This is a genomic window from Kluyvera sp. STS39-E (assembly GCF_040932435.1).
Classification (GTDB): domain Bacteria; phylum Pseudomonadota; class Gammaproteobacteria; order Enterobacterales; family Enterobacteriaceae; genus Kluyvera.
The window spans coordinates 230686-288356 of record NZ_JBFQGA010000007.1 but is presented as its reverse complement, the minus strand read 5'-3'; the positions used below and the strand labels follow the sequence as shown (position 1 = coordinate 288356).

The 57671-nt window shown below is 52.1% G+C and carries 49 protein-coding genes, 2 pseudogenes and 1 other annotated feature (2 of these 52 only partly in view); of the genes and pseudogenes, 35 read left to right on the top strand and 16 right to left on the bottom strand.

The features are described 5' to 3' along the window. Nucleotides 1-1315, bottom strand: partial view of a YjjI family glycine radical enzyme gene (locus AB4K05_RS17425; RefSeq protein ID WP_368481200.1) — the 5' portion only. It extends 236 nt beyond the left edge of the window; 1315 of the gene's 1551 nt are visible here — the first part of the coding sequence; its start codon is at nucleotides 1313-1315; the stop codon falls past the left edge of the window. A gap of 258 nt (nucleotides 1316-1573) precedes the next feature. Here AB4K05_RS17425 and deoC point away from each other — a divergent pair, with 258 nt between their 5' ends. The 4 genes from deoC (at nucleotide 1574) to deoD (ending at nucleotide 5884) form a co-directional block, all read left to right on the top strand. Beyond that, nucleotides 1574-2353: a deoxyribose-phosphate aldolase gene (deoC, locus tag AB4K05_RS17420; RefSeq protein WP_368481199.1), complete on the top strand. Its 780-nt coding sequence runs from the start codon at nucleotides 1574-1576 to the stop codon at nucleotides 2351-2353. A gap of 110 nt (nucleotides 2354-2463) precedes the next feature. Further along, a complete protein-coding gene (gene deoA / locus AB4K05_RS17415; protein WP_368481198.1) occupies nucleotides 2464-3786 on the top strand; it encodes a thymidine phosphorylase in 1323 nt (440 codons plus the stop codon). Between the two features lie 52 nt (nucleotides 3787-3838). Next, complete coding sequence (gene deoB, locus AB4K05_RS17410; protein WP_368481197.1) at nucleotides 3839-5062, top strand: phosphopentomutase; 1224 nt, start codon at nucleotides 3839-3841, stop codon at nucleotides 5060-5062. 102 nt (nucleotides 5063-5164) lie between these two features. Beyond that, nucleotides 5165-5884 carry a purine-nucleoside phosphorylase gene (gene deoD, locus AB4K05_RS17405; RefSeq protein ID WP_368481196.1) on the top strand — a complete coding sequence of 240 codons (720 nt, stop codon included), beginning with the start codon at nucleotides 5165-5167 and terminating at the stop codon, nucleotides 5882-5884. A gap of 107 nt (nucleotides 5885-5991) precedes the next feature. Here the strand turns inward: deoD and lplA are convergent, their stop codons facing one another. Together lplA and AB4K05_RS17395 are read right to left on the bottom strand one after the other, a co-directional pair. Continuing rightward, complete coding sequence (gene lplA / locus AB4K05_RS17400; RefSeq protein WP_368481195.1) at nucleotides 5992-7008, bottom strand: lipoate--protein ligase LplA; 1017 nt, start codon at nucleotides 7006-7008, stop codon at nucleotides 5992-5994. A gap of 18 nt (nucleotides 7009-7026) precedes the next feature. After that, entirely contained in the window at nucleotides 7027-7659 is a 633-nt protein-coding gene (locus tag AB4K05_RS17395) for a YtjB family periplasmic protein (protein ID WP_368481194.1), read from the bottom strand. 104 nt (nucleotides 7660-7763) lie between these two features. Here AB4K05_RS17395 and serB point away from each other — a divergent pair, with 104 nt between their 5' ends. The 7 genes from serB to AB4K05_RS17360 all read left to right on the top strand — a co-directional run bounded on the left by serB (nucleotide 7764) and on the right by AB4K05_RS17360 (nucleotide 15954). Then, on the top strand, nucleotides 7764-8735 hold the full coding sequence (serB, locus tag AB4K05_RS17390; protein WP_368481193.1) for a phosphoserine phosphatase: 972 nt from the start codon (nucleotides 7764-7766) through the stop codon (nucleotides 8733-8735). Nucleotides 8736-8746: 11 nt separating this feature from the next. After that, the gene (radA, locus tag AB4K05_RS17385) at nucleotides 8747-10132 is read left to right on the top strand and encodes a DNA repair protein RadA (protein ID WP_368481192.1); all 1386 of its coding nucleotides are present in this window, start codon (nucleotides 8747-8749) and stop codon (nucleotides 10130-10132) included. A gap of 243 nt (nucleotides 10133-10375) precedes the next feature. Continuing rightward, entirely contained in the window at nucleotides 10376-11608 is a 1233-nt protein-coding gene (gene nadR, locus AB4K05_RS17380; protein WP_368481191.1) for a multifunctional transcriptional regulator/nicotinamide-nucleotide adenylyltransferase/ribosylnicotinamide kinase NadR, read from the top strand. A gap of 386 nt (nucleotides 11609-11994) precedes the next feature. After that, complete coding sequence (locus AB4K05_RS17375) at nucleotides 11995-12771, top strand: ABC transporter permease (RefSeq protein ID WP_368481190.1); 777 nt, start codon at nucleotides 11995-11997, stop codon at nucleotides 12769-12771. Next, nucleotides 12768-13433: an ABC transporter ATP-binding protein gene (locus tag AB4K05_RS17370; protein ID WP_368481189.1), complete on the top strand. Its 666-nt coding sequence runs from the start codon at nucleotides 12768-12770 to the stop codon at nucleotides 13431-13433. The genes AB4K05_RS17375 and AB4K05_RS17370 overlap by 4 nt, the downstream gene beginning before the upstream one ends. A 3-nt stretch (nucleotides 13434-13436) precedes the next feature. Further along, the gene (locus AB4K05_RS17365) at nucleotides 13437-14465 is read left to right on the top strand and encodes a capsular biosynthesis protein (protein ID WP_368481188.1); all 1029 of its coding nucleotides are present in this window, start codon (nucleotides 13437-13439) and stop codon (nucleotides 14463-14465) included. Next, nucleotides 14458-15954 (top strand): stealth conserved region 3 domain-containing protein, encoded by a 1497-nt coding sequence (locus AB4K05_RS17360; RefSeq protein WP_368481187.1) that lies wholly within the window; start codon nucleotides 14458-14460, stop codon nucleotides 15952-15954. Before AB4K05_RS17365 ends, AB4K05_RS17360 begins: the two co-directional genes overlap by 8 nt. A 23-nt stretch (nucleotides 15955-15977) precedes the next feature. On the opposite strand, the gene AB4K05_RS17355 is transcribed toward AB4K05_RS17360, so the two are convergent. The 5 genes from AB4K05_RS17355 to ettA all read right to left on the bottom strand — a co-directional run bounded on the left by AB4K05_RS17355 (nucleotide 15978) and on the right by ettA (nucleotide 24247). Next, on the bottom strand, nucleotides 15978-17180 hold the full coding sequence (locus AB4K05_RS17355; protein ID WP_368481186.1) for a capsule biosynthesis protein: 1203 nt from the start codon (nucleotides 17178-17180) through the stop codon (nucleotides 15978-15980). Between the two features lie 16 nt (nucleotides 17181-17196). Further along, nucleotides 17197-19221, bottom strand: a complete 2025-nt coding sequence (locus AB4K05_RS17350; RefSeq protein ID WP_368481185.1) for a capsular polysaccharide biosynthesis protein — start codon at nucleotides 19219-19221, stop codon at nucleotides 17197-17199. A gap of 21 nt (nucleotides 19222-19242) precedes the next feature. Then, nucleotides 19243-20913: a polysaccharide biosynthesis/export family protein gene (locus AB4K05_RS17345; RefSeq protein ID WP_368481184.1), complete on the bottom strand. Its 1671-nt coding sequence runs from the start codon at nucleotides 20911-20913 to the stop codon at nucleotides 19243-19245. Between the two features lie 30 nt (nucleotides 20914-20943). Next, complete coding sequence (locus AB4K05_RS17340; protein WP_368481183.1) at nucleotides 20944-22101, bottom strand: capsule biosynthesis protein; 1158 nt, start codon at nucleotides 22099-22101, stop codon at nucleotides 20944-20946. A gap of 478 nt (nucleotides 22102-22579) precedes the next feature. After that, nucleotides 22580-24247 (bottom strand): energy-dependent translational throttle protein EttA, encoded by a 1668-nt coding sequence (gene ettA / locus AB4K05_RS17335; protein ID WP_368481182.1) that lies wholly within the window; start codon nucleotides 24245-24247, stop codon nucleotides 22580-22582. A gap of 219 nt (nucleotides 24248-24466) precedes the next feature. Here ettA and sltY point away from each other — a divergent pair, with 219 nt between their 5' ends. After that, nucleotides 24467-26404 (top strand): murein transglycosylase, encoded by a 1938-nt coding sequence (sltY, locus tag AB4K05_RS17330; RefSeq protein ID WP_368481181.1) that lies wholly within the window; start codon nucleotides 24467-24469, stop codon nucleotides 26402-26404. Between the two features lie 63 nt (nucleotides 26405-26467). Then, complete coding sequence (gene trpR / locus AB4K05_RS17325; protein ID WP_368481180.1) at nucleotides 26468-26797, top strand: trp operon repressor; 330 nt, start codon at nucleotides 26468-26470, stop codon at nucleotides 26795-26797. Nucleotides 26798-26911: 114 nt separating this feature from the next. Here trpR and yjjX read toward each other — a convergent pair whose 3' ends face one another. After that, nucleotides 26912-27427, bottom strand: coding sequence for an inosine/xanthosine triphosphatase (yjjX, locus tag AB4K05_RS17320; RefSeq protein WP_368481179.1), 516 nt, complete (start codon nucleotides 27425-27427; stop codon nucleotides 26912-26914). A 53-nt stretch (nucleotides 27428-27480) separates the two neighbouring features. On the opposite strand from yjjX, the gene gpmB reads away from it, so the two are divergent. Next, entirely contained in the window at nucleotides 27481-28128 is a 648-nt protein-coding gene (gpmB, locus tag AB4K05_RS17315) for a 2,3-diphosphoglycerate-dependent phosphoglycerate mutase GpmB (RefSeq protein WP_368481178.1), read from the top strand. On the opposite strand, the gene robA is transcribed toward gpmB, so the two are convergent. Further along, nucleotides 28125-28994 carry an MDR efflux pump AcrAB transcriptional activator RobA gene (gene robA / locus AB4K05_RS17310; protein ID WP_368481177.1) on the bottom strand — a complete coding sequence of 290 codons (870 nt, stop codon included), beginning with the start codon at nucleotides 28992-28994 and terminating at the stop codon, nucleotides 28125-28127. The genes gpmB and robA overlap by 4 nt on opposite strands. 211 nt (nucleotides 28995-29205) lie before the next feature. On the opposite strand from robA, the gene creA reads away from it, so the two are divergent. Beyond that, complete coding sequence (gene creA, locus AB4K05_RS17305; RefSeq protein WP_368481176.1) at nucleotides 29206-29697, top strand: protein CreA; 492 nt, start codon at nucleotides 29206-29208, stop codon at nucleotides 29695-29697. 39 nt (nucleotides 29698-29736) lie between these two features. On the opposite strand, the gene arcA is transcribed toward creA, so the two are convergent. Further along, nucleotides 29737-30453, bottom strand: coding sequence for a two-component system response regulator ArcA (gene arcA, locus AB4K05_RS17300; protein ID WP_368481175.1), 717 nt, complete (start codon nucleotides 30451-30453; stop codon nucleotides 29737-29739). 96 nt (nucleotides 30454-30549) lie between these two features. Between arcA and yjjY the strand changes: the two are divergent. From yjjY to AB4K05_RS17265, 7 genes and pseudogenes are all read left to right on the top strand, one after another. After that, nucleotides 30550-30691 (top strand): annotated as a pseudogene (yjjY, locus tag AB4K05_RS17295) (protein YjjY). A 400-nt stretch (nucleotides 30692-31091) separates the two neighbouring features. Beyond that, complete coding sequence (locus AB4K05_RS17290) at nucleotides 31092-31778, top strand: tRNA/rRNA methyltransferase (RefSeq protein ID WP_368481174.1); 687 nt, start codon at nucleotides 31092-31094, stop codon at nucleotides 31776-31778. A 184-nt stretch (nucleotides 31779-31962) separates the two neighbouring features. After that, nucleotides 31963-32052, top strand: a complete 90-nt coding sequence (gene thrL / locus AB4K05_RS17285) for a thr operon leader peptide (protein WP_074398816.1) — start codon at nucleotides 31963-31965, stop codon at nucleotides 32050-32052. Further along, nucleotides 31991-32108, top strand: a sequence feature (Thr leader region). (Overlaps the previous gene by 62 nt.) Before the next feature lie 24 nt (nucleotides 32109-32132). Beyond that, complete coding sequence (thrA, locus tag AB4K05_RS17280) at nucleotides 32133-34595, top strand: bifunctional aspartate kinase/homoserine dehydrogenase I (protein ID WP_368481173.1); 2463 nt, start codon at nucleotides 32133-32135, stop codon at nucleotides 34593-34595. A gap of 2 nt (nucleotides 34596-34597) precedes the next feature. Beyond that, the gene (gene thrB, locus AB4K05_RS17275) at nucleotides 34598-35527 is read left to right on the top strand and encodes a homoserine kinase (protein ID WP_368481172.1); all 930 of its coding nucleotides are present in this window, start codon (nucleotides 34598-34600) and stop codon (nucleotides 35525-35527) included. A gap of 3 nt (nucleotides 35528-35530) precedes the next feature. After that, nucleotides 35531-36817 (top strand): threonine synthase, encoded by a 1287-nt coding sequence (gene thrC, locus AB4K05_RS17270; RefSeq protein ID WP_368481171.1) that lies wholly within the window; start codon nucleotides 35531-35533, stop codon nucleotides 36815-36817. A 194-nt stretch (nucleotides 36818-37011) separates the two neighbouring features. Next, nucleotides 37012-37323 carry a DUF2502 domain-containing protein gene (locus AB4K05_RS17265; protein WP_368481170.1) on the top strand — a complete coding sequence of 104 codons (312 nt, stop codon included), beginning with the start codon at nucleotides 37012-37014 and terminating at the stop codon, nucleotides 37321-37323. An 87-nt stretch (nucleotides 37324-37410) separates the two neighbouring features. Here AB4K05_RS17265 and yaaA read toward each other — a convergent pair whose 3' ends face one another. Further along, a complete protein-coding gene (gene yaaA, locus AB4K05_RS17260) occupies nucleotides 37411-38184 on the bottom strand; it encodes a peroxide stress protein YaaA (RefSeq protein ID WP_368481169.1) in 774 nt (257 codons plus the stop codon). 66 nt (nucleotides 38185-38250) lie between these two features. Then, nucleotides 38251-39681: an alanine/glycine:cation symporter family protein gene (locus AB4K05_RS17255; RefSeq protein ID WP_368481168.1), complete on the bottom strand. Its 1431-nt coding sequence runs from the start codon at nucleotides 39679-39681 to the stop codon at nucleotides 38251-38253. A gap of 252 nt (nucleotides 39682-39933) precedes the next feature. On the opposite strand from AB4K05_RS17255, the gene tal reads away from it, so the two are divergent. After that, nucleotides 39934-40887 carry a transaldolase gene (gene tal, locus AB4K05_RS17250; RefSeq protein ID WP_368481167.1) on the top strand — a complete coding sequence of 318 codons (954 nt, stop codon included), beginning with the start codon at nucleotides 39934-39936 and terminating at the stop codon, nucleotides 40885-40887. A 58-nt stretch (nucleotides 40888-40945) separates the two neighbouring features. Here the strand turns inward: tal and AB4K05_RS17245 are convergent. Beyond that, a pseudogene (locus AB4K05_RS17245) lies at nucleotides 40946-41501 on the bottom strand (Rpn family recombination-promoting nuclease/putative transposase). A gap of 194 nt (nucleotides 41502-41695) precedes the next feature. Here AB4K05_RS17245 and mog point away from each other — a divergent pair. After that, nucleotides 41696-42283 carry a molybdopterin adenylyltransferase gene (gene mog, locus AB4K05_RS17240; protein ID WP_368481166.1) on the top strand — a complete coding sequence of 196 codons (588 nt, stop codon included), beginning with the start codon at nucleotides 41696-41698 and terminating at the stop codon, nucleotides 42281-42283. A 125-nt stretch (nucleotides 42284-42408) separates the two neighbouring features. Beyond that, entirely contained in the window at nucleotides 42409-43707 is a 1299-nt protein-coding gene (locus AB4K05_RS17235) for an MFS transporter (RefSeq protein ID WP_368481165.1), read from the top strand. 112 nt (nucleotides 43708-43819) lie between these two features. Here the strand turns inward: AB4K05_RS17235 and satP are convergent, their stop codons facing one another. Continuing rightward, nucleotides 43820-44386, bottom strand: coding sequence for an acetate uptake transporter (gene satP, locus AB4K05_RS17230; RefSeq protein WP_234507355.1), 567 nt, complete (start codon nucleotides 44384-44386; stop codon nucleotides 43820-43822). A gap of 353 nt (nucleotides 44387-44739) precedes the next feature. Between satP and dnaK the strand changes: the two genes are divergently transcribed. The 4 genes from dnaK (at nucleotide 44740) to nhaR (ending at nucleotide 50165) form a co-directional block, all read left to right on the top strand. Further along, complete coding sequence (dnaK, locus tag AB4K05_RS17225) at nucleotides 44740-46662, top strand: molecular chaperone DnaK (protein ID WP_368481164.1); 1923 nt, start codon at nucleotides 44740-44742, stop codon at nucleotides 46660-46662. Between the two features lie 87 nt (nucleotides 46663-46749). Then, nucleotides 46750-47886, top strand: coding sequence for a molecular chaperone DnaJ (gene dnaJ / locus AB4K05_RS17220; RefSeq protein ID WP_368481163.1), 1137 nt, complete (start codon nucleotides 46750-46752; stop codon nucleotides 47884-47886). A 173-nt stretch (nucleotides 47887-48059) separates the two neighbouring features. Continuing rightward, nucleotides 48060-49229: a Na+/H+ antiporter NhaA gene (nhaA, locus tag AB4K05_RS17215; RefSeq protein ID WP_368481162.1), complete on the top strand. Its 1170-nt coding sequence runs from the start codon at nucleotides 48060-48062 to the stop codon at nucleotides 49227-49229. Between the two features lie 39 nt (nucleotides 49230-49268). Continuing rightward, nucleotides 49269-50165 carry a transcriptional activator NhaR gene (nhaR, locus tag AB4K05_RS17210; RefSeq protein ID WP_368481161.1) on the top strand — a complete coding sequence of 299 codons (897 nt, stop codon included), beginning with the start codon at nucleotides 49269-49271 and terminating at the stop codon, nucleotides 50163-50165. Between the two features lie 143 nt (nucleotides 50166-50308). Here nhaR and rpsT read toward each other — a convergent pair whose 3' ends face one another. Further along, on the bottom strand, nucleotides 50309-50572 hold the full coding sequence (gene rpsT / locus AB4K05_RS17205) for a 30S ribosomal protein S20 (RefSeq protein ID WP_368481160.1): 264 nt from the start codon (nucleotides 50570-50572) through the stop codon (nucleotides 50309-50311). A 329-nt stretch (nucleotides 50573-50901) separates the two neighbouring features. On the opposite strand from rpsT, the gene ribF reads away from it, so the two are divergent. The 6 genes from ribF to rihC form a co-directional block, all read left to right on the top strand. Next, complete coding sequence (gene ribF / locus AB4K05_RS17200; protein ID WP_368481159.1) at nucleotides 50902-51840, top strand: bifunctional riboflavin kinase/FAD synthetase; 939 nt, start codon at nucleotides 50902-50904, stop codon at nucleotides 51838-51840. Nucleotides 51841-51873: 33 nt separating this feature from the next. Continuing rightward, complete coding sequence (ileS, locus tag AB4K05_RS17195; RefSeq protein WP_368481158.1) at nucleotides 51874-54723, top strand: isoleucine--tRNA ligase; 2850 nt, start codon at nucleotides 51874-51876, stop codon at nucleotides 54721-54723. Then, nucleotides 54723-55211 carry a signal peptidase II gene (gene lspA / locus AB4K05_RS17190; RefSeq protein ID WP_368481157.1) on the top strand — a complete coding sequence of 163 codons (489 nt, stop codon included), beginning with the start codon at nucleotides 54723-54725 and terminating at the stop codon, nucleotides 55209-55211. Before ileS ends, lspA begins: the two co-directional genes overlap by 1 nt. Nucleotides 55212-55351: 140 nt before the next feature. Continuing rightward, a complete protein-coding gene (gene fkpB, locus AB4K05_RS17185; RefSeq protein WP_368481156.1) occupies nucleotides 55352-55801 on the top strand; it encodes an FKBP-type peptidyl-prolyl cis-trans isomerase in 450 nt (149 codons plus the stop codon). Between the two features lies 1 nt (nucleotide 55802). Next, nucleotides 55803-56753 carry a 4-hydroxy-3-methylbut-2-enyl diphosphate reductase gene (ispH, locus tag AB4K05_RS17180; RefSeq protein WP_368481155.1) on the top strand — a complete coding sequence of 317 codons (951 nt, stop codon included), beginning with the start codon at nucleotides 55803-55805 and terminating at the stop codon, nucleotides 56751-56753. 65 nt (nucleotides 56754-56818) lie between these two features. Further along, on the top strand, nucleotides 56819-57671 hold the 5' portion of the coding sequence (rihC, locus tag AB4K05_RS17175) for a ribonucleoside hydrolase RihC (protein WP_368481154.1). It continues 62 nt past the right edge of the window; the window shows 853 of its 915 coding nt (coding positions 1-853); its start codon is at nucleotides 56819-56821; its stop codon lies off the right edge, out of view.

Genomic DNA, 57671 nt, shown 5'->3' with positions numbered 1-57671 from the left:
GTTGCATCACCGCCTGCGGGTTTCGTTTCACCGTTTCATCAAGCGTCAGGATGTCGCTGATCCCTGCCGTGTAGTGCGCATGATGCGGCGCTACTGTTAGCAAATGCGTTATCGGGTCCGGCTCGTCGCCATAAGGCAAGCGCGCGCCCGGCGTGGTGCCGGTATCTGAACTGATCCCCGACTGCGCATGTAGCAACGCACGCTGTTGCCAACCGTACTGCACCGGCGTACGGGCGACGAAATCGGCCAGTGCGGCGCTGATGCGGTAGGCAAGCTGATTGGCTGCTTCATCTTTGCCGTAGCGCGCATCGATGCCCTCACGCTCGCACAGAGCGTTAACGGCTTCGGCCAGCGAGTAAATGCCGAACATGGGCACAAATCGGTCGGGGTCTATCAGCCCTTCACTCACAAGGAAGCTATTCTCAAAGAAGTGCGACTGTTCATAAAGGAAGCGGCAGCGTGCATCGATAATTTCGGTTTGCAGCTGGCAGTAGTGCGGCAGCTGGCGGGTGAAAAAGTCATCAATAGACTGACTGCGTAAGGCGACCTGCTGCAAATTCATGCGCACCAGCGTACTGCCGCCGCCCGCCACGGGCAGCGAGTTGTAGCAGCTGACGATGCCATACTGACCTTTTGTGAAAATTTTATCATTCAACGGCCCATTCGCAATATGCGGTTTGCTGCACTCGCAAATATTTTGTGCCACCTGGAGCAGTAAATCGTCAGGTGTTATTTCCGGATCATAGATGAAGGTCAGGTTTGGTGCGACCTGCTTAAGCTCTGCTTCAGCGCGTAGAATTGCACGGGTGATTGGCGTGTCGTGTGGGCCAATGTTGACGTGGGTAAAGGCGTCTGGCAGCGTGCGGTCAAGATAGCGCCAGAAACGTTTTATTCGAATGTCGACTTCATTTTGTGTTAGAATTCTAACATATGGTGACAAGAGCGCATCAAGATGGCCGAGGTAAACCGGCATTGCGGTGACGGAAGGTACGTGGTGATACAGGATGGTCAGCAGTGAAAGCGCATCATCCAGATCCTGTGCGCCTTCCAGTTCCAGCCACTCTGAACCGTGTGCGAGGAAACGAGCGTAATCCGGCAGGACGTAGCGTGGTTTATAAGGCGCATGTCCTTCAAACATATCGCAGATGACGCCATTGGTGAGCGCCGCCTGAGCCTCTTCAGATATTGTTGGATACGGCAGGGCGTTTTCGGCTTCTAAAGCCAGAAAATGGCGTTTCTGTTCCGGGGTTAATACGGAGCTTGTCACAATTTGCTGGCAGTGTTGCAGCAGCGGTGAATCAATCGATGTTGGCATGTTCGGTTCCTCAGGCGAGCGATGCGAGAAGTGTATGAAAAGCGATGCGACGATCCTTTGATCCGAGCGGTTGAATTGGCGCTTTAAATAGCGCTTTTACTGCCAAAATTTGAACTTCGTCGCGTTGTTGTAATGCAAATTTGTACGAAGTTTTCACTAAGTGTGATGGAAGTCGAAGTGTGAACGCGGGGCGGTGTTACAATAATCACAGACCCGCAAGGTAACGATTTAAACGGCAACGTGCCGTCGGAGATTAAAATGACTGATTTAAAGGCAAGCAGCCTGCGTGCGCTGCAGTTGATGGACTTAACGACCCTGAATGAAGACGACACCGATGCGAAAGTTATCGCGCTGTGTCATCAGGCGAAAACGCCGGTAGGTAACACTGCGGCTGTCTGCATTTATCCGCGTTTCATTCCGATTGCCCGTAAAACGCTCAACGAGCAGGGTACGCCGAACATCCGCATCGCGACCGTGACTAACTTCCCGCACGGCAACGACGATATCGACATTGCGCTGGCGGAAACCCGCGCAGCTATCGCTTACGGCGCTGACGAAGTTGACGTGGTGTTCCCATACCGCGCGCTGATCGCCGGGAACGAGCAGGTTGGTTTCGATTTGGTGAAAGCCTGTAAAGAAGCCTGTGCGGCAGCTAACGTGCTGCTGAAAGTGATCATCGAAACCGGCGAGCTGAAAGAAGAGCGCCTAATTCGTAAAGCATCGGAAATCGCTATCAAAGCCGGTGCTGATTTCATCAAAACCTCAACCGGTAAAGTGCCGGTCAACGCCACCCCAGAAAGCGCGCGCATCATGATGGAAGTGATCCGCGATATGGGCGTGGAAAAAACCGTTGGCTTCAAACCAGCGGGCGGCGTACGTAGCGCGGAAGATGCACAGCTGTTCCTGTCTATCGCTGACGAACTGTTTGGCGCTGACTGGGCGGACTCCCGTCACTACCGCTTTGGTGCCTCCTCTCTGCTGGCTAGCTTGCTGAAAGCGCTGGGCCACGGCGACGGTAAGAGCGCTAGCAGCTACTAAGCTGCCTGAATTGCCGGATGGCGGCTGCCGCCTTATCTGGCCTACAAAATGGTAGGCCTGATAAGCGAAGCGCCATCAGGCAATATTTCCCGATTACAAAGGAGGGTACCTTGTTTCTCGCTCAAGAAATTATTCGTAAAAAACGTGATGGCCTAGCGCTGAGTGATGAAGAAATTCGTTTCTTTATCAACGGTATTCGTGACAACACCATCTCTGAAGGGCAGATTGCGGCCCTAGCGATGACCATTTTCTTCCATGATATGAGCATGCCAGAGCGTGTCTCGCTGACCATGGCGATGCGCGATTCAGGGACCGTCCTTGACTGGAAAAGCCTTAATCTGAACGGTCCGATTGTTGATAAACACTCGACCGGCGGCGTGGGTGACGTGACCTCATTGATGCTCGGGCCGATGGTTGCTGCGTGCGGCGGCTATATTCCGATGATCTCTGGACGCGGTCTGGGTCACACCGGTGGCACGCTCGACAAACTGGAAGCGATACCGGGCTTTGACATCTTCCCTGACGACAACCGTTTCCGCGAAATTATTAAAGACGTGGGTGTAGCGATTATTGGGCAAACCAGCTCGCTAGCACCGGCGGACAAACGTTTTTATGCCACCCGTGATATCACCGCGACGGTGGATTCCATCCCGCTGATTACCGCATCTATTCTGGCCAAAAAGCTGGCAGAAGGTCTCGATGCGCTGGTGATGGATGTGAAAGTAGGTAGCGGCGCCTTTATGCCGACATATGAACTCTCTGCGGCGTTGGCGGAAGCCATCGTTGGCGTCTCCAACGGTGCGGGCGTGAAAACCACCGCGCTGCTGACCGACATGAACCAAGTGCTGGCCTCCAGCGCGGGTAACGCCGTTGAAGTCCGTGAAGCCGTACAGTTCCTGACCGGCGAATACCGTAACCCGCGCCTGTTCGATGTGACCATGGCGCTGAGTGTGGAAATGCTGATTTCCGGTAACCTGGCGAAAGATGATGCCGAAGCGCGTGCCAAGCTGCAGGCGGTACTGGATAACGGTAAAGCGGCGGATATCTTTGGCCGTATGGTCGCGGCGCAAAAAGGCCCGACCGATTTTGTTGAGAACTACGCGAAATATCTGCCAACGGCGATGCTGAGCAAAGCCGTCTATGCTGAGACCGAAGGTTTCGTCAGCGCGATGGACACCCGCGCGCTGGGAATGGCAGTGGTTTCGATGGGCGGCGGTCGCCGTCAGGCATCTGACACCATTGATTATAGCGTCGGCTTTACCGACATGGCGCGTCTGGGCGATAGCATTGACGGGCAACGTCCGCTGGCAGTGATCCACGCCAAAGACGAAGCCAGCTGGCAGGACGCAGCAAAAGCCGTCAAAGCGGCAATTAAACTGGACGACAAAGCGCCTGAAATTACGCCGACCGTCTATCGTCGCATCACCGAATAGTTATATACTGATCTGATCGCTTTTTTGCAGCGCAAGATGTATGGAGAACAAGATGAAACGTGCATTTATTATGGTGCTGGACTCCTTCGGGATTGGTGCAACGGAAGACGCTGACCGCTTTGGCGATGTCGGCGCGGATACCATGGGCCACATTGCTGAAGCCTGTGCCAAAGGCGAGGCTGACCACGGTCGTAAAGGCCCGCTGAATTTGCCTAACCTGACTCGCCTGGGTCTGGTGAAAGCGCATGAAGGTTCTACCGGTAAAATTGCCGCAGGTATGGACGGTAACGCAGAAGTCATCGGTGCCTATGGTTGGGCGCATGAACTGTCTTCCGGTAAAGATACTCCGTCAGGTCACTGGGAAATCGCTGGTGTGCCGGTTCTATTTGACTGGGGCTACTTCAGCGACCACCAGAACAGTTTCCCACAGGAACTGCTGGATAAACTGGTTAAGCGTGCCAACCTGCCGGGCTACCTCGGCAACTGCCACTCTTCCGGTACGGTTATCCTGGACGAACTGGGCGAAGAACATATGAAAACCGGCAAGCCGATTTTCTATACCTCCGCTGACTCCGTGTTCCAGATTGCCTGTCACGAAGAGACCTACGGCCTGGATAAACTCTACGAGCTGTGCGAAATCGCGCGTGAAGAGTTGACCGAAGGTGGCTATAACATTGGCCGCGTTATTGCGCGTCCGTTTGTTGGCGACAAAGCTGGCAACTTCCAGCGTACCGGCAACCGTCACGATCTGGCCGTTGAACCGCCAGCCGCGACCGTTCTGCAAAAACTGGTTGATGAAAAACACGGTCACGTGGTTTCTGTTGGTAAAATTGCGGATATCTACGCGAACTGCGGTATCACCAAGAAAGTGAAAGCCACCGGCTTGGACGCGCTGTTCGATGCCACCATCAAAGAGATGAAAGAAGCCGGTGATGAGACAATTGTCTTCACCAACTTTGTTGATTTCGACTCTTCCTGGGGCCACCGTCGTGATATCGCGGGCTATGCCGCTGGACTTGAACTGTTTGACCGCCGTCTGCCTGAGCTGATGAAGCTGGTGGGAGAAGATGACATTCTGATCCTCACCGCCGACCACGGCTGTGACCCTAGCTGGACCGGTACTGACCATACCCGTGAACACATTCCGGTGCTGGTTTACGGCCCGAAAGTCAAACCAGGCTCGCTGGGACACCGTGAAACCTTCGCGGATATCGGCCAGACGTTGGCGACCTACTTCGGTACGTCTCCAATGGCGTACGGTAAAAACATGCTGTGATGCACTTGCCCGGTGGCGCTTTGCTTACCGGGCCTACTTTTTTGTAGGCCTGATAAGGCGTAGCCGCCATCAGGCACTGACAATCTAAATAAGGATAAATTGATGGCAACTCCACACATTAACGCAGAAATGGGCGATTTCGCTGACGTAGTTTTGATGCCAGGCGACCCGCTGCGTGCTAAGCACATTGCTGAGACTTTCCTCGAAGATGTCCGTGAAGTAAACAACGTTCGCGGCATGTTAGGCTTCACCGGTACTTACAAAGGCCGTAAGATTTCCGTAATGGGTCACGGTATGGGTATCCCGTCGTGCTCTATCTACACCAAAGAGCTGATCACCGATTTTGGCGTGAAAAAAATCATCCGTGTGGGCTCCTGTGGTGCAGTACGCGCTGACGTGAAACTACGTGATGTGGTTATCGGTATGGGTGCTTGCACCGATTCCAAGGTTAACCGTATTCGCTTTAAAGATCATGACTTTGCGGCAATTGCTGATTTCGACATGGTACGTGACGCTGTTGATGCGGCAAAAGCGCTGGGCGTAGACGCGCGCGTGGGCAACCTGTTCTCCGCTGACCTGTTCTATTCACCAGACGGTGAAATGTTCGATGTGATGGAAAAATACGGCATCCTTGGCGTGGAAATGGAAGCTGCGGGTATCTACGGTGTTGCGGCAGAGTTCGGTGCGAAAGCGCTGACCATCTGTACCGTATCTGACCATATCCGTACTCACGAGCAGACCACTGCTGCTGAACGTCAGACGACGTTCAACGATATGATCAAAATTGCGCTGGAATCTGTCCTGCTGGGCGATAAAGCGTAAGATTGTAACTGTGCCCGGTGGCGCTTCGCTTACCGGGCCTACAATCCAACCCGGGCCTGTCGGTCTCGTGTAGGCTGGATAAGGCGAAGCCGCCATCCGGCAATCAACTACCGCACCGCGCCCGCAATCCATGCTGCGAGTTCCCGCAGCTCACTTTCCTGTTCCGGATAATCCGCTATCAGCCCCTTGCAGGTCTGCTCAAGCACATCTGCCCGGTACTGGCACCCTTGCAAGCGCTCGGCGAGCATCTCCAGCGGCGCTGGGTTCAGGCTATCGGTAAACACTTGCGTACGGGTGATAAGCCCCTTTTCAACGTCGAAGTGCAGCTCAACGCCGCCCCAGGTGAAACGCTCATCAAGCAGGTGCGAAAATGCCGGTGCCTGACCAAAGTTCCATTCCCAGCTACTCTGACGGGTGAAGGTTTCTGCGAAATTGGGCAAATCAGGCGTCTTATCTGGCGAGATAATCTCAGCTTCAACGCGCTCGCCATAGTGCTCGAAGAATGCCTCGGTCACGGCTTCGCAGATCTGTTCATGGGTAATATTTGGCAGCAGCTCCACCAAGTTTGCCACGCGTCCGCGCACGGAGGTGATCCCCTTCGCTTGGAGTTTCTTTTTATCGGGATTGAGATAGTTAGCAAGACGGCTCAGATCGGCGTTGAGCAGCAGGGTGCCGTGGTGAAAACCGCGATCTTTGGTTTCGCGGTAGGCAGAACCCGAAACTTTACGGTCGCCTTCTTCGGTTTTGACGATCAGATCGTTACGTCCTGAAGCCTCTGCAATAATCCCTAAAGAATTCAGCGCTTCCAGCACAATAGACGTTGATATGGTTTTGTCATACTCCGGTTTGCCCGCCATAAAGGTAAAACAGGTATTGCCGAGATCGTGGAATACCGCACCGCCGCCGCTGCTTCGACGAGCCAAACGGACGTTATCTTCTTCCATGCGCCGGGTATTACACTCCTTCCATGGGTTCTGCGCTCGCCCAATGACGACCGTATCGGCATTGCGCCACAGGAACAGCACTCTCTGAGTGGCGGGCATTTGCCGGAAAATACATTCTTCAACGGCGAGGTTAAACCATGGGTCGTGAGAGTCTGAGAGCAGCAGGCGCAGCGTTGACATAGCGATTTCCTTTTCTAATTAATCTTTATCTTCGTCCTGTACCGGCTTATTCGCGGTAAGCAGGAACGGTGACTGCTGCCAGCGGGTGCGTTTGCCACGCAGCAAAGTACGGGCAAGCACGACGCCAATAGCCAGCGATAGCAGCAGCATCAGACGCAAAATGTTGGTGGTGTTATCCACCTGTCCAGATTCGGTGGCGATGGTGTGGGTATCCAGCGTAAGGCGCAGATAACCCAACGGGCCGTTTTTCCCTTGAATGGGTTCGACGATCTGCTGGTTGAAGTAGCTGCCGGCTTTTTTGCCGTCCAGCGCCAGCCGGTCGCGAAGATCGACCTGCTCTCCGGCACGGGCAATCAAATCGCCTTGTTCATCGTAAACGCCAGCATCGAGAATACGGCTTTTACCGGTGAGCTGGTTAAGTAAATTACCGATCTTTTTCTCATCCGGCGTTTCACTTTTCATCATAGGCGCAAGATTCAGGGAGACCTGAAATGCCAGCGTCCTGGCGAGTTCTTCAAGCTGCGGATTTCGCTGTTTCTGGCTTTGTTGACTGAACCATGACGCCCCCTGCATCAAAGCAACCAGAAGAGCGAGACATATCAGAACAATCGCGGTGCGATGCAATCGAAATTTTAGTTTTGCGCGAACCATATTCCACCTTTGAAAATTTACAGCTTAATGTTGCCAGAAGCGCTGGTTACAAGGTAGCCTCATGCGTTATTTTCCTGGGCTTAATAGAGAAGATTGGAGCTGTAATGCCAAACAGTTTGACCTGGTGCGACCTGCCTGAAGATGTCTCCTTGTGGCCTGGGTTGCCGCTTTCGCTGAGCGGCGATGAAGTGATGCCGCTGGATTACCACGCTGGGCGCAGCGGCTGGCTGCTGTATGGCCGCGGCCTCAATAAAGCTCGCCTGACAACTTACCAACGTAAACTCGGCGCCGCTATGGTGATCGTAGCAGCCTGGTGCGTTGAAGACTATCAGGTGATTCGTCTGGCGGGATCGCTAACCCCAAGAGCTACGCGTCTGGCGCACGACGCTGGGCTGGATGTGGCGCCGCTAGGAAAGATACCGCATCTGCGCACACCGGGCCTGCTGGTGATGGATATGGACTCCACGGCTATCCAGATCGAATGTATCGACGAGATTGCCAAGCTGGCTGGGACGGGAGAGTTGGTTTCTGAAGTGACCGAACGTGCGATGCGCGGCGAGCTCGACTTTAGTGCTAGCCTACGTCAACGCGTCGCAACCCTGAAAGACGCCGACGCTAATATTCTGCGTCAGGTGCGTGACACCTTGCCTTTAATGCCGGGTTTGACTCAACTGGTCTTGAAGCTAGAAGCGCTGGGCTGGAAAGTGGCGATAGCCTCCGGTGGTTTCACCTTCTTTGCCGAGTACCTGCGCGATAAGCTGCGTTTGACCGCGGCAGTGGCTAATGAGTTGGGTATTCGCGACGGCAAGCTAACCGGAGAAGTGGTTGGCGATATCGTTGATGCGAAGTACAAGGCTAAAACGCTGCTGAGGCTGGCCGAGGAACACGAGATTGCGCACGCTCAGACGGTAGCAATCGGCGATGGTGCGAACGATCTGCCGATGATCAAAGCCGCCGGACTGGGAATTGCTTATCATGCCAAACCGAAAGTGAACGAACAGACGGAAGTCACTATCCGTCATGCCGATTTGATGGGGGTATTCTGTATCCTCTCCGGCAGTATGAATCAGAAATAAAGAGGTAAACCGTGGCGAAAGCTCCTAAACGCGCATTTGTCTGTAACGAGTGCGGTGCGGATTATCCGCGCTGGCAGGGGCAGTGCAGCGCCTGCCAGGCCTGGAACACCATCACCGAGATGCGCGTCGCGGCTTCCCCAACGGTCGCACGCAATGAACGCCTGAGCGGCTACGCCGGTAACGCGGGCGTGGCGAAGGTGCAAAAACTCTCGGACATTAGCCTAGAAGAGCTTCCGCGCTTTTCTACCGGCTTCAAAGAGTTCGACCGCGTGCTGGGCGGCGGTGTGGTTCCTGGCAGCGCCATTTTGATTGGCGGCAACCCAGGTGCCGGTAAGTCGACGCTGTTGCTGCAAACACTGTGCAGGCTGTCGGAGCAGATGAAAACTCTGTACGTCACCGGGGAAGAGTCATTGCAGCAGGTGGCGATGCGCGCGCACCGTCTTGGTCTGCCGACCGCGAACCTCAACATGCTGTCTGAAACCAGCATCGAGCAGATTTGCCTGATTGCTGAGGAAGAACAGCCGAAGCTGATGGTTATCGACTCCATTCAGGTGATGCACATGGCGGATATCCAGTCTTCACCGGGTAGCGTCGCTCAGGTGCGCGAAACGGCGGCATACCTCACGCGCTTTGCGAAAACCCGCGGAGTGGCGATTGTCATGGTCGGGCACGTCACGAAAGACGGTTCGCTAGCAGGTCCGAAGGTGCTGGAACACTGCATCGACTGTTCGGTGCTGCTCGATGGCGATGCCGACTCTCGTTTCCGTACCTTGCGCAGCCATAAGAACCGCTTTGGCGCGGTGAACGAGCTTGGCGTATTCGCCATGACCGAACAGGGGCTGCGTGAAGTGAGCAACCCTTCCGCTATCTTCCTGAGCCGTGGTGATGAAGTGACTTCAGGTAGCTCGGTGATGGTGGTGTGGGAAGGCACGCGACCGCTGCTGGTAGAGATTCAGGCGCTGGTGGACCAATCAATGATGGCGAACCCAAGGCGCGTAGCCGTGGGGCTTGAGCAAAACCGTCTGGCTATCCTGCTTGCGGTTCTGCATCGTCATGGCGGTTTGCAGATGTCGGATCAGGATGTGTTCGTCAACGTGGTCGGCGGCGTGAAGGTGACTGAAACCAGTGCTGATTTAGCCTTGCTGATGGCGATGGTTTCCAGTCTGCGTGACCGACCGCTCCCACAGGATCTGGTTGTATTTGGTGAAGTGGGTCTTGCCGGGGAGATTCGTCCTGTTCCTAGTGGACAAGAACGTATTTCGGAAGCGGCAAAACACGGTTTCCGTCGTGCTATTGTCCCAGCCGCTAACGTGCCGAAAAAGCTCCCAGAAGGGATGCAGGTCTTTGGCGTGAAGAAACTTGCCGACGCACTGGGTGTTTTTGATGATTTAACCTGATAACTCAGTCAGATCGGCCATATTTACCCGGATAGTACAGTGAGTGCTTCCGGGTTTTTTGTATAATGATTATGCCAGTGATACTTCAAGATGCACGTTTCTACAACGTAGGCTGGATAAGTTGCTTGCACTGCCATCCGACTCCTTTTGCCTGATGGCGCTTCGCTTATCAGGCCTACTCGATCATGCATCCTGATGTTTATTGTGTATAAATGATTTCCCCCAATTTTGCAGGAGGCTCTTGTGTCGTCATTTGACTATCTAAAAACCGCAATTCGTCAGAAAGGCTGTACGTTACAGCAAGTCGCTGACGCGAGCGGCATGACCAAGGGCTATTTAAGCCAGCTTCTCAACGCCAAAATTAAAAGCCCCAGCGCGCAAAAATTGGAGGCATTACACCGCTTTCTGAACCTAGAGTTCCCGCGCCAGCAGAAAAATATTGGCGTGGTATTCGGTAAATTTTACCCGCTGCACACCGGTCATATTTACCTTATCCAGCGTGCCTGTAGCCAAGTCGATGAGCTGCATATCATCATGGGTTATGACGACACACGCGATCGCGCGTTGTTTGAAGACAGCGCTATGTCGCAGCAGCCAACCGTATCCGATCGCCTGCGTTGGTTATTACAGACCTTCAAATACCAGAAAAACATCCGTATTCATGCTTTCAATGAAGAGGGCATGGAGCCGTACCCGCACGGTTGGGACGTGTGGAGCGCGGGGATAAAAAGCTTTATGGAAGAAAAGGGTATTCAGCCGAACTGGATCTACAGTTCAGAAGAGGCGGATGCGCCGCAGTACCTTGAGCATTTGGGCATTGAAACCGTACTGATTGACCCGAAACGTACGTTCATGAGCATCAGCGGTGCGCAGATCCGCGAAAACCCATTCCGCTACTGGGACTACATTCCGACCGAGGTAAAGCCCTTCTTCGTGCGTACGGTGGCTATTTTAGGCGGTGAGTCGAGCGGGAAATCAACGCTGGTGAACAAGCTGGCGAACATCTTTAACACCAGCAGTGCTTGGGAGTATGGACGCGATTACGTCTTCTCTCATCTTGGCGGGGACGAGATGGCGTTACAGTATTCCGACTACGACAAAATTGCCCTTGGCCACGCGCAATATATTGATTTTGCGGTGAAGTATGCCAACAAGGTCGCGTTTATCGATACCGATTTTGTCAGCACGCAGGCCTTTTGCAAGAAATACGAAGGACGTGAGCATCCGTTTGTGCAGGCGCTTATTGACGAGTATCGCTTTGATTTGGTTATCCTGCTGGAAAACAACACCCCATGGGTGGCTGACGGTCTACGTAGTCTAGGTAGTTCGGTTGATCGCAAAGAGTTTCAGACGCTGCTGGTGTCGATGTTGGAGAAGAACAATATCGAGTTCGTCCACGTCGAGGAAGCTGACTATGACTCGCGATTCCTGCGGTGCGTGGAGTTGGTCAGGCAGCTAATGGGTGAAGCCGGGTAGGTCTAAAGCTAAAACGGTAGGTGAATATTATTTATCTACCGTAAATAACTCCCTCTATATTAATAACATCAATATATACATTATATTTGGATTTGATATTAAGAAATTCGCTCAGTGAATTTCAAATGGAATTTAATGGGCGCTTTTAAAAATATAATGACAGTTTGCTTTGTTATGTTCTAAATTACCGGTGTTGGGAAAATCCTAGTTTATTCATCAAGGGAATGATGTTGAATTATTAATTTACATGGGGAATGGATTTCACATGTAACTGCCCTCATTCACTCCTTTCTTGATTTCTACTCCCATTATAATTTTTTCTTCCCGGCTCGTGGTGCCCTGAAGCCAGGGGCGGTAGCGTGCTTGATTACATTATCGGATAAACAATGGCTAGAAGTGGTATTGAAGTTCAGCGAGCCGCCGTCAGCGCGCTCTTTCTTCGTGAAATTAAAACGCGTTTCGGCAAATATCGCCTAGGTTATTTTTGGGCAATACTGGAGCCCGCAGCACATATGCTAGTGATGCTCGCGGTATTCGGATTTATTATGCATCGTACTATGCCTGATATTTCATTCCCGGTATTTCTTATCAACGGCATTATTCCATATTTCCTTTTTAGTAGTATTTCTACGCGTTCGATTGGCGCGATTGAAGCGAACCAGGGGTTATTTAACTACCGCCCCGTAAGACCGGTGGACACCATTATCGCCCGAACGCTGCTCGAGAGCCTGATCTACGTCGGCGTGTACATCATGCTCATGGCGATTGTCGGCCTTGCTGGTGAAGACTTTGCGGTCACCCGTCTAGTGACGTTGATTCTCACCTGGCTGCTGTTAGCGCTGTTCTCCTGCGGTGTTGGGCTTATTTTTATGGTGGTTGGGAATGCTTTCCCAGAGATGGAGAAGTTTCTGCCAATCCTGATTAAGCCGCTCTACTTTATCTCCTGCGTTATGTTTCCACTGCATGCGGTTCCGCGTGATTACTGGCCGTATCTGTTGTGGAACCCGATTGTGCACATCGTTGAGCTAAGTCGTGAATGCGTGGTGGCGAACTACGTTAGCGACGGGGTGAATCTTCCGTATTTGGCGTTTTGTACGTTGGTGGTGCTTTTCCTAGGTCTAGCACTCTATCGCCACAATGAAGAGGCGATGCTGACATCATGATTCGTATCGAAAATTTGTCAAAATCATACTTCACCCCGCAGGGGCGGCATTACGTTTTTAAAGATCTCAATATTGAGCTGCCGAGCGGCAAAAGCGTGGCAATTATTGGCCGCAACGGCGCAGGGAAATCAACACTGCTACGCATGATTGGTGGTATCGACCGGCCTGACAGCGGACGGATTATTACCGACAGCACCATCTCATGGCCAGTCGGCTTGGCGGGAGGCTTTCAGGGCAGCCTGACCGGGCGCGAAAACGTGAAGTTTGTGGCGCGCCTGTATGCCACCCGCGATGAACTAAAAGAGAAGGTCGCTTTCGTTGAGGAGTTTGCCGAACTGGGGAAATACTTCGATATGCCGATTAAAACCTATTCTTCGGGGATGAAGTCACGCCTGGGGTTTGGGTTGAGTATGGCGTTTAAGTTCGATTACTACTTGGTGGATGAAGTGACGGCGGTAGGTGATGCCAGATTTAAGCAGAAGTGTGCGAAGTTGTTTAAAGAGCGGCACAGGGAAGCGAGTTTTTTGATGGTGTCGCATAGTTTGAATTCGTTGAAGGAGTTTTGTGATATTGCGATATTTATCGGAAGATGCGGAAGTGTGAAAGTCTATGATGATGTCATATCTGCAATTAATGTCTACAGGCATGAGGAATGTGTGTAAATAATGCAATCTAACAGATCTACCCAACCTCCTATCCTAACCTGTATTATCCCTATAGATTTAAGACGGCGTCCAAAAGATATTATCGCAAGGGCACTATTTTTGGCAGAGCAGGCAAAGTTGAATAATGTTGTTTTGTCATTCGGACTGAATTTTTCTGGGGGATATCATGAGAGGCATTTTTGTGAACGGTTGGGGAGTTTCTCAAATGTTAAAATAAATAAAGTTAGAAACAATGAGACTATAAACCTTTCACGTTTAAGGAATTATGCCTTTCAAGGGGTGGCAACTGAACATACTCTTTTACTAGATGTCGATATTTATCCTGATTTTGAACTTTTTTTGAGGGGTTTAACAACCATTGATTATAATAATGCAGGGTTCTGTATATATCCTTGTTTATACTTGAGCGAAAAGGGTAGCAATAATTTAATTTCGAAGAGAATAACGCCTTCAAATCTTCTCCAAAGATATTTTTCATTTTCCAGAGTTGAGTTTTTGCATTTGGCAAGCCCGTCATCGATCACTTTAATGAAAAGCGATATATATAAATATATAGGTGGATTTAATGAGCTTTTTTTTGACCATGGATATGAGGATTTTGATTTCCTCTTAAGGCTATGTAAAACTTTTGGAGGGCTCAATAATGAAAAGGATCTGTTAGTAGATTTGCCTTCTAGGTCTCCCCTTTTTGCTGTCGGATTTAGACGTCATTTGGGACGATTTTGCTTTCCCCAGCTTTTAAATAAAGATATTTTATTCCATATATATCATGCTAAGAAGCAAATGAATGATGATTTTTATTATCATAATCGACACTTGAATTACACTATTTTTCGAGAGATGCATAGCAATGGTGAGGCTTTAGATGAACAAGGATTGCTAAAAACACAATTAATTGATTTTATAGAATTCGTTGTGGAAAATAAAAAATCAATAAGTGATTACTCTATATTTTTTGAAAATAAACCAGGTCATGTTGACCGTTTTTATTCGTTTAAGCGGAAATTGAGGTTTTTAATACATGGTTAACAGTATGTTTATTCGAAAGGCAAAAAAAATGATAAAAGATCCTAATATGTTCTTTTATGATTATTTTAAGAAAAAACTCGGCGATAAGATAATAGTAAAGAGTGACAACCCCTCTGAAATGTTTGAGTTTAACTATTCTATCGACATTAGTGACATTATGAGGGGTGGGGTTGCGAAATATATATGTGATAAATTCAACGGCGGATGTTGTGTTAAATCTAATGATGATTTTAATAGCATTGCTTTTTGGTCTGGCCACTTGAATTTATTCATAAGTTTTCTTAATTCACTGTGCAGGGTGTTATCGTATTCAATTAAAATTTATACTCTTAATGGTGGTTATAAATATGAGGTGGGAAATGGCAATGAATGGGATATTAAAAAAATAATTAGGGGATTGGCGAAACGCACTGACTTTGTAATAGAGTTGTCTAATGGAATTGATTACTCCGAGATTTTTAACATATATCTTTATGACATAAATACTGAAAGTATAGTAACGATGCGTTCAAAGCATGTATTAGCAAAAAAATTTCATATAAATGATATAAATGTTATTTACAACAACCCTAAAGCTAATGTAAAAAAAGTAGATGTTGTTTATACATGGGTCAATCAAACAGATATTGATTGGCAGGAGCTGTGGATGAAAACTTTTCCTGAACAAGACTTTGATCCAGACAGGTTTACTGATAATGATGAGCTTAAATATTCATTAAGGTCAATCAATAAATACGCACCATGGGTGAATAGAATATTTATTGTTTCTAACTGTAGGCCTCCAGAATGGTTAGGTTATAGCTCTAAAATAGAGTGGGTCTATCATGAGGATATTTACCCTAGAGAAGATATGTTACCCACCTTTAACTCTCACTCTATTGAGTGTTGTTTACATAGAATTAAAGGATTGAGTGAGTTTTTTATATACTTTAATGATGATGTTGTTTTGGGGCAGCCTTGTTTGGTTTCTGATTTTTTTGATGATATTGGTCGATCGATTTCCTATTGGGAACCTTATGGAATGGTATATGAGTATTCCAGTAGAAGTGAACTCCCAGATTATATGAAAGCCTCAATAAATTCCAGCCTGCTGCTGAAAAGTGTCGAAAGTGGGTATAATGCAAGGAACCTAATGAAGCATGTTCCTCATGCATTAAGAAAATCAGTTTTGGAAGAGGTGGAGACTTTATTTTCGGAGCGTGTAAATGAAACTAGATATTCAAAGGTGAGAGGTGATGGCGATATTAACCTTACGTCATTTCTATATCATCATTACTCAATTCTCAAAGGGCTATCTATAAAAGGAGTGATGTCTGATATTATAGTTAGACCTTCAAATATAAAGAAGGTAGTGAGCGAGTTTCCATTTTCCTATAAGGTGATGTGTTTCAATGATGGGGGAGGGAGTGCCGAAAATAAATCATACAAGACAATGTCATTAAATTACCTCAGTGGCAGATTGCCTGAAAAAGCAACATGGGAAAAATAAAGTAGCATTATTAATTGTCATTTCTAGGATTGAGCAGTTTGGTAAATAAAATTGCCCCCATAAAACACCGCATTTATCTGCGTAGTCTCCAGCAGATAACTGCGGAATCTCCCCAGCAGTTCCATATCTGGCTGAAATCCCGCCGTCCAAAACTGGTGCAGATGGCCCTGATACGTTAACCCTTTCATATCGTACAGGGCATCGCCCATCACCTTTAGCGGTTTGTTGTGAATGAGCGCCGACAGACCCGCCGTACTGTTGATTGTCACCACCGCTTTCGCGTGCTTTAACATCTCCGGCATGGGTAAGTCGTGCACGTACAGAACCCGGTTGCGAATTCCATATTTCTTACTCAGCCTGTTGATTAGCGGCCGGTACAAACGATGGCCGCGATCCATCGGGTGGTGTTTAAACACCAAAAATTTGGTGGCTGGCGCTTTGGTGGCGAAGGAGTACATCACTTCGTTGATATAATCGCGCACGTCTGCATAGCTGCTGTGGCTGCGGATCTGGCTATCGTTATAAACCTGTAGGATCGCTAGGTAATAACGTTTATCCAGCTTTGTCTGCAGCCGGGGCAGCACATCATATTCTTTAAAGGCATACCAGTGTTTTCGCCGCCAGGCGCGGATCCAGCAGCGCATTTCATACCACGGTGAGAACGATTTATGATGGCGGTAAACCGGGTAATCGTGACGATGAAACCAGCCTTCTAGGTAATACCATGTTGCATGCCAGTAGCGTAGGCGGGTAGAGGGATTCAGCAGTTGGATGTTGCGCGGTGGCATTTCGGGCAAGCGGCGGTAAAAATTAGGGTCGCGGGGTAGGGAAGACCAGGCGTTGACGCCGCCTTCCTCAAGCGTAATAAAGTGTGGACGCAAATAACCCTCTTCGAATGCCAAGAAGCGCAGCCCCTTAGCCTGTGCCCACTGGCGAGCCGCCTGATGCAATGGGCGGCAATCGCCAAAGCACACCAGCGTGTCAAAGGGGTAGGTTTTCCACGTTTCTTTTAGCCAGTGGGCGAAATGGTGGGGCGTCTGGTTATAGCGCAGTATGGGTCGCTTCCGGCAATAGAAACGATCTCCGCCGTTAAAAACTACGTTAACCGCTTCTCGTCCTTTGCTTTCCAGCCATTCGGCAAGGTCGGCGAAAAACGGCCCCATTGGCCCTTGTAAAAGCAGATAACGTTTACCTGCCAAGAGCTTGCTCATTGCTGTGCTGTCCATGCCTCAGCCCTCGAAGTTAGTTAAATTTTACCCGGTAAAGATTCACGCCTTTGCGCCACCATCGCGCGATCCGTCCTGCTTTTTTCCGCGTAATGTTTTCTGGCCTTGTCTGCTCCATCAGCCATGCAGCGGCCTCTTCTACGTGGATCACGCGCTTATCCTGTGGGTGGATATAGGTGGGATAAACAATCAGCGTTTGATAAATAAGATCGGCTAAGGTCAGCGTACGGTTTCGGCGCGGGCAGGTGTGTTCGTCTCTGGTTAACCCCCATCCGGCGTAAAACGGTAGGCCGTAGCAGTACACCGTTTTGCCATGCATTAATGCTTCAAAACCTGACAGCGAGGTCATGGTATGCAGCTCATCACAGCTTGTGATGCAGTCGATAATGTCAGCATCCGCTGCCACGCAGTCTGCTAGTTTTGTCATCTCATCGCCGTCAATATGCCCAGGACGATTTCCCGCTAGCACATCTGGATGTGGCTTATAGATGATAAAGGCATCCGGGTTACGCTGGCGCACCGTGCGCAGCAGTGAGAGGTTACTTTGAATGCTGAGGGTTCCGGTCGCGATAGACGCGTCGTTTTCCACCTGGCCTGGCACCAACAGCACACGTTTGTCGTTAGCGGCGGCGGGTAATTGCCAATGTTTGCCCAAGTTATATTTGCTGAGTTTACTGTCGACTAGCGTCTTCTGTAGTGCGAGCGCTCGGCTGCGTTCATCACCGTGAAGCGCTGAGCGGCTGAGCAAAATTTCTAGGTCGCTGGCGCGGTGGGCATCGTAGTAGATCCCTGTTTTATCCAGAACCAGAGAAAGCGGCATCAGCAGGTCGGAACCCAGTCCAGATGAACGCAGAAATCCATCCTCCATCCGCCAGAGCGGAAGATTTTGCGCTTGCGCCAATGGCTTAAATTTTGCTTCGCCATTAACCCCCCACACTACGCAAGCGGTGGCAGTGGGCGATTTTTTATTGAAACTGACCTTATTGCCCGGCGCGGTGAGGAAGGTTTTCATGACCGCGCTCTTCCATAGCGTCAACCCCGGAGCCCAAAGGTGCCCACTGCGTGAGATCATATGTTGCCGCTGTAGCCGTAGTGCATGTAGTACGTCGAACAGCGTGCCCAACTCACCGGTATTCGGGTTGAGGTAGCGTGAATACCGTAGCAAAGCCGCGCCGATTAGCTGCAGTAACGTGGCATGGCCGCGTCTATCTGTGGCCAGCGACTGCGCCTGTGGATGGCGATCGTCCGTTAGCCCCCATCCCGCATACCACGGCAGACCGAAGCAGGTGACGGGCTTCCCCGCCATCAGCGCTTCGATACCGTACTGTGAGGTTACGGTGTAGACGTGGCTGGCGTAGCGCAACAGTGACTGCGGGCTGACATCCTGCGCAAAAAGGCGAATGCGAGGATCATTGAGGTGGCTGGAGAAGTGACCCCGTTTTTTGCCGCTCAGTACATCAGGATGGGTTTTGACCCAAATCTCAGCCTCGGGGTTTTCTTCGCGTGCGGCGGCGAGCATCTCGCTGAAGCTCTTGGCTGATGCACCGCCCAGCGTTATCGATACATCACCATATGTCTGGTCAATGACCAGCACGATAGGCTTTATATCCCCATCGGTGGTGTAGGGAATGGCGTGGTTGTACTTAGAAAGATCGCCTCTAACGATAAGATCAATTGCGGATCGGGCCTGGGCCGCGAAAGTATTATCTGCGCACTCCTGCTGAATTAGCTGCTCCAGCCGGCTAGGCTGGCTGGCATTGTAGTAAATCCCTAAATCATCAACCACGATAGAGAGCGGCGGATGACCTTCTATACCAAGGCCGAGAGAGCGAATAAAGCCATCTTCTAAGCGCAAAATGGGAAGACCCGCCGCCCGCGCTTTGGCTGCGGGCAGGACGGTGTTCTCCTTCATTCCCCAAACTGCGATGGCTGAGATATCGCTGGGGATTGCACCGTTTATCGACAGCTTACGGCAGGGCTGGCCGAGAAACTGATTCAGATGGGGGATCTTCCAAATCCCCCCGGAGTAGATGCCGATCATGATGCTCCCTGCATTCGCACGTTAAATATCCAGAATGACTTTCGCCGCGACGGCCAGTTGGTAAAGAATGGTGGAGATACCGCGCGTCACCTCGATGTTCTTCGACTCGTACTTTGGCAGAACCATAATTTCATCGCCTGCGGTGAGGTCGCCAGCGTCGTCTGCATTGACTGCGGAACCATCCTGATGGATGACAATAATTTTCGACTGCCCTGATTTTTGCGTCAGGCCGCCGCATTTTTCGATGTAGTCGTCGGCGTCAAGCTTGCTTTCCCAGCTAATGGCGTTGGGGAATAGCACTTCGCCGTGAACCATCACCAGTGACGTTTTCTCTGGAATGCTGATGACGTCACCATCTTCCAGTAAAACGGAGTCGATATTTTTCTCATTCAGAACCACTTGGCCCTTTGGCACAACTTGGCGCGCTTTCGCCACAAAACGGCTGACCAGCTGTGCTTCTTGCATACGCAACTGTGCCTCCTCACGAGTCGACGATTGGGACGAAAGAGACGCCTGTTCTAGCTTTTGCAGTGCAAGATTGAGCATCTCTTTTTGACGAATGGCGACAGAGTGGCGATAAAGCTGGATGCTGTTCATCTGCGACATGCTGTTGGAACGCATCTGCACCAGTACTTGTTTCATGGTTGCGCCGTAAGGCAGTACCAGCGCATGTTCACCGGAGTGCGCCCCTTCTATGCGCACCTGAATGGTCCCCGCGTAGCGGTCAGAGCTGACAATCAGTTTGTCGCCGTCTTGCAGTGTGCGCCCGCTAGCTCCGCTCAGTGGGTAGTACTCCGTGCGTTTGACGGTGCCCTGCTGACGGACAATCGTGAAATGCGTTGCGCCCGGTTTGGGCCGTGCCCAGCTCAGCGCTTCATTCACCGAAATCGAACTGTTGGCAAATTCGAAGTCGTAGCTGTTATAAACATCGCCATCCACGCTGAAGGTGTATTTGCGTGGGCCAACGACGATGGTGTCGCCATCAGAGAACTGCGACAGGTTAAGTGTGCCGTTGAGCAGAAAGTCATACAGGTTGACGCGAGAACGCGTCGATTTCCCACGCTTGATGCTGATGTCGACATAGCTACCGCGTTCGCTATCAACGCCGCCGGCTTTGCTCAGATAAGAAAGCAGTGAGTCGGAAGCCACACCGCCATACAGACCGGGGTTTTTAACGTAGCCGGTGACAAACACTTTCACCGGCTGTGCCTGAAGGAGCGAGGCGTATACGTTCACGTTTGCTTGATACACCTCTTTCACTTTGGCGGCGACCAGCGCGTTGAGCTGACCATTTGGCACACCTGCCACCTTAAGCGGCCCAATATTGGGCACAAAGATGTTGCCTTTCGGATCGACGGGCAGCGCGCCATCAAAATTAAACGCGCCCCACAGGCGCACTTGAATGGTATCGCCAAGAGAAACCACGTAGCTTGGGTTAAAACCGATGCTGGCACCGCTGTCGGCGGTGGAGCCGTTAAATAGCTGCGCGCCAAACATCCGGCTTAATACTGGTACCTCGCTCACCGGTGGGGAATTATCAAAGCCATTATTGGCTTGGGCTGACTTTTGTCCTATCAGTAAAGGGGATAACGGCGCGGCACCGGTGAGTTCCGGATCTGCGGTGACCCCTGTCGCGTAGGCCTGGCCCAGATGAAGTAATGCGAGCAGAAATACCGAGTTAGCTAATTTCATAATGCACTCTGTTAAAAATGGATCAGGCCATCAGTCTTTATGGTCTTCAATAATGCCCAACAGCAGTTTGGCGGTACCAAACAGCAGGCTGCATACCAAAAGCCAACCCAACAATAAGTAAGGAATATTGGGGAACGATGACTCTTGTGGGCGCTGTGGCGAGCTAATCACCGCCAAGGTTTTTAGCTTGCGAGCGCTTTCCAGACGGGTTTTTTCCAACGCTTTCAGCGCCAGAGCGTAGAGGTCTGCATCAAACGTTACCGTGCCCTTAATCTCTTCGAAATCGGCGGCCATACTGTTGAGCTTCTTCCCTTCGGGGGCGGTGATTTTGCTCTGCTCCTCATCAATTTGAGACTGAAGCGCCTTAATGGCATTTTTAGCGCTGACCACCTGCGGTGCGTCAGCGCGTAAATAGGTCAGCAAGTTGCGCAGGTCGGCTTCCATCTCAATTTTTTTACCAATCAGCGTATTCACCAGTGTCGTTGCCGCTTCAGCAGAGGCCGCAGGATCGAGTACGTTGTTCTTATTTTGATAGCTGAGAAGTTGCTTTTTGCTTTCGTTCAGGCGCTGACGGGTTTGGCGCAGTTCTTCCTCGGCAAACTGCATTTGTTCGCGTGAAATACGATGGGAGAGTTCATTGATAAATCGCTCCGACTCTTTCAGTACTGCGAGGTTAAACGCCTGAGCGAATTCTGGAGTAAAGCCCTGGGTCTGGATATTGAGTAAACCCGATTTTTCGTCATAAGCGATGGTGATTCGGTTGCGGTAGTAATCAAGAAATTCTTCCGAACTGGCGTCATCGGAGAGATGGAAAAAAAGATCCCAGCCGCTCTGACTAAACGCGTGGTGGAAGTTTAACTGTTTATCCAGCGCCTTCAGCATGTCGGGGGAGTTAATATATTCTTTTAAATAGAGGGAGTCTTCCGCTGATGATGGATTCGATGCTCCTAATAGCAGACCAACATTCAGGCTAGTGCTGTCGATTTCATTTGGGCGCTTTACCGCGACCTTAGATTCGCTCATGTAGCGCGGCTGGCTGAAAATCACCAGATATATCACCAGCATTGCCATGGGGGTCGTGATAATGATGTGCCCAAGATAGCGCTGTAGTGAAATGATGAAAACACGTTGCCGCCAGCATCGTACTCGCTGGAAAAGATTATCAATAAAGATCTGATTAGTTTTCATAGTTCCGAACGTGGTTTATTTATAAAAATATTCAAGAGATGAATTATTGATTTTCTAACGTTGGAAGCAACGATGTGGTTTATTTATATTAGACATATCAATCCAATCCTTTGTGAATGTCTGTTAATAATGATTTATTCTATTCCGAATATTATTTTCATGAATTAATGCTATCATTTCTGATGTCGGCGCTATTTGTAGCACAGCCGCCCCGGCTTCTCAATCCTGTTACCTGTAAAATACAATGAATGTTTTAGATGATATTTTATATGTGAATTTGATTTAATTTCCCATATATCATTTTTTATGGTTTATGGGCGTTTATTTGAGTAGTGAAGGTGTTTTTTGATTTAATTAAAATAGCGAAGGCGCGTTTTATTAAGAGCAAATAAAAAGCCCCGCAGATAGGTTCTCTCCTACCAACGAGGCTTGGTTTGATGCCGGGAGTGCTGATGCTTTCCCGGCCTACAGCGGCAGTTTACTTGGTAATACGTTTGTACTTAATACGTTTCGGCTCCAGCGCATCGGCGCCCAGCGTACGTTTCTTGTACTCTTCGTATTCGGTAAAGTTACCTTCAAAGAATTCCACTTTGCCTTCATCCTGGTAATCCAGAATGTGGGTGGCAATACGGTCAAGGAACCAACGGTCGTGCGAGATAACCATTGCACAGCCAGGGAACTCCAACAGGGCGTTTTCCAGTGCGCGCAGGGTTTCGATATCCAGGTCGTTGGTTGGTTCATCGAGCAGCAACATGTTGCCGCCAACCTGCAGCAGTTTCGCCAGATGCAGACGACCACGCTCACCGCCGGACAGTTCGCCGACGCGTTTGCCCTGATCAACACCTTTGAAGTTGAAGCGGCCCACGTAGGCACGGCTTGGCATTTCGGTGTTGCCGATCTTCATGATATCCAGACCGCCGGACACTTCTTCCCACACGGTTTTGCTGTTATCCATCGCGTCACGGAACTGGTCAACGGAGGCCAGTTTCACGGTCTCGCCCAGCGAGATAGTACCGCTATCAGGTTGTTCCTGACCGGACATCATGCGGAACAGCGTTGATTTACCCGCGCCGTTCGGACCGATAATGCCGACGATTGCGCCTTTCGGTACTGAGAAGCTCAGGTCGTCGATCAGTACGCGATCGCCATAGGATTTACGCAGATTAGTGACTTCAACGACTTTATCGCCCAGACGTGCTCCAGGTGGGATAAACAGTTCGTTGGTTTCGTTACGCTTCTGGTATTCGGTGTTGTTCAGCTCTTCAAAGCGTGCCAGACGGGCTTTGCCTTTAGACTGACGGCCTTTCGCGCCCTGACGAACCCACTCCAGCTCTTTTTCAATCGACTTACGACGAGCCGCTTCCTGAGAAGCTTCCTGCGCCAGACGCTGATCTTTTTGCTCCAGCCAAGAGGAGTAGTTACCTTCCCATGGAATACCTTCACCACGGTCAAGCTCCAGAATCCAACCGGCAACGTTATCGAGGAAGTAACGGTCGTGGGTAATCGCCACAACGGTGCCTTCGAAGTCGTGCAGGAAGCGCTCCAGCCATGCCACGGATTCAGCATCCAAGTGGTTGGTTGGTTCATCAAGCAGCAGCATGTCTGGTTTTTCCAGCAGCAGGCGGCACAGCGCTACGCGGCGGCGTTCACCACCGGACAGCTTCTCAATTTTAGCGTCCCAATCCGGCAGGCGCAGGGCGTCGGCCGCACGCTCAAGCTGCACGTTCAGGTTGTGACCGTCGTGCGCCTGAATGATTTCTTCGAACTTGCCCTGTTGTGCGGCGAGTTTATCGAAGTCGGCGTCAGGTTCAGCGTATTTCGCATACACTTCGTCTAAGCCTTTCAGTGCGTTAACCACTTCGGCTACCGCTTCTTCAACGGATTCACGAACGGTATGTTCAGGGTTCAGCTTTGGTTCCTGTGGCAGGTAACCAATCTTCAGACCAGGCTGTGGGCGCGCTTCACCTTCGATGTCGGTATCGATACCGGCCATGATACGCAGCAGGGTGGATTTACCAGCGCCGTTCAGGCCCAGTACACCGATTTTTGCTCCAGGGAAGAAGCTCAGAGAGATGTTTTTAAGAATATGACGTTTCGGCGGAACGACTTTGCCGACACGATGCATGGTATAAACGAATTGAGCCACGTGGACTTCGCCTCTTTTATCGTGATGAATAGACTTTTCAAAGGCGAAGTGTAGCTGTTTTCCCTGTTCAATCCCAGCAGGCAAATTTAACCGTGTTAAGACACGGATAAAACGTAAAAAAGTGTGCATAACGTGGAACATTTAGCCATCAGTAGTTAGCATAAATTGATTACGCGGCACGATGCTGCACTGACGTAACGTGACAACGAGGAAGAGCCTGTGGAAACAGCCAAACAATTTACGTGGCGTCTGCTGGCAGCGGGCGTCTGCCTGCTGACCATCAGTAGCGCGGCCCACGCTGATTCGCTGGATCAGCAGCGCAGCCGCTATGCGCAAATCAAACAGGCGTGGGACAACCGCCAGATGGATGTGGTCGAGAGTTTGATGCCAACTCTGCGCGACTATCCGCTGTATCCGTACCTAGAATATCGCCAGCTTTCCGGCGATTTGATGAATACACCCGCGCTGTCTGTGACACAGTTTGTGCAGGCCAATCCTACGTTGCCTCCCGCCCGGTCGCTTAAAAACCGCTTCGTCAATGAGCTGGCACGCCGTGAGGATTGGCGGGGTCTGCTGGCTTTTAGCCCAGACAAGCCAGGCACCGCGGAAGCACAATGTAACTATTACTATGCAAAATATACCGTCGGCGATACTCAAGGCGCATGGGAAGGGGCCAAAACGCTGTGGCTGAGCGGGCAGAACCGACCGAATGCCTGCGATAAGCTCTTTAGCGCTTGGCGCACATCCGGCCAGCAGGATCCTCTCGCTTACTTGGAACGTATCCGTCTGGTGATGAAGGCTGGGAATACCGGGCTTGTGAAGGCGTTGGCGTCGCAGATGCCGGCACAGTATCAAACCATTGCGACCGCGATTACCGACCTCGCCAACAATCCTAACAACGTTCTGACTTTTGCCCGCACCACCGGGGCGACCGATTTTACCCGTCAGCTCGCCGCCGTGGCGTTTAGCAGCGTGGCCCGTCAGGATGCCGAAAATGCGCGTCTGATGATCCCATCGCTGGTGCAAGCACAGCAGCTTAACGAAGAGCAAACCCAGGAGCTACGGGACATTGTCGCTTGGCGTCTTATGGGAACAGATGTGACCGACGAACAGGCCCGCTGGCGTGATGATGCCATTATGCGTTCGCAATCAACCTCGTTGATCGAGCGCCGAGTTCGTATGGCGCTGGGAACTGGTGATCGCGCAGGGTTGAATACTTGGCTGGCGCGGCTACCGATGGAAGCCAAAGATAAGGATGAGTGGCGCTATTGGCAGGCCGATCTGCTGATGGAGCAGGGGCGTGACGATGAAGCGCGACAGATTCTATTGTCCTTGATGCAGCAGCGCGGCTTCTATCCGATGGTGGCGGCGCAGCGCTTGGGCGAGCCATATGCCCTGCGGGTGGAGAAAGCGCCGGGGGGTATCTCTCCTACGTTGAGCAGTGGTGCTGAAATGGCACGTGTGCGTGAGTTAATGTACTGGAATCAGGATAATACCGCGCGCAGCGAGTGGGCCAATCTGGTGAGCAGCCGCAGCCAAACCGAACAGGCGCAGCTGGCACGCTACGCGTTTGACCAAAACTGGTGGGATCTCAGCGTGCAGGCAACGATTGCCGGTAAGCTTTGGGACAATCTGCAGGAACGTTTCCCACTGGCTTATAAGGATCTGTTTACCCGTTACACCTCGGGGAAAGATGTGCCGCAAAGTTATGCTATGGCCATTGCGCGTCAGGAAAGCGCGTGGAATCCGAAGGTGAAATCGCCGGTGGGGGCGAGCGGACTGATGCAGATCATGCCGGGCACGGCAACGCATACGGTGAAGATGTTTAATATTCCGGGATACAGCAATCCGATTCAGCTGTTGGAACCGGAAACCAATATCAACATTGGTACCAGCTATCTGCAGTACGTTTACCAGCAGTTCGAAAATAACCGCATTTTTGCCTCTGCGGCGTATAACGCCGGTCCTGGTCGAGTGCGAACCTGGCTTGGCAACAGCGCTGGGCGCATCGATGCGGTGGCGTTTATCGAGAGTATTCCGTTCTCGGAAACCCGAGGCTACGTGAAGAACGTACTGGCCTATGATGCTTATTATCGGCATTTTATGGGCGAGAAAGAGGACGTCCTGTCGAGTAATGAGTGGCAACGACGTTACTGATGCGTAATACCTGTGTTATGCTTGTACTCGCTTAAGAGTACATGCATAACACGGTGGACCATCATGACCCAACAATCCCCTTATTCAGCGACGGTTGCTGAGCATCGCAATCAGGAGTGGCTTCGTTTTGTCGAGCTTCTGCGTCTGGCGTATACCGACGAGCTGGCGCTGCCTCTGTTAAATTTAATTATGACTCCGGATGAGCGTGAAGCGCTGGGGACGCGTGTACGTATTATTGAAGAGCTGTTGCGCGGTGAAATGAGCCAGCGTGAGCTGAAAAACGAGCTCGGAGCGGGGATCGCGACGATCACCCGTGGATCGAACAGCCTGAAGTCAGCGCCAGTTGAGCTTCGCCAGTGGCTAGAAGAGACGCTGCCGAAAACGCAGCCGTAGGCCGGATAAGGCAGAGCCGCTATCCTGCCTGATGGCGCTACGCTTATCAGGCCTACAATCGGCTAATCCGTAGGCCGGATAAGGCGAAGCCGCCATCCGGCAATGACGTTTAGTCTAGCGATACAGCGCGTTGTGGAAAGGGCTCAACGCTAGCACAACCGCCTGATGGTAAACGCTGCTGCGGGTGAGCACGCCGCCGGTAAATACGCCAATCGCACCTTCCTTATTGCCAATCTTATCGATGCCGGTGAATTTTGACATCACCGGTCCCAGCGCAACGCCCGCCTGAACCTGCTCTAGAATAACTTCCGGTAGCGGCAGCGTCGCCGATCGCGCTTCTCCGCGCTGTTCACGACTTTCAATCACCACCCAGCTGAAAGTGGCACCTTCATCGATACCTGCTTCAATGGCGACCCAGAAATCGGCATTTGGCTGAATTAGACGTGCGTTAGCGATCCGATTGCGTGCGCCCGCTCGTGTCTCACTGCTACCAAATGGCTGCTCGGGTACGCCAGTATCGACGGAGACTGGCGTGATTTGGCAGGATCCTTCACCAAATATCTGGTCAAATGCGACAAGAATCGCCTGAATTTTGGCAGGATTGGTGGTAGCAACGACAACTTGATGCATAATCTACACAACTCATTCAATTAAATGTCATCGCAGTATAACGGATAAAAAACATGTTACAGGTATATCTTGTTCGCCATGGCGAAACGCAGTGGAACGCCGAACGGCGTATTCAAGGCCAGTCGGATAGTCCTCTGACGGCTAAAGGAGAGATGCAGGCAGTGCAAGTGGGAGAACGCGTTCGTACCTACGGCATCACCCATGTTATCGCCAGCGATCTGGGGCGTACGCAACGTACCGCCCAGATCATTGCCGACGCATGTGGCTGCGACGTGATCCTCGATGCCCGCCTGCGTGAATTGGATATGGGCGTTCTGGAGCAGCGTCATCTTGACTCGCTGAGTGCGCAAGAAGAAGAGTGGCGTCGGCTGGTGGTAAACGGTACCCCGGATGGACGCATTCCAGAAGGCGAATCAATGCAGGAGCTCAGCGAGCGTATGCGCGCCGGGCTTGCTGCCTGTCTTGATCTGCCGACAGGAAGTCGCCCGCTGCTGGTGAGCCACGGTATTGCGCTTGGCTGCTTGGTGAGCACGATTCTGGGATTACCTGCGCATGCGGAGCGTCGTTTACGCTTGCGTAACTGTTCAATTTCGCGCGTCGACTATCAAGAAAGCCTGTGGCTGGCGCCGGGATGGGTGGTTGAAACGGCAGGGGACGTCTCACATCTGGACACCCCTGCATTGGACGAATTGCAGCGTTAACGGCGAATTGGGATCAGGTACTCGCAGCGTAGCATAATTGGCGGTTCCTGATTCCGTGCCTCATCCTGCGGGAAGAAGCGTTCGATATCTTGGCCCTTACGACGAGTCAGGTTGAGCATTGGCATGCAGGTGCCGTAAAGCGTCAGGATAAACTCCTGCAGCCCCGTACCAAGACCTTCATAGGTAAACATCACGTACTCGCCGCCCTCAAGGGTAACGGGATGAGCATTGTGGATGTGTCCGTTTGCCAGCTCCGGCGTGAGCGCGGTGGTATAAAACACTTCCTGCTCGTCATCTTTTTCCAAGCTTGGACGTGGCTCATGCAGCCCGTACAGTATCGGTGGAATAGACGGCGAATTGCCGAGGAAATCGGTCCAGAACTGCACGCGCATTTGCTGACGGAAATCGGAAATCTCTTCGAGCTTGCAGGTGTAGCTTTGGGTCACGCCCATCAGATGCGTGGTCGGCTGGGTGACAAATTCGTATTTCGGCATTGTAAACTCGCCCAAGCGCAGCGGCGGACGCATGCCGAATGAGCTCCAGTCTGGAGAGCGACGGTACAGCGCAGGCGTCAGCGAGAATTGCTTTTTAAAGGCGCGAGTAAAGGTCTGCTGAGAATCAAAACGATACTGGAGTGCAATATCGAGAATAGGGCGTGCAGTCAGGCGTAACGCAACGGCAGATTTAGACAGACGGCGAGCACGAATATAAGCACCAATAGCATGACCGGTAACGTCTTTGAACATACGTTGCAGGTGCCATTTGGAGTAACCGGCTTTTGCCGACACATTATCCAGCGATAATGGCTGATCTAAATGACCTTCCAGCCAAACGAGGAGATCGCGAATAATTCCAGCTTGATCCATATAATGCCCTCATCCTTAATGTCTTAGGTGCCTGTTACCAAGGTAGCGGATAATAGCATCTTTTGCTGTTTTAGCATTCAGTGTTTTTTTTATGCATAAGTGCGTTTTTACATTAGAAATGACGCTGTTTTTTGCAAAGCTGTGATCTATAAACACTTTACAGTCGGATGTTGAATTGTCACTTAACTTAATTAATGAAAATGGTAACAATATGAAATACAAGAAATTAATGGCTAGCCTGTTGTTAGGGGCCTTCAGCCTGGGCGTCCATGCGGAGCAAATTGGTTCTGTTGATACGGTTTTCAAAATGTTTGGCCCCGACCACAAAATCGTCGTCGAAGCCTTCGATGACCCGGACGTCAAAAACGTCACCTGCTATATCAGCCGAGCGAAAACCGGCGGTATCAAAGGGGGATTAGGCTTAGCGGAAGATACGTCCGATGCGGCGATTTCCTGCCAGCAGGTTGGTTCGATTGTGCTGACCGATAAAATCAAAAATGGCAAAGCGCAGGGCGAAGTGGTGTTCCAGAAACGCACATCGCTGGTGTTCAAAAAGCTGCAGGTGGTGCGTTTTTATGATGGTAAACGTAACGCGCTGGTCTATCTGACCTATTCAGACAAGGTCGTTGATGGTTCGCCGAAGAATGCGATAAGCGCAGTGCCGATTATGCCGTGGGGGAATGAAACCGGGTCGGCAAAATAAGGACAAATAAAAACGGCGCTGAAAGCGCCGTTTTGTTTTCTATTCCTGCAGCTCGCCGCAGAAGCGGTAACCTTCGCCGTGAATCGTGGCGATGATTTCCGGGGTATCCGGCGTAGACTCGAAATGTTTACGGATGCGACGGATGGTCACGTCAACCGTACGGTCGTGTGGCTTCAGCTCACGACCCGTCATTTTCTTCAGCAGTTCAGCGCGAGACTGAATCTTGCCCGGGTTTTCACAGAAGTGCAGCATGGCGCGGAATTCGCTACGCGGCAGCTTGTACTGTTCACCGTCCGGACCAACCAGAGAGCGGCTGTTGATGTCCAGCTCCCAGCCGTTGAACTTGTAGCTTTCTACGCTACGGCGTTCTTCGCTGACGGTACCAAGGTTCATGGTACGAGACAGCAGGTTGCGCGCACGGATGGTCAGTTCACGCGGGTTGAATGGCTTGGTGATGTAATCATCTGCGCCAATTTCCAGACCGAGGATCTTGTCGACTTCATTGTCGCGACCGGTCAGGAACATCAGGGCGACATTCGCTTGTTCACGCAGTTCGCGCGCCAGCAGAAGGCCGTTTTTCCCCGGCAGGTTGATATCCATGATTACCAGGTTGATATCATTCTCAGACAGGATCTGATGCATTTCCGCGCCATCGGTCGCTTCGAAAACATCGTAGCCTTCTGCTTCGAAAATACTTTTTAACGTGTTGCGTGTTACCAACTCGTCTTCAACGATAAGAATGTGCGGGGTCTGCATGTTTGCTACCTAAATTGCCAACTAAATCGAAACAGGAAGTACCAATAGTCCCTGACCTGCCTGATGCATGTCGAAAATTAACATGATCGGCGTAACATGACTAAAGTACGTAATTGCGTTCTTGATGCACTTTCCATCAACGTCAACAACATCATTAGCTTGGTCGTGGGTACTCTTCCCTCTGGACCCGACAGTGTCAAAAACGGTTGTCATCCTAACCATTTTAACAGCAACATAACAGGCAAAGAGGCACCAGACCGCCAATAAACCTACGCTTCGTTGACATATATCAAGTTCAATTGTAGCACGTTAACAGTTTGGTGAAATCATCACACTCGTATGATAACGCTTATCACATTTTTTCCACAACTCAAGTAGTTGCACAGGTTAACTGATAAATGCGGTGAATCCAATTGATATTGCGCTATCGTAATGAAAATAGTTCGTATAAACATATAGATATATAGGTTCTATTAACATTAGCAAGTGATGGTTTTAGCGGGAATAGTTTAGCAATGTTTATGTGTTATGAAACATCATTTCATCGATTTTTGTTGCCTTTTTGTAAATTCGCGCTGCGCAATATGTTGAACTACATCACATTATTGCCTGATAACAGTCAATTAAGAGAACTTTAAATGCGCTTATCTATCGTGCTGGTTGCACCAGCAAGAGCCGAGAATATCGGTGCGGCCGCCAGGGCCATGAAAACAATGGGATTTAATGACCTGCGTATCGTGGATAGCGTCGCGCATCTGGAACCCGCTACCCGATGGGTGGCGCACGGCTCGGGCGATATTATCGATGGCATTACAACCTACGAAACGCTCGAAGACGCGCTGCATGATGTTGATTTTACAGTCGCCACCACCGCACGTAGCCGCGCGCGGTTTCACTACTACGCAACGCCGCAGGAGTTGGTGCCGCTGCTGACAGAGAAATCACAATGGATGAACCACGCGGCGCTGGTGTTTGGCCGCGAAGATTCCGGGCTGACTAACGAGGAGCTGGCGCTGGCCGATGTGTTAACTGGCGTACCGATGGTTGCGGATTACCCATCTTTGAATCTGGGGCAGGCGGTGATGGTCTATTGTTACCAGCTCTCCTCGCTATTACAAACGGCGAACGCGCCGGCAACGGCGGGTGACGAAAATCAGTTGATTGCGTTAAGAGCGCGTATCACAACCTTGCTTGAGCGACTTGATGTCGCCGGAGATGCAAAACTTGCTGATTGGCTGCAACAGCGTATCGGCTTATTTGAGCATCGTGATACGGCAATGTTGCACCGATTGCTGCATGATATTGAAAAAAATATACCAGAGTAAAATTCCGTCATTATGTTTTCTTATGGTTTTATGTGTTGGTGTTTTACTTGGCTTATGGCGGTTGTGGTGGTTTATCGGCAGAGGTACGGGCTCTTCTGAATTGATTGCGGAACGTGATGAAGTTAAAAATTCATTGACTTAGACAGGCAGATACTTTAACCAATATAGGCATACAGACAGAAAAATGACAGAGCACACAACATCCATGATTCGCATCAGCAGCATTATGACAATTACGACCACCACTATTACCACAGGTAACGGTGCGGGCTGACGCGTACAGGAAACACAGAAAAAAGCCCGCACCTAAACAGTGCGGGCTTTTTTTTCGACTAAGGATCAAGGGGTCAAACCATGCGAGTCTTGAAGTTCGGCGGTACATCAGTGGCAAACGCGGAAAGGTTTCTGCGCGTAGCCGATATCTTGGAAAGCAACGCCAGGCAGGGGCAGGTAGCAACTGTGCTCTCTGCCCCGGCAAAAATCACCAACCATTTGGTGGCGATGATTGAAAAAACCATTGGCGGGCAGGAAGCGCTGACCAATATTACCGACGCCGAACGTATCTTTGCTGAATTGCTCTCAGGGCTTGCCGACGCCCAACCGGGTTTTCCGCACGCTGAACTGAAAGCCGCCGTTGAGCTCGAATTTGCCCAGATCAAACATATCCTGCACGGTATCAGTCTGCTGGGGCAGTGCCCAGACAGCGTCAACGCAGGCCTCATTTGCCGTGGGGAAAAACTCTCTATCGCCATTATGGCCGGGCTGCTTGGCGCGCGTGGCCATAACGTCACGGTGATTAACCCGGTTGAAAAACTGCTGGCCGTTGGTCACTACCTTGAATCGACTGTCGATATTACGGAATCCACCCGCCGCATCGTGGCAAGCCAAATCCCATCTGACCATATGGTGCTGATGGCGGGTTTCACCGCTGGCAACGAAAAAGGCGAGCTGGTCGTTCTGGGGCGTAACGGCTCCGATTACTCTGCTGCCGTGCTGGCTGCTTGTTTACGCGCCGACTGCTGCGAAATCTGGACCGATGTTGACGGTGTGTATACCTGTGACCCGCGCCAGGTTCCCGATGCTCGTTTGCTGAAAAGCATGTCTTACCAAGAAGCGATGGAGCTTTCCTACTTTGGCGCCAAAGTGCTGCATCCACGCACCATTGCGCCAATCGCCCAGTTCCAGATCCCTTGTCTGATTAAAAATACCGGTAATCCGCAGGCTCCGGGTACGCTTATCGGTGCGAGCCGTGATGAAGATGATTTGCCAGTCAAGGGCATCTCTAATCTCAACAATATGGCGATGTTCAACGTCTCTGGCCCCGGTATGAAAGGCATGGTTGGCATGGCCGCCCGCGTGTTTGCGACGATGTCGCGCGCCGGGATCTCGGTTGTGCTGATCACCCAGTCATCGTCCGAATACAGCATCAGTTTCTGTGTACCGCAGAGCGACTGTGCGCGAGCGAAAAAGGTGATGGAAGATGAGTTCTATCTGGAGCTCAAAGAAGAACTGCTGGAGCCGCTGTCCATCATGGAGCGTCTGGCTATCATCTCTGTCGTTGGCGATGGCATGCGCACTCTGCGCGGTATCTCGGCCAAATTCTTCGCCGCGCTAGCGCGCGCCAATATCAACATCGTCGCTATCGCCCAAGGGTCTTCCGAGCGCTCTATCTCCGTAGTAGTGAGCAACGATGATGCGGTAACCGGTGTACGTGTGACGCACCAAATGTTGTTCAACACCGATCAGGTGATTGAAGTGTTCCTGATAGGCGTTGGCGGTGTCGGCGGCGCGCTGCTGGAACAAATTAAACGCCAGCAGGCTTGGTTGAAGAAAAAGCACATCGACCTACGCGTTTGCGGCGTGGCGAACTCCCGCGCGCTGCTCACCAACGTGCATGGGCTGAATTTGGAAAACTGGCAGGCTGAGCTGGCGGAAGCCAAAGAGCCTTACAATCTTGGCCGCCTCATTCGTTTGGTCAAAGAGTACCATCTGTTGAACCCGGTGATCGTTGACTGTACTTCCAATCAAACCGTTGCCGATCAATACGCTGACTTCCTGCGCGAAGGCTTCCACGTGGTGACGCCGAACAAAAAGGCTAATACCTCATCGATGGATTACTACCATCAACTGCGCCATGCGGCAGGTCAGTCACGGCGTAAATTCCTCTACGATACCAACGTAGGCGCGGGTCTGCCGGTGATTGAAAACCTGCAAAACCTGCTGAATGCGGGCGATGAACTGCAGCGCTTTTCCGGCATTCTTTCAGGTTCGCTGTCGTTTATCTTCGGTAAGCTTGATGAAGGTATGAAGCTGTCGGAAGCAACGAAAGTGGCGCGCGAAATGGGCTATACGGAACCGGATCCACGTGACGATCTTTCGGGCATGGATGTGGCGCGTAAGCTGCTGATCTTGGCGCGTGAAACCGGGCGTAACTTGGAACTCAGTGATATTGTCGTCGAGTCAGTGTTGCCATCAAGCTTTGATGCCTCGGGTGATACTGATAGCTTTATGGCGCGTCTGCCGCAACTGGATGACGAGTTTTCGGCCCGCGTGGCGAAAGCCCGCGATGAAGGTAAAGTGTTGCGCTATGTGGGCAACATTGAAGAAGACGGCGTTTGTCGGGTAAAAGTTGCCGAAGTTGACGGCAATGACCCGCTGTATAAAGTGAAAAATGGTGAAAACGCCTTGGCGTTCTATAGCCACTATTATCAGCCGCTGCCGCTGGTGCTGCGCGGTTATGGCGCAGGTAACGATGTTACGGCGGCAGGGGTATTTGCCGATCTTCTGCGCACATTGTCATGGAAGTTAGGAGTTTAAACATGGTTAAGGTGTATGCCCCGGCTTCCAGTGCCAATATGAGCGTCGGGTTTGATGTCCTAGGTGCGGCAGTGACGCCAATCGATGGCAGTCTGCTGGGCGACAACGTGACGGTTGAGGCGGCTAACCGCTTCAGCCTACAAAATCTGGGACGCTTTGCGGACAAGCTGCCGACTGAACCGCATGAGAATATTGTTTATCAGTGCTGGGAACTGTTTTGCCGGGAAATAGGTAAAGAGATTCCAGTGGCGATGACGCTGGAAAAAAACATGCCGATAGGCTCAGGGCTGGGTTCCAGCGCCTGTTCGGTGGTCGCGGCGCTGGTGGCGATGAATGAACATTGCGGCAAGCCGCTGGATGAAACCCGTATGCTGGCCCTGATGGGCGAGCTGGAAGGGCGTATTTCCGGCAGCGTGCACTACGATAACGTTGCGCCGTGCTACCTTGGCGGAATGCAGTTGATGATTGAAGAGAATGGCATCATCAGCCAGCAGGTGCCTTGTTTTGATGAATGGCTGTGGGTGCTGGCCTATCCGGGCATTAAAGTGTCAACTGCAGAGGCGCGGGCCATTCTGCCGGCGCAGTATCGTCGTCAGGACTGTATTGCTCATGGGCGCCATCTGGCGGGCTTTATTCATGCCTGCCACTCCCGTCAGCCTGCGCTTGCCGCAAAGTTGATGAAAGACGTTATTGCCGAGCCATATCGTACCAAACTGCTGCCGGGCTTCAGTGAAGCGCGTCAGGCGGTTGCCGGTATCGGGGCGGTTGCCTGCGGTATTTCCGGTTCCGGGCCGACGCTGTTTGCCCTGTGCGATAAATTGGATACCGCGCAGCGCGTATCTGATTGGCTGAGCCAGAATTATCTGCAGAATCAAGAAGGTTTTGTTCATATTTGTCGACTGGATACAGCCGGCGCACGAGTCGTGGGATAACCGATGAAACTCTATAATTTAAAAGATCACAATGAGCAGGTCAGCTTTGCGCAGGCCATCACTCAAGGGCTTGGCAAGCATCAAGGGCTGTTTTTTCCGCACGATCTGCCGGAATTCAACCTGACCGACATTGATGACCTGCTGACGCAGGATTTTGTTACCCGTAGTGCGAAGATCCTCTCCGCATTTATCGGCGATGAAATCCCGCAAGATGAGCTAAAGCAGCGTATCGCTAACGCATTTACCTTCCCGGCTCCGGTGAACAAAGTCCAAGACGATATCGGCTGTCTGGAACTGTTCCACGGCCCGACTCTGGCATTCAAAGATTTCGGCGGCCGTTTTATGGCCCAGATGCTGACTCTGATCGCAGGTGATAAGCCGGTAACTATCCTGACCGCGACGTCCGGTGATACCGGAGCTGCGGTTGCGCATGCCTTCTATGGCCTGCCAAATGTCAAAGTAGTGATCCTCTACCCGCGCGGCAAAATCAGTCCGCTGCAGGAAAAGCTGTTCTGCACCCTCGGCGGCAACATTGAAACTGTGGCGATTGACGGTGACTTTGACGCTTGCCAGGCGCTGGTAAAACAGGCCTTCGACGATGAAGAGCTGAAGGTCGCATTGGGCCTGAACTCTGCCAACTCCATTAATATTAGCCGCCTGCTGGCGCAGATTTGCTACTACTTCGAAGCAGTAGCCCAGTTGCCGCAGGAAGCACGCAATCAGCTGGTGGTTTCAGTTCCTAGCGGCAACTTCGGCGACTTGACTGCCGGTCTGCTGGCGAAATCGCTCGGCCTGCCGGTGAAACGCTTTATCGCCGCCACCAACGCCAATGACACCGTTCCTCGCTTCTTGCAGGACGGCAAGTGGGCGCCAAAAGCCACTCAAGCGACGTTATCTAACGCAATGGATGTCAGCCAGCCAAACAACTGGCCGCGCGTGGAAGAGTTGTTCCGCCGTAAGATCTGGCGTCTTAACGAGCTGGGCTATGCTGCGGTAGATGATGAAACCACCAAAGCGACCATGCGCGACCTGCAGGCTCTGGGCTATACCTCTGAACCGCATGCGGCGATTGCTTACCGTGCGCTACGCGACCAGTTACAGCCGGGTGAATACGGCCTGTTCCTTGGCACGGCGCATCCGGCGAAGTTCAAGGAGAGCGTGGAGGAAATTCTGCAAGAAACGCTGCCATTGCCGAAAGCGCTGGCGGATCGCGCTGACCTGCCACTGTTGTCTCATAATCTGCCGGCTGACTATGCTGCACTGCGTAACCTGATGATGAGCAACGCGTAACGTCTCCGTTTCCCCTTCCGCGCGGAGGGGGAAATAGGGAGAAATTATGTAGAAACTCTGCAGGGAAAAAGGAGAAATTCCCAATAAATGCGGGGGGTTACAATATAGGATTGCGGAGAATAACAAGCAGAGTTCCAGCACGGTAAGCTCTCTTCATCGGCCATATTGGCAAATGATGAACCAAGGAGTTCCCCATGTTAAAACCTGCGATGTTTGCACTGGCAATGATGCTGGCAGCTCCGGTGATGGTACAGGCTGCGGAGATAACGCTTATTCCGGCGGTGAAGCTACAGATTGGCGACCAGGATAATAATGGTCATTACTGGGATGGCGGACACTGGCGTGACCACAGCTGGTGGAAAGAGCATTATGAATGGCGTGAAAACCGCTGGCATGAGCATAATCCACCGCCGCCGCATCATGACAATCGAGATCATTACGACAACCGCGATCATCACGACAATCGTGGGCATGACGACCACCGTCCAATGCCCGGCCGTCATTAATCCTGTAGGCCGGATAAGGCAACGCCGCCATCCGGCGGCGTTGCCTTATGCCCGATGGCGACTTCGTCTTATCGGGCCTACATAAAGTTACTGTTCGTGGCGTTTGAAGACGAATTCGTCGGCCGTCGAGTTTTCCACATCATAGAAATACCCTTCGCTGTTAAATTCTTTCAGTTGCGCTGGTTTCGTCAGGCGATTTTCAATGATAAAGCGGCTCATCAGCCCTCGCGCCTTCTTGGCGTAGAAGCTTATCACCTTGAATTTCCCATTCTTCTCATCTAGGAAAACGGGCTTAATGAGTTTCCCCTTCAGCGCTTTCGGCTTCACCGAACGGAAGTATTCATCCGACGCGAGGTTCACCACAACATCGTCGCCCTGAGCTGCCAGCGCTTCGTTCAGGGTGTGGGTAATTTCCTCTCCCCAGAACTGGTACAGGTCCTTACCACGCGGGTTTTCCAGGCGAATGCCCATCTCTAGGCGATATGGTTGCATCAGATCCAGTGGGCGCAGCACGCCATACAGGCCGGATAGCATACGCAGATGTTTCTGGGCAAAATCGAAGTCGGCCTCACTGAACGTCTCCGCCTTTAGTCCGGTGTAGACGTCGCCTTTAAACGCGAGGATCGCTTGGCGCGCATTATCGGGAGTAAAGTCCGGGTGCCAGTCGTGAAAGCGGGTAGCATTCAGGTCGGCCAGCTTATCGCTAATCCCCATCAGCGCTTTGATCTGCGGCGCGGAGAGTTTGCGGGCAACACCGATCAACTGCTGGGAGCGTTCCAGTAGCGCGGGCTGGGTATAGCGCGTCGTTGCCAGCGGGCTTTGGTAATCGAGCGTTTTAGCAGGGGAAATCAGAATCAGCATATCCAGTCCTTGCAGAAAATTTCACGCAACTTTAACAAAAAAATGGCATCAGGTGATCGATTGCTGCTATTGGCGCGGCGGCAGATCCCAGCTTTCGGGAGCCAACTGCTGAGCGATCTCTGGGTAATAGTCAGGATCGAACACCGGCGTCACACCCAATTTACGCTGACGAAGATAGTCGGTGGCTATAATGCGCACTACCGGTGAGAGCAGCAGAATCGCTGTCAGGTTGGTGATAGCCATCAGCGCCATGATAACGTCCGCCATCTGCCAGACTACGGGTAGGCTCAACAAACTACCAGCGACCACCATCAGCAGCGTGCAAATACGCAGGAGCCAGATGGCCCACGGCTTATTCCAGCGTAAAAAGACCAGGTTGTTTTCGGCGTAGACATAGTTTGCAGCAACAGAGGTAAAGGCGAACAACATCATCACTACCGCCACGAAGCCGGCTCCCCATTCACCCACCAGCACGTTCATCGCGTGTTGAATGAGCTGGATGCCATCGTAGCTGGTGGTTTTCGTTCCGTGGCCCGCCAGTAAAACCACCATGGCGCTGGCGCTGCAGATAGCAACGGTATCAATCAGCACGCCAATCATTTGGACAATCCCCTGCGCTGCCGGATGTGGCGGGAAGGATGCCGCTGCGGCCGAGGCATTTGGCGTCGAACCCATACCGGCTTCATTGGAGAACATGCTGCGCTGGAAACCACTGGTGATGGCTTGGCTTACGCTGTAGCCCACCGCGCCAGCCGCCGCTTCTTGCCAGCCAAAGGCGCTGCGGATGATCATTTCGAGAATGGCGGGCAATTCGACAATATGCCACAGAGTGATGAGTAGGCACGCGGTCACCCATGATAGGGCCATAAACGGAACCACCCACTGGCTGAACTTGGCCACGCCCTTCATACCACGCATGATAACCAGCAGGGCGCATAGGGCCATCATCACGCCGGTAACGGTTTTAGGAACGTCAAAAGCATATTCCAGTGCGTGTGCGGTTGAGTTGGCTTGGACGGTGTTGAAGATCAAGCCATAGGCGAGCAGTAGCAGTAGAGAGAAGATAACGCCCATCCAGCGCATCCCCAGCCCACGAGACATGTACCAAGCCGGGCCGCCGCGGAACTGACCGCTAGCGTCACGCTCTTTGTACAACTGCGCTAGTGAGCATTCGGCGAAGCTGCTTGCCATGCCGATTATCGCGGCAATCCACATCCAGAACACCGCTCCGGGACCGCCGACGGTAATCGCTAATGCGACTCCCGCTAGGTTGCCGCTTCCCACTCGGGCGGCAAGACTAATGCATAACACTTGAAATGAAGTCAGGCCGCCTTCCCGGGGCTTCAGGCTTCTTTTCAGACTTTTGCTAAACTGTCGGATGTAGCGAAACTGGATGTAGCCGGTTCTCCATGTGAACCATAAACCGCAGCCGAGGAGCAGGTAAATCATTACCGAACCCCAAAGTATCTCGCTGATAAAGGAGAGAAAATCAGGCATTAAACGTCCTCTTGTCTATGCCAAAATAGAGGGCTGACCACGGGAAGGGAAGGTTGCTTCGCACGATTCGATTCAGCCAATGTAAGCGTTACCACATTCAGGGCGTAGAATCTCAACCCTCAAAGTTTGATACTTCAGTTTATCATACTCTGCGCTCTCGCGACGTCGGCGGTTGCGCTGAGGGTGCGGCGTGATATTATCGAGGCAGACCGGTTACATCCCCCTAACAGCTGTTTAAAGAGAAACACTATCATGACGGATAAATTGACATCTCTGCGTCAGTACACAACCGTAGTGGCTGACACCGGAGACATCGCAGCAATGAAGCTGTATCAGCCTCAGGATGCGACAACCAACCCTTCTCTGATTCTGGGCGCCGCGCAGATCCCTGAATACCGTAAACTGATTGATGATGCGGTAGAGTGGGCGCGTAGCCAGAGCAGCGATCGTGCTCAGCAGGTTGTAGATGCCGCGGACAAACTGGCCGTAAATATCGGTCTGGAAATTCTGAAACTGGTCCCGGGCCGCATTTCAACGGAAGTTGATGCGCGCATGTCTTATGACACCAAAGCGTCTATCGCCAAAGCGAAACGCCTGATCAAGATGTATAACGATGCGGGCATCAGCAACGATCGTATTCTGATCAAACTGGCTTCTACCTGGCAGGGTATCTGCGCAGCAGAGCAGCTGGAAAAAGAAGGCATCAACTGTAACCTGACGCTGCTGTTCTCCTTTGCTCAGGCTCGTGCCTGTGCGGAAGCGGGCGTTTACCTGATCTCCCCGTTCGTGGGCCGTATTCTGGATTGGTACAAAGCCAATACCGACAAAAAAGAGTACGCTCCGGCAGAAGATCCGGGCGTGGTTTCTGTGACTGAAATCTACCAGTACTACAAAGAACACGGTTACGAGACCGTGGTGATGGGCGCAAGCTTCCGTAACATCGGTGAAATCTTGGAACTGGCTGGCTGCGACCGTCTGACCATCGCGCCACCACTGCTGAAAGAGCTGGCTGAAAGCGAAGGTCCACTGGAGCGTAAACTGACCTTCACCGGTGAAGTGAAAGCACGTCCAGGCCGTATCACTGAGTCCGAGTTCCTGTGGCAGCACAACCAGGATCCTATGGCCGTTGATAAACTGGCGGAAGGTATCCGTAAGTTTGCAATCGACCAGGAAAAACTGGAAAAAATGATCGGCGACCTGCTGTAATACAGCATCGCTGCATGATAACAGCCCGCTTCTCTTCATCGAGAGCGGGCTGTTTTTTTTAATGCTGGAGTGAGGGAAGTTCTTCTGCGTTGATACCGGTCATTTCGATTATATCGGCGGCGGGGATACCTTTTTTAAGCATCGCCAACGCGATTTTACGTGAGGCTTCTCGTTCACCGGTCTGCATGCCCTGTTGCATTCCCTGCTGTATCCCTTCGATGCGTCCTTCCTGCTTCAACTGCTCTGCTAATGTCATCAGTTCATCTCCATATTGCGGCGCGCGCTGCGCCATTTCATACAGCAATGTACGGGCATCCTGTGCCTCTCCCGCCTGAAGCATGTAGTTTACCAGCGCAATTATCTGTTATCCGCTTCAGCACATGAATATAGCCATCACCGCAGGAGGTCTTCAGCGAGTACAGCATGTCGCTGAAGTAAGGTCGCAAATCTTCTTCGATAAAGCTCCCGGACTCCAGCTGTAGCGTTTGCAGGTCGCACAGGCGCAGCAATGCTGGCGGAAGATGAATGGCAATAAAATCTCGTGCCGTTTCCATCCTTGAGAGAAACGTTTTAAAGACTAAGTCATGAGGTGTCTGGGCATTGTTTTTCCGCATAGTTGGCCCTCCCTGGACGATGCTGTGCGGAGTCTGGCACCAGATGGAAGGTAACGACAGACATTCCTTTATTGGCCTGCCCATTTTGCGGTGCGCCTCGGGAAACACCGCAAGATAACCCGTTTGGGGATTTAGTATTGCCGGGCATTCGCGTGTATTATTCTGCCTAATAGCACCTTTTTAATGGAATAATCATGAATACTTTACGCATTGGCCTCGTTTCTATTTCTGACCGCGCTTCCAGCGGCGTTTATCAGGACAAAGGCATTCCCGCCCTCGAAGAGTGGCTGGCGTCGGCTCTGACCACCCCATTTAAAGTGGAAACTCGCCTGATCCCCGATGAACAAACCATTATTGAACAGACGCTGTGCGAGCTGGTGGATGAGATGAGCTGTCATTTGGTGCTGACCACCGGCGGCACTGGCCCTGCACGGCGGGATGTGACGCCAGATGCGACGCTGGCAATTGCCGACCGCGTGATGCCGGGGTTTGGCGAACAAATGCGTCAAGTTAGCCTGCATTTTGTCCCCACGGCGATCCTTTCCCGCCAGGTTGGCGTTATCCGCAAACAGGCATTAATTCTGAATCTGCCGGGGCAGCCGAAAGCGATTCAGGAGACTCTGGAAGGTGTAAAAGATGCTGATGGCAAAGTCCTCGTGAGTGGCATCTTCGCAAGTGTACCGTATTGTGTACAACTCCTTGAGGGGCCTTATATTGAAACCGATCCTGATGTAGTAGCAGCTTTTCGCCCTAAGAGCGCGCGTCGCGAGACATTATCCTGAATGTGATGCATTCCTGACATAACCTATCATTCCACTGGAGTGGGGTAGGGTTTACGGTATAGTAATTTTTGCTTTACATGAATCGTAAACTTTTATCAACAGTCCAACTTTGCGAATGGTCCGTTATGTCAAATTACACCCGCCCTCTGAATCGACAGGATTATAAAACTCTGACATTAGCGGCGTTAGGCGGCGCGTTGGAGTTTTACGACTTCATCATTTTCGTTTTCTTTGCCGCCGTGGTTGGGGAGCTATTCTTCCCGGCGGATATTCCTGAATGGCTGCGCCAGGTTCAGACGTTTGGCATCTTTGCTGCTGGTTATCTCGCGCGTCCTTTGGGCGGCATTATCATGGCGCACTTCGGCGATTTAGTTGGGCGTAAGAGAATGTTCACGCTCAGCATTCTTCTGATGGCTGTGCCAACGTTGGCCATTGGTTTGCTGCCGACCTATGCAACCGCCGGGCTTGCGGCGCCGTTGTTACTGTTGCTGATGCGTATTTTGCAGGGCGCGGCGATTGGCGGCGAAGTACCAGGAGCGTGGGTATTTGTGGCTGAACACGTTCCGGCTCGTCGTATTGGTATTGCCTGCGGGACCTTGACGGCAGGGTTGACGGTCGGGATCCTGCTGGGCTCCGTAGTGGCAACGCTGATTAACACTCAACTGACCCCCCAAACTATCCATGACGGTGGCTGGCGTATTCCTTTCCTACTGGGCGGTATCTTTGGCCTAGTGGCAATGTATCTTCGTCGCTGGTTGCAGGAAACGCCTATTTTCCTTGAGATGCGTGCGCGTAAAGCGTTGGCGCAAGAGCTGCCGATTAAATCGGTGGTGCTCAAACATAAGCCAGCGGTGGTGGTCTCAATGTTGCTGACCTGGCTGCTGTCGGCGGGCATTGTGGTTGTCATTCTGATGTCACCTGTCTGGTTGCAAAAGCAGTACGGTTTTGCCCCCGCGTTAACGTTGCAGGCGAACAGCGTGGCAACGGTGATGCTGTGCGTTGGCTGCCTGTTGGCAGGCTTGATTGTTGATAGAGTTGGGGCCAGCAAAACCTTTATCGTTGGCAGCATTTTGCTCGCCTGTTCAAGCTGGCTCTTCTACCATCTGGCGGGGACGCATCCTGAACAGCTGTTCTTGCTGTATGGACTGGTGGGCCTGTGCGTTGGTGTGGTGGGAGCGGTGCCGTACGTGATGGTTCGCGCCTTCCCGGCGGAGGTTCGCTTTACCGGTATTTCCTTCTCCTACAATGTCTCTTACGCCATTTTCGGTGGCCTAACGCCGATTGCGGTGACGATGCTGATGGGCGTGTCGCCAATGGCACCTGCTTGGTATGTGCTGGCGCTGTCACTGCTGGGACTGGGGTTAGGGATTTGGCTGCGCAAAGAGACCTCGGCAGCGGTGAGCGGCGAATTGCAACAGTCTTAAGGATATTGCGTAGCCGGCGGGTGTCAGCGACGAGGCAATAACTCCAGAATAGGTAGCTGACGGGTAAAAAAAAGCGCCGGACGTGCCGGCGCTTTCTTAGAAGAGCGGGGGATTAGTGCTTTTCACCAATCGGCAGGACGGTACGACCGAACTGCTCGTTCAGCACTTCACCCATTGCTAGGTAAATAGCGCTGGCACCACAGACGAGACCAATCCAGCCAGCAACGTGGATGATGGCTTCGTTACCGTTAATGTTACCAATTGCCAGCAGGGCAAACAGTACGGTCAGGCTCAGGAAGACGAACTGCAGCATGCGTGCCGCTTTCAGCGTGCCGAAGAACATGAACAGCGTGAATACGCCCCACAGGCCGAGGTAAGCGCCGAGGAACTGTGCGTTAGGTGCTTCTGTCAGACCCATTTTTGGCATCAGCAGAATGGCGACCAGAGTCAGCCAGAAGGAGCCGTAAGAAGTAAATGCAGTCAGACCGAAAGTATTCCCTTTTTTGTATTCCAGCAGGCCCGCGAAAATCTGCGCGATACCGCCGTAAAAAATACCCATTGCGAGAATAATGCCGTCAAGTGCGAAGAAACCCGCGTTATGCAGGTTAAGCAGAATGGTGGTCATGCCGAAGCCCATCAGGCCCAGCGGTGCCGGGTTAGCCAACTTAGTGTTGCCCATAATTCCTCAAATCATCATTGAATGGTGAAGTAAATGCCCCATAACTGGGGGCGCGGAATGATAATCAGGAGTAAACGGACTGTCTATGATCTCATGAGGGGAAAACGGACAATTTTACCTGTTTTGCGCTTAACGCTGCTGCAAACAGGGATCTTCATCATGCGAAAAAAACGCACGGAATGAAAAAATTTTTGTGATCCCCCCTTGATGGATGACGTTGAGCCCCCATCTTGTAGTCAACCGCAGTGAATGAGTCTGAAAAAAAACGATTCAGGGCAGTTGAAACCAGAGGTTTCGCCCTTATTACAGACTCACAACCACATGTTGACTGAATTTTAAGTGGAGACGTTTAGATGGGTAAAATTATTGGTATCGACCTGGGTACTACCAACTCTTGTGTAGCGATTATGGATGGCACTACTGCACGTGTGCTGGAGAACGCCGAAGGCGATCGCACCACGCCTTCTATCATTGCATATACCCAGGATGGTGAAACTCTGGTTGGTCAGCCGGCTAAACGTCAGGCAGTGACAAACCCGCAAAACACCCTGTTTGCGATTAAACGCCTGATTGGCCGCCGCTTCCAGGACGAAGAAGTGCAGCGTGATGAAGCCATCATGCCGTACAAGATCATCGGTGCTGACAACGGTGATGCATGGATTGACGTAAAAGGTCAGAAAATGGCACCGCCGCAGATCTCTGCTGAAGTGCTGAAAAAAATGAAGAAAACGGCTGAAGATTACCTGGGCGAACCGGTAACTGAAGCGGTTATCACCGTACCTGCATACTTCAACGATGCTCAGCGTCAGGCAACCAAAGACGCCGGCCGTATCGCAGGTCTGGAAGTAAAACGTATCATCAACGAACCAACCGCAGCTGCGCTGGCTTACGGTCTGGATAAAGAAGTCGGCAACCGTACTATCGCGGTTTACGACCTGGGTGGTGGTACTTTCGATATCTCTGTTATCGAAATCGACGAAGTTGACGGCGAAAAAACCTTCGAAGTTCTGGCAACCAACGGTGATACCCACTTGGGTGGTGAAGACTTCGATAGCCGCATGATCAACTACCTCGTTGACGAGTTTAAGAAAGATCAGGGCATTGACCTGCGTAACGATCCGCTGGCGATGCAGCGTCTGAAAGAAGCTGCTGAAAAAGCGAAAATCGAGCTGTCTTCTGCTCAACAGACCGACGTGAACCTGCCGTACATCACCGCAGACGCGACCGGTCCTAAACACATGAACATCAAAGTGACCCGTGCGAAACTGGAAAGCCTGGTAGAAGACCTGGTTAACCGTTCAATCGAGCCGCTGAAAGTTGCACTGCAGGACGCTGGCCTGTCCGTGTCTGACATCCAGGACGTTATCCTGGTTGGTGGTCAGACCCGTATGCCAATGGTTCAGAAGAAAGTGGCTGAATTCTTTGGTAAAGAGCCGCGTAAAGACGTTAACCCGGACGAAGCCGTTGCTATCGGTGCTGCGGTCCAGGGTGGTGTATTGACTGGTGAAGTTAAAGACGTACTGCTGCTGGACGTTACCCCGCTGTCTCTGGGTATCGAAACCATGGGCGGCGTGATGACTGCGCTCATCAACAAAAACACCACTATCCCGACCAAGCACAGCCAGGTGTTCTCTACCGCTGAAGACAATCAGTCTGCGGTAACCATCCATGTGCTGCAGGGTGAGCGTAAACGTGCTTCTGATAACAAAGATCTCGGCCAGTTCAACCTGGACGGTATCAGCCCAGCACCACGCGGCATGCCGCAGATCGAAGTGACCTTCGATATCGATGCTGATGGTATCCTGCACGTGTCTGCGAAAGACAAAAACAGCGGTAAAGAACAGAAGATCACCATCAAGGCTTCTTCTGGTCTGAACGAAGACGAAATTCAGAAAATGGTTCGTGAAGCAGAAGCGAACGCAGAATCTGACCGTAAGTTTGAAGAGCTGGTTCAGACCCGTAACCAGGGCGACCATCTGCTGCACAGCACCCGTAAGCAGGTTGAAGAAGCGGGCGAACAGCTGCCAGCTGATGACAAAACTGCTATCGAGTCTGCGCTGACTGCGCTGGAAACTTCTCTGAAAGGCGAAGACAAAGCAGACATCGAAGCGAAAATGCAGGCGCTGGCGCAGGTTTCCCAGAAACTGATGGAAATCGCACAGCAGCAGCACGCTCAGCAGCAAGCTGGTGCGGAAGGCGCTGACGCTTCCGCGAACAATGCGAAAGACGACGATGTTGTTGACGCTGAGTTCGAAGAAGTGAAAGACAAAAAATAATCGCCCTGATGCAGGGTAGTTAATCGGCACGGGCGCAGAGGTTTCCTCTTCGCCCGTGCTCGCATGTTAAGGGGCTGAAAAAAAACAATGGCAAAGCAAGATTACTACGAGATTTTGGGCGTTTCCAAAACAGCGGAAGAGCGTGAAATCAAAAAGGCGTACAAACGCCTGGCCATGAAATTCCACCCGGATCGTAACCAGGGGGATAAAGAGGCCGAAGCCAAGTTTAAAGAGATCAAAGAAGCGTATGAGATCCTGACCGACGCGCAGAAACGTGCTGCCTACGATCAGTACGGTCATGCAGCCTTTGAACAAGGCGGCATGGGCGGTGGCGGAGGTGGTTACGGCGGCGGCGCGGACTTTGGCGATATCTTTGGTGACGTATTCGGCGACATCTTCGGTGGTGGTCGTGGTCGTCAGCGTGCATCCCGTGGTGCGGACCTGCGCTACAACATGGATCTGACGCTGGAAGAAGCGGTTCGTGGTGTGACCAAAGAGATCCGCATTCCAACGCTTGAAGAGTGTGATGTTTGCCACGGTAGCGGTGCGAAGGCTGGCTCACAGCCGCAGACCTGCCCAACCTGCCACGGCGCAGGTCAGGTGCAGATGCGTCAGGGTTTCTTTGCTGTTCAGCAGACCTGTCCACACTGCCAAGGCCGCGGTACGCTGATTAAAGATCCGTGCAACAAATGCCACGGTCATGGTCGCGTAGAGAAAACCAAAACCCTGTCTGTGAAAATTCCGGCAGGCGTGGATACCGGCGATCGTATTCGTCTGACTGGTGAAGGCGAAGCAGGCGAGCACGGCGCGCCGGCGGGCGACCTGTATGTTCAGGTGCAGGTGAAGCAGCACGCTATTTTCGAGCGTGAAGGCAACAACCTATACTGTGAAGTGCCGATCAACTTTTCTATGGCGGCATTGGGCGGCGAGATTGAAGTTCCGACTCTCGATGGCCGCGTGAAGCTGAAGGTTCCGGGCGAAACGCAAACCGGCAAACTGTTCCGCATGCGTGGCAAGGGCGTGAAATCCGTCCGCGGCGGTGCGCAGGGTGACTTACTCTGTCGCGTAGTGGTTGAAACGCCTGTTAGTCTCAATGAGAAGCAGAAACAGCTACTCAAAGACCTGCAGGAAAGCTTCGGCGGCCCAACCGGGGAGAACAACAGCCCGCGTTCCAAAAGCTTCTTTGACGGTGTGAAAAAGTTCTTTGACGATTTGACCCGTTAACTTTTCGCCCCATGGGCGGTGGACGAGCTGATAAAAACCCGGAGCAATATGCTTCGGGTTTTTTATTGCTCGGCTAAACTGAGCTATTATCCAGCTATAATCTGATTTTACCGATATGTCTAACGCGATAATATGGTTTTATCGATGAATAAGTGGTTATAGAGAGAGTAAAAGTGAAGCATCTCCAGCGTTTTTTTAGCAACGATGCCTCGGGTGGCATCATCCTGATTATTGCGGCCGTTCTGGCCATGCTGATGGCTAACCTTGGCGCAACCAACGGCCTGTATCATGCGTTCCTCGAAACGCCGGTACAGCTGCGCGTGGGTGCCTTAGAGATCAATAAAAACATGCTGCTGTGGATTAACGACGCGCTGATGGCGGTCTTTTTCCTGCTAATTGGTCTGGAAGTTAAGCGCGAGATGATGCTGGGCTCACTGGCGACGCGTCGTCAGACGATCTTCCCGGTGATTGCTGCAGTCGGCGGCATGGTTGTACCGGCCTTGGTTTACCTTGCATTCAACGCCCAAGACCCTATCGCCAGCAGCGGCTGGGCCATCCCGGCGGCAACCGATATTGCCTTTGCCCTAGGCGTTCTAGCGCTGCTTGGCAGCCGGGTTCCGGCATCGCTTAAAATCTTCTTGATGGCATTGGCTATCATCGACGACCTGGGCGCAATTGTGATTATTGCCCTGTTCTATACCAGCGATCTGTCAATACTGTCGCTGGCTGTAGCTGCGGCGGCTATTGTGGCGCTTGCTGTGCTGAATGTAAGCGGAGTACGACGTACCGGAATCTACATCCTGGTAGGGGTTATTCTGTGGACGGCGGTGCTGAAGTCGGGTGTACACGCAACGCTTGCGGGTGTGATTGTCGGCTTCTTCATTCCGCTACGTGAGCAAAACGGCAAGTCCCCGGCGAAGCAGTTGGAGCACGTGCTGCATCCGTGGGTGGCCTTTATGATCCTGCCGCTGTTTGCTTTCGCCAATGCTGGCGTCTCGCTACAGGGCGTTACCCTAAGCGGCCTGACGTCGATGTTACCGCTGGGTATTATTGCCGGTCTGTTTATTGGCAAACCGTTGGGCATCGGCCTGTTCTGCTGGTTGGCGCTGAAGCTTAAGTTGGCAAAATTACCGGAAGGTGCAGATTTCTCGCAGATTATGGCGGTGGGTTTGCTGTGCGGCATCGGTTTCACCATGTCTATCTTTATCGCCAGCCTGGCCTTTGGCAGCGTGGACCCATCGCTGATCAACTGGGCGAAGCTGGGCATTCTGGTCGGTTCGGTGCTGTCAGCGGTAGTGGGGTACAGTCTGTTACGTATGCATTTAAAGCCACAGTCGGCGTAAGCGGAAAAATTAACGCTTAAAGGAGAGGGAGCACAGGGCATGTCGCATATCAATTACAACCACCTTTACTACTTCTGGCATGTTTACAAGGAAGGCTCAGTGGTGGGGGCGGCGGAGGCGTTATACCTCACGCCGCAGACCATCACTGGGCAGATCAAGGCGCTGGAAGAGCGCCTGCAGGGCAAGCTTTTTAAGCGTAAAGGACGCGGCATTGAACCGAGCGAATTGGGTGAGCTGGTGTTCCGCTACGCGGATAAAATGTTCACCCTAAGCCAGGAGATGCTGGATATCGTCAACTATCGCAAGGAATCGAACCTGCTGTTTGACGTAGGCGTTGCCGATGCGCTGTCAAAACGACTGGTGAGCGGCGTGCTGGACGCGGCGGTGGTGGAGGATGAACAAATCCACCTGCGCTGCTTTGAATCGACGCATGAGATGCTGCTAGAGCAGCTCAGCCAGCATAAGCTGGATATGATTATCTCTGACTGCCCAATCGACTCAACGCAGCAAGAGGGGCTATTTTCAGTGAAAATCGGTGAGTGCAGCGTCAGCTTTTGGTGCATGAACCCGCCGCCGGAAAAACCGTTCCCGGCGTGCCTAGAGGAGCGGCGTTTGCTGATCCCCGGTCGACGCTCAATGCTGGGGCGTAAACTTCTAAACTGGTTTAACGTGCAGGGGTTGAAGGTTGAGATTCTGGGTGAGTTTGATGATGCGGCGCTGATGAAAGCCTTTGGCGCGGCGCACAATGCCATTTTTGTGGCGCCAACGTTGTATGCCCATGACTTCTACGCTGATGAATGTATTTCGGAAATAGGGCGGATGGACAACGTGATGGAAGAGTATCACGCCATCTTTGCCGAACGCATGATTCAGCATCCGGCGGTACAGCGTATCTGCCACCGTGATTATTCCGCGCTGTTTGCTGAACCTGTGTAGGCCTGATAAGCGAAGCGCCATCAGGCGGTTCGGCGCCTGATGCCGGATGGCGACTTTGCCTTATCCGGCCTACATCGCGATATCACAGACGTAAAAAAACCCGCATAAGCGGGTTTTTTTCAAAGCTGATAGCAAGCGGGCGATTAAGCCAGTTTGCTGATCTGTGCAGCCAGGTTTGCTTTATGGCGTGCAGCTTTGTTTTTGTGGATCAGACCTTTAGCAGCCTGACGATCCACGATTGGTTGCATTTCGTTAAATGCTTTCTGTGCAGTAGCTTTGTCGCCAGCTTCGATAGCTGCGTATACTTTCTTGATGAAAGTACGCATCATAGAGCGACGGCTAGCGTTGTGCTTGCGGGCCTTTTCAGACTGAACGGCGCGCTTCTTAGCTGATTTGATATTAGCCAAGGTCCAACTCCCAAATGTGTTCTATATGGACAATTCAAAGGCCGAGGAGAATGCCCGTTTAGCCTTCTTTTGTCAATGGATTTGTGCAAATAAGCGCCGCTAATGTGACAACGCTGCATTACGTATTGATGGCGCAGGATTCTACCAGCTTGTGGGAGATGAATACAGTCTTTCCGGCACAAAAATCATGCGGTCCGCTCATATTTTCTTGCCTTCCTGTCGGATGCCGATGAAATCATTCCCTCTTTCGGCAACGAGGTGCAATAGCGGGTTAACGTGAGCTGTTGTACAAGGTATACTCTGACGATTTTCACTCTTTTGAGCCAGACATGAAGCTGATACGCGGCATACATAATCTCAGTCAGGCACCACATGGGTGCGTACTGACCATTGGTAATTTCGACGGTGTGCATCGCGGGCATCAGGCGCTACTGCAGGGTTTACGTGCTGAAGGCAAAGCGCGCGGTTTGCCCGTGGTGGTGATGATTTTTGAACCGCAGCCGCTTGAGCTGTTTGCGGCGGATAAAGCCCCTGCGCGTCTGACGCGTCTGCGCGAGAAGCTGCGCTATCTGGCTGAAAGTGGAGTGGACTACGTCGTTTGCCTGCGCTTCGACCGACGCTTTGCTGCGCTGACAGCGCAGGCGTTTATTAGCGATCTGCTGGTGAAGCGTCTCGGCGTGCAGTTCCTTGCCGTCGGGGATGATTTCCGCTTTGGTGCTGGTCGTCAGGGCGATTTCTTGTTATTACAGAAGGCTGGCGCAGAGTTTGCTTTCGACATCACCAGTACGCAAACCTTCTGTCATGGCGGTGTGCGCATTAGCAGCACCGCGGTGCGCCAGGCGTTGGCTGAAGATGACCTCGAACAGGCCGAAAACCTGCTGGGCCATCCGTTTATCATCTCCGGGCGCGTGGTGCACGGCGATGAGCTGGGGCGCACCATCGGTTACCCGACGGCGAACTTGCCGCTGCGTCGTCAGGTTTCCCCGGTAAAAGGGGTGTATGCGGTAGAAGTCATGGGGCTGGGTGATAAGCCTCTGCCGGGCGTGGCCAATATTGGTACCCGCCCGACGGTTGCCGGCGTTCGCCAGCAGCTGGAAGTGCATTTGCTGGACGTTGTAATGGACCTTTATGGTCGCCATATTGATGTAGTGCTGCGTAAAAAAATACGCAATGAGCAGCGATTTGCTTCGCTGGATGAGCTAAAGGCGCAGATTGCGCGCGATGAATTAACGGCCCGCGAGTTATTTGGGCTATCAAACCCGGCTTAAATGCCTACGTAAAAATACGGAACCGAGAATCTGATGAGTGACTATAAATCAACCCTGAATTTGCCGGAAACAGGGTTCCCGATGCGCGGCGATCTCGCCAAGCGTGAACCGGGAATGCTGGCGCGTTGGACCGAAGATGACCTGTACGGCATCATTCGTGCCGCGAAAAAGGGCAAAAAAACCTTCATTCTGCATGATGGCCCTCCCTATGCGAATGGCAGCATTCATATTGGTCACTCTGTAAACAAGATTCTCAAAGACATTATTATTAAGTCCAAAGGGCTGACCGGCTATGACTCCCCATATGTTCCGGGCTGGGACTGTCATGGTCTGCCAATTGAACTGAAAGTTGAACAAGAGTTCGGTAAGCCGGGCGAGAAATTTACTGCTGCAGAATTCCGTGCCAAATGCCGCGAATACGCGGCCGGCCAGGTTGACGGTCAGCGTAACGACTTTATCCGTCTGGGCGTGCTGGGTGACTGGCAGCATCCGTACCTGACGATGGACTTCAAAACCGAAGCCAACATCATCCGTGCGCTCGGCAAAATCATCCACAACGGTCACATGCTGAAAGGCGCGAAGCCTGTTCACTGGTGCGTTGACTGCCGTTCGGCTCTGGCAGAAGCGGAAGTCGAGTATTACGACAAAACGTCTCCTTCTATCGACGTGGCATTCCACGCCGTTGATGCGGACGCGGTAAAAGCGAAATTTGCCGTCAGCAACGTCAATGGCCCGGTTTCCTTGGTTATCTGGACCACCACACCGTGGACGCTGCCTGCTAACCGTGCAATCTCCATCTCTGCAGAGTTTGATTATGCGCTGGTGCAGATTGAGGGTCAGGCCGTCATCGTGGCAAAAGATCTGCTCGATAGCGTCATGGCGCGTATCGGTGCGACTGATTACACCGTTCTTGGCACCGTTAAAGGCGCCGAGCTTGAACTGATGCGCTTTGCTCACCCGTTCATGGGCTTCGACGTGCCTGCGATTCTGGGCGATCACGTGACCCTGGATGCCGGTACCGGCGCAGTACATACCGCTGGCGGTCATGGTCCTGATGACTACGTTATCAGCCAGAAATACGGTCTGGAGATTGCTAACCCAGTGGGCCCTGACGGTGCTTATCTGGCGGGTACCTACCCAGAATTAGACGGCGTGAACGTCTTCAAAGCGAACGATAAAATCGTTGCTTTGCTGACTGAAAAAGGCGCGCTGCTGCACGTTGAGAAAATGCTGCACAGCTACCCATGCTGCTGGCGCCACAAAACGCCAATCATCTTCCGTGCTACCCCGCAGTGGTTTATCAGCATGGATCAGAAAGGCCTGCGTATTCAGTCGCTCAAAGAGATCGACCGTATCGAACAGGATGGTCTGGCGAAAGAAAACCTGAGCGGCTGGATCCCAGCATGGGGTAAAGCGCGCATCGAATCGATGGTGGCAAACCGTCCTGACTGGTGTATCTCCCGTCAGCGTACCTGGGGCGTGCCGATGTCGCTGTTCGTGCATAAAGACACTGAAGAGCTGCACCCGCGCACCACGGAACTGATCGAAGAAGTGGCGAAATACGTCGAGAAAGACGGTATTCAGGCGTGGTGGGATCTCGACCCGCGTGAAATCCTTGGCGATGACGCTGACAACTACGTGAAAGTGCCGGATACCTTGGACGTATGGTTTGACTCCGGTTCGACCAGCTATTCCGTCGTTGATGCGCGTCCTGAATTTGGCGGCCATACGCCGGACATGTATCTGGAAGGTTCTGACCAGCACCGCGGTTGGTTCATGTCTTCCCTGATGATCTCCACGGCTATGAAAGGCAAAGCGCCATACCGTCAGGTACTGACTCACGGATTCACCGTTGATGGTCAGGGCCGTAAGATGTCCAAATCTATCGGTAACACCGTTTCTCCGCAGGACGTGATGAACAAACTGGGTGCAGATATTCTGCGTCTGTGGGTGGCATCAACCGACTACACTAGCGAAATGGCGGTATCGGATGAAATTCTGAAACGTGCTGCCGACAGCTATCGTCGTATCCGTAACACCGCGCGCTTCCTGCTGGCGAACCTGAACGGTTTCGATCCGGTGAAAGACATGGTGAAACCGGAAGAGATGGTCGTTCTGGATCGCTGGGCGGTTGGCTGTGCGAAAGAAGCACAGGACGACATCCTGAAAGCCTACGAATCCTACGACTTCCACGAAGTGGTTCAGCGTCTGATGCGCTTCTGCTCCGTCGAAATGGGTTCGTTCTACCTCGATATCATCAAAGACCGCCAGTACACCGCGAAAGCGGACAGCGTGGCGCGTCGTAGCTGCCAGACTGCGCTGTACCATATCTCTGAAGCACTGGTTCGCTGGATGGCACCAATCATGTCCTTCACCGCAGATGAAATCTGGGGTTACCTGCCAGGCAACCGTGAGAAGTATGTCTTCACCGGTGAGTGGTACGAAGGTCTGTTTGGCCTGGCGGAAACAGAAGCCATGAACGATGGTTTCTGGGACGTCTTGCTGCAGGTTCGTGGCGAAGTGAACAAGGTTATTGAGCAGGCGCGTACCGACAAGAAAGTCGGCGGCTCTCTGGAAGCAGCGGTAACGCTGTACGCAGAACCTGAGCTGGCGGCGAAATTGACCTCACTGGGTGACGAACTGCGATTTGTCCTGTTGACCTCTGGGGCGAAAGTTGCGGACTATGCACAGGCATCCGCTGACGCCCAGCAGAGCGAACTGGTCAAAGGACTGAAAGTCGCGCTGAGTAAAGCCGAAGGTGAGAAATGCCCGCGTTGCTGGCATTACACCCAGGACGTTGGCAAGGTGGCGGAACACGCAGACATCTGCGGCCGCTGTGTAAGCAACATCGCCGGTGATGGCGAAAAACGTAAGTTTGCCTGATGAGTCAATCGATCTGTTCAACAGGACTGCGCTGGCTGTGGCTGGTTGTAGTCGTGCTGATTATCGATCTGGGCAGTAAATACCTGATCCTCCAGAACTTTGCTCTGGGGGATACGGTGTCGCTGTTCCCGTCGCTTAATCTGCATTATGCGCGTAACTATGGCGCGGCTTTCAGCTTCTTGGCTGATAGCGGCGGCTGGCAACGCTGGTTCTTCGCCGGTATTGCGGTGGGCATCTGCGTTATCTTGGCGGTGCTGATGTACCGCTCCAAAGCGACGCAAAAACTCAATAATATCGCTTATGCGCTGATTATTGGCGGCGCGCTGGGTAACCTGTTTGACCGCCTGTGGCATGGCTTCGTTGTCGATATGATCGATTTCTACGTCGGTAACTGGCACTTTGCGACCTTCAACCTGGCCGATACCGCAATTTGTATCGGCGCAGCGATGATCGTGCTGGAAGGCTTTCTGCCGAAAAAGCCGGCGTAAGATAATGCCGGATGGCGCTGCGCTTATCCGGCCTACAATCCGTTGATTGCCCGGTAAGCGTAGCGCCACCGGGCAATCAAACGCCGAACGTATAACAATAATCGTCATTCCAATGTCGTAAGATAAAAGGCTGTCCCTGCATGTCTAAATCGATTCAAAGCAATAGCGCGGTGCTGGTGCACTTCACGCTGAAACTGGATGATGGCTCAACCGCAGAGTCAACGCGTAGCAACGGAAAACCGGCGCTGTTTCGTCTAGGTGATGCCACGTTGTCAGAAGGGCTGGAGCAGCATCTTCTCGGCCTGAAAGCCGGGGACAAAAAAGCGTTCTCACTGGAGCCTGATGCGGCGTTTGGTATCTCGACGCCTGACCTGATTCAGTATTTCTCCCGCCGCGAATTTATGGATGCGGGTGAGCCAACGATTGGCGCAATCATGCTGTTCACCGCGATGGATGGCAGCGAAATGCCGGGCGTCGTGCGTGAGATCAACGGCGACTCGATCACGGTTGATTTTAATCATCCGCTGGCGGGGCATACCGTTCACTTTGATATTGAAGTACTGGAAGTCGATCCGGTACTGGAGGCGTAAAATGCAGATCCTGTTGGCCAACCCACGCGGCTTTTGTGCAGGCGTTGACCGCGCTATCAGCATTGTTGAAAATGCGCTCGCCATTTATGGCGCGCCAATCTACGTTCGTCACGAAGTGGTGCACAACCGCTACGTGGTGGAAAGCCTGCGCGAGCGTGGGGCGATCTTTATCGAGCAGATAAGCGAAGTGCCGGACGGCGCGATCCTGATCTTCTCCGCCCATGGCGTGTCACAGGCCGTGCGAAACGAAGCCAAAGGCCGTGATTTAACGGTGTTTGACGCAACCTGCCCGCTGGTGACCAAAGTCCATATGGAGGTTGCACGTGCCAGCCGCCGCGGCGAAGAGTCGATTCTTATCGGCCACGCCGGACACCCGGAAGTGGAAGGTACCATGGGTCAATACAGCAACCCGAAAGGGGGCATGTATCTGGTTGAATCGCCGGAAGACGTTTTGTCGCTGGCGGTGAAAGACGAAGGCAAGCTGTCGTTTATGACTCAAACCACGCTCTCGGTGGATGACACCTCTGATGTGATTGATGCCCTACGCCAGCGTTTCCCTAAAATTGTTGGCCCGCGCAAAGATGATATTTGCTACGCCACCACCAACCGTCAGGAAGCCGTACGTATGCTTGCCCAGCAGGCGGACGTGGTGCTGGTGGTCGGTTCGAAAAACTCCTCCAACTCGAACCGTTTGGCAGAGCTGGCACAGCGGATGGGCAAAGCGGCCTATCTGATTGACGACGCTACCGATATTCAGGAAGCGTGGGTAAAGGACGCCGCCTGTGTCGGCGTCACCGCCGGGGCTTCTGCGCCGGATATTCTGGTGCAAAACGTCATTGCTCGCCTACAGTCACTGGGTGGCGGTGAAGCGGTTACCCTCGAAGGGCGTGAAGAGAATATCGTTTTTGAAGTTCCGCGCGAGCTGCGTGTGGATGTTCGTGAAGTCGAATAAATTAATTCTCCCTTGGATGTGAAAAAATGCCAGGCTTAACGTCTGGCATTTTTTATGGAGAAATCATGCGCCTGCCAATAATCCTTGATACCGATCCCGGCATTGACGATGCCGCGGCCATTGCCGCCGCCATTTTTGCTCCCGAGCTGGATCTGCAGTTAATGACGACCGTTGCCGGTAACGTCTCCGTTGAAAAAACCACTCGCAATGCGCTACAGCTGCTGCATTTCTGGGATGTCGATATCCCGCTAGCGCAGGGCGCAGCGACGCCGCTGGTTCGTCCATTACGCGATGCCGCATCGGTACATGGTGAATCGGGTATGGGAGGCTATGACTTTGTTGAACATGATCGTCAGCCGCTCGCGAAACCCGCATTTCAGGCCATCCGCGACGCGCTGATGCATGCGCCAGAGCCGATAACCTTGGTGGCTATCGGCCCGTTGACCAATATTGCCCTGCTGCTGACTCACTACCCAGAATGTAAATTTAACATCCGCCGTCTGGTGATCATGGGCGGCTCTGCCGGGCGCGGAAACTTCACGCCAAACGCCGAGTTCAATATCGCCATCGACCCAGAAGCCGCCTCACAGGTGTTCCGTAGCGGGCTGGATATTGTGATGTGCGGGCTGGATGTGACCAACCAAGCGATGCTGGCCCCAGAGTATTTGGCATCGCTTCCTGCGCTCAATAAAACGGGAAGCATGCTGCATGCGTTATTCAGCCACTATCGCAGCGGCAGTATGCAAAGCGGATTGCGGATGCACGATCTATGCGCTATCGCGTGGCTGGCTCGGCCCGAGCTGTTTACCCTGCAACCGTGCTTTGTGGCCGTTGAGACGCAGGGGCAATATACCGCGGGCACTACCGTCGTGGATATTGAAGGACGTCTTGGAATGCCTGCCAACGCGCAGGTGGCGC

Bases quoted from the DNA above. Each gene is read 5' to 3' on its own strand.
- deoC (WP_368481199.1), top strand. From the start codon at position 1,574: ATGACTGATTTAAAGGCAAGCAGCCTGCGTGCGCTGCAGTTGATGGAC.
- deoB (WP_368481197.1), top strand. From the start codon at position 3,839: ATGAAACGTGCATTTATTATGGTGCTGGACTCCTTCGGGATTGGTGCA.
- deoD (WP_368481196.1), top strand. From the start codon at position 5,165: ATGGCAACTCCACACATTAACGCAGAAATGGGCGATTTCGCTGACGTA.
- lplA (WP_368481195.1), bottom strand. From the start codon at position 7,008: ATGTCAACGCTGCGCCTGCTGCTCTCAGACTCTCACGACCCATGGTTT.
- AB4K05_RS17395 (WP_368481194.1), bottom strand. From the start codon at position 7,659: ATGGTTCGCGCAAAACTAAAATTTCGATTGCATCGCACCGCGATTGTT.
- serB (WP_368481193.1), top strand. From the start codon at position 7,764: ATGCCAAACAGTTTGACCTGGTGCGACCTGCCTGAAGATGTCTCCTTG.
- AB4K05_RS17375 (WP_368481190.1), top strand. From the start codon at position 11,995: ATGGCTAGAAGTGGTATTGAAGTTCAGCGAGCCGCCGTCAGCGCGCTC.
- AB4K05_RS17370 (WP_368481189.1), top strand. From the start codon at position 12,768: ATGATTCGTATCGAAAATTTGTCAAAATCATACTTCACCCCGCAGGGG.
- AB4K05_RS17365 (WP_368481188.1), top strand. From the start codon at position 13,437: ATGCAATCTAACAGATCTACCCAACCTCCTATCCTAACCTGTATTATC.
- AB4K05_RS17360 (WP_368481187.1), top strand. From the start codon at position 14,458: ATGGTTAACAGTATGTTTATTCGAAAGGCAAAAAAAATGATAAAAGAT.
- AB4K05_RS17355 (WP_368481186.1), bottom strand. From the start codon at position 17,180: ATGGACAGCACAGCAATGAGCAAGCTCTTGGCAGGTAAACGTTATCTG.
- AB4K05_RS17350 (WP_368481185.1), bottom strand. From the start codon at position 19,221: ATGATCGGCATCTACTCCGGGGGGATTTGGAAGATCCCCCATCTGAAT.
- AB4K05_RS17345 (WP_368481184.1), bottom strand. From the start codon at position 20,913: ATGAAATTAGCTAACTCGGTATTTCTGCTCGCATTACTTCATCTGGGC.
- AB4K05_RS17340 (WP_368481183.1), bottom strand. From the start codon at position 22,101: ATGAAAACTAATCAGATCTTTATTGATAATCTTTTCCAGCGAGTACGA.
- trpR (WP_368481180.1), top strand. From the start codon at position 26,468: ATGACCCAACAATCCCCTTATTCAGCGACGGTTGCTGAGCATCGCAAT.
- yjjX (WP_368481179.1), bottom strand. From the start codon at position 27,427: ATGCATCAAGTTGTCGTTGCTACCACCAATCCTGCCAAAATTCAGGCG.
- gpmB (WP_368481178.1), top strand. From the start codon at position 27,481: ATGTTACAGGTATATCTTGTTCGCCATGGCGAAACGCAGTGGAACGCC.
- robA (WP_368481177.1), bottom strand. From the start codon at position 28,994: ATGGATCAAGCTGGAATTATTCGCGATCTCCTCGTTTGGCTGGAAGGT.
- creA (WP_368481176.1), top strand. From the start codon at position 29,206: ATGAAATACAAGAAATTAATGGCTAGCCTGTTGTTAGGGGCCTTCAGC.
- arcA (WP_368481175.1), bottom strand. From the start codon at position 30,453: ATGCAGACCCCGCACATTCTTATCGTTGAAGACGAGTTGGTAACACGC.
- AB4K05_RS17290 (WP_368481174.1), top strand. From the start codon at position 31,092: ATGCGCTTATCTATCGTGCTGGTTGCACCAGCAAGAGCCGAGAATATC.
- thrL (WP_074398816.1), top strand. From the start codon at position 31,963: ATGACAGAGCACACAACATCCATGATTCGCATCAGCAGCATTATGACA.
- thrA (WP_368481173.1), top strand. From the start codon at position 32,133: ATGCGAGTCTTGAAGTTCGGCGGTACATCAGTGGCAAACGCGGAAAGG.
- thrB (WP_368481172.1), top strand. From the start codon at position 34,598: ATGGTTAAGGTGTATGCCCCGGCTTCCAGTGCCAATATGAGCGTCGGG.
- thrC (WP_368481171.1), top strand. From the start codon at position 35,531: ATGAAACTCTATAATTTAAAAGATCACAATGAGCAGGTCAGCTTTGCG.
- AB4K05_RS17265 (WP_368481170.1), top strand. From the start codon at position 37,012: ATGTTAAAACCTGCGATGTTTGCACTGGCAATGATGCTGGCAGCTCCG.
- yaaA (WP_368481169.1), bottom strand. From the start codon at position 38,184: ATGCTGATTCTGATTTCCCCTGCTAAAACGCTCGATTACCAAAGCCCG.
- AB4K05_RS17255 (WP_368481168.1), bottom strand. From the start codon at position 39,681: ATGCCTGATTTTCTCTCCTTTATCAGCGAGATACTTTGGGGTTCGGTA.
- tal (WP_368481167.1), top strand. From the start codon at position 39,934: ATGACGGATAAATTGACATCTCTGCGTCAGTACACAACCGTAGTGGCT.
- mog (WP_368481166.1), top strand. From the start codon at position 41,696: ATGAATACTTTACGCATTGGCCTCGTTTCTATTTCTGACCGCGCTTCC.
- AB4K05_RS17235 (WP_368481165.1), top strand. From the start codon at position 42,409: ATGTCAAATTACACCCGCCCTCTGAATCGACAGGATTATAAAACTCTG.
- satP (WP_234507355.1), bottom strand. From the start codon at position 44,386: ATGGGCAACACTAAGTTGGCTAACCCGGCACCGCTGGGCCTGATGGGC.
- dnaK (WP_368481164.1), top strand. From the start codon at position 44,740: ATGGGTAAAATTATTGGTATCGACCTGGGTACTACCAACTCTTGTGTA.
- dnaJ (WP_368481163.1), top strand. From the start codon at position 46,750: ATGGCAAAGCAAGATTACTACGAGATTTTGGGCGTTTCCAAAACAGCG.
- nhaR (WP_368481161.1), top strand. From the start codon at position 49,269: ATGTCGCATATCAATTACAACCACCTTTACTACTTCTGGCATGTTTAC.
- ribF (WP_368481159.1), top strand. From the start codon at position 50,902: ATGAAGCTGATACGCGGCATACATAATCTCAGTCAGGCACCACATGGG.
- ileS (WP_368481158.1), top strand. From the start codon at position 51,874: ATGAGTGACTATAAATCAACCCTGAATTTGCCGGAAACAGGGTTCCCG.
- lspA (WP_368481157.1), top strand. From the start codon at position 54,723: ATGAGTCAATCGATCTGTTCAACAGGACTGCGCTGGCTGTGGCTGGTT.
- fkpB (WP_368481156.1), top strand. From the start codon at position 55,352: ATGTCTAAATCGATTCAAAGCAATAGCGCGGTGCTGGTGCACTTCACG.
- ispH (WP_368481155.1), top strand. From the start codon at position 55,803: ATGCAGATCCTGTTGGCCAACCCACGCGGCTTTTGTGCAGGCGTTGAC.